The sequence below is a fragment of the Legionella septentrionalis genome (assembly GCF_003989745.1).
Classification (GTDB): domain Bacteria; phylum Pseudomonadota; class Gammaproteobacteria; order Legionellales; family Legionellaceae; genus Legionella_A; species Legionella_A septentrionalis.
This window is the reverse complement of the sequence record NZ_RZGS01000014.1, coordinates 1-56840: the sequence shown is the minus strand read 5'-3', so window position 1 is coordinate 56840 and position 56840 is coordinate 1. Positions and strand designations below refer to the sequence as shown.

Genomic DNA, 56840 nt, shown 5'->3' with positions numbered 1-56840 from the left:
TTCTAATTTGTTCCACATTTTGTCATCAATAACAAATCTTGACATCCATTTGCTCCATTTTCACTATGGAGGCTTTTTATCAGATTTTTAATAGTTTGAAAAACTTTAAAAACACGCCCTAGATTTCTTAGAACGAGCCTAATACAAAAAATTTCCGATGTGGGTACTGTATTTGCTGGAGACACACGAAAAAATACGAGACATGTAGGATTAATCGATTGGTGCACGCTTTTTATCACCCCAATCATGATTAAGATGACGGATATTCTTAGCGAAATCGATTCTATTCCGACGAATCTCGCTTTTTTCCCTTTAGCATTGCTCACAATAGGATTAATATCGGTTATAAATCTCGTCTCCCTAGTTCTTACGTTATTGCTAATTCCTATCATCGTCGCAGCGCATCTTATTTCAAGTGTGATTTCAAGGTTGGATCATCAACAGGTTCTTGCCCTAGACGGTATAGAGACTTTAACAAACAAATTATTAACTCTGGAAGGGTACTTAGAACAAACAAATTGTACCATTGAAGATTTATATGCCACTTATAGCCCTGAGAACCATGAAATAACAATCGAAAGCTTATCAAGTGAGTCAAAATTTAAATTTCAAGTATTCAGTAATAAATCTGCGAGCGCTAAAAGCATACACTCATTCTTTAAATTAAATATAGGGCAAATAAGTAACGAATGTGAGATCGAGGAAAGTAAACTTTTGGCAGTATGAGTAATCGAGGTGAAAACGCGTTAGTTGTTAAACAGCTCGCAGCTTGCTTATATTGATTTTACGAAAGGTTAGCGGGTTATATCAATTGCGGTTGTTAATATGCTAAAGCACAAGCGGGCGGAACTTTATGCATTAAATATAGTTGCTTCTACCTCGCACCTATCATCTATTCACCTAAACGCCTCTATTCGATCGCAGCACACCTTAACATGGACTCTGTAATTGGTGTAGAGTCTAAATTATACAATTTGAGAGTTTATTCTCGAAAGGAAATGTTTAATAGCTTGGAAGATTTTTTATAGTTAAAATTTCAGAGAAGATAGTTGCTCGCCCTGCTCATATATAGATTCTTCTGCTTTCATTTTTTTCATATGAATTTGTTATGCATATAAACACCAAAAGCCGCTTGCCCTAGAGCATAAGGAACTTCATAGCATAACGGGTTTTGCTAATGATCCACAACCACTGCAAGTAATTTTCCATATTCTGTTAGTTTTGAGATGCTTTCCAATACTGGCTTAAAATCTCTAATCTCTGCATAACTCCTAGTAGCTAAATACGGCTCTAAACCAAGCTTGACTGACCAGAAAGTTGCTTCTGAAATAAGTTTTATAGAGCGTTCAATGGTATAATTTGCCATGAATTCTGGGCTGTCGACATAGAGTTGTAACCATTTAGCCAAATTTTCATTTAATAACTGTTCCAGTTTAACAATTTCCTCATGAATCATTTTGTTTATAGTTGCACACGGCCTCTTTAGTCACAGGGAATGCTGCATCATTGTTCCAGGCACTTAGCTAAAGTAGGCCTTTAGGCTTGAAAGCGGGTTTACCCTTTTCATCTTTGTAATAACCATATCTGGAGCAGAGGGAGGTTGAAAATAAGGATAGTTTTCAGCTCTTTTCTGTGGTTTGGATGTTGTAATATGGTTTGAATCTGCTCGACTTATGTGAGTCATCGTGGAGTTGCCCCTTTAAAACCGAACCATCCAGGTACCAACGACGGCTCTGCGATATTCTCTTGGAGCCATCATTGTAATTTGGCTTAATAATATAAGGATTACTCTTTGCCCCCCCTACGAAAACACCCTAACCATATTGAGATAAGACAAGAATCACGTATGATATAAATCCACACATTTGGAAGTGCCATGAGTATTATTGTTACCTTAATTTTAAGTTTTATTGGCCTTATCTGGGCTGCCAACCATCTGGTAATTGGTGCGGCGGGTATTGCCAATTATTACCGTGTTTCACCCTTAATCGTGGGGCTTACTTTGGTCGCCCTGGGAACCTCAGCGCCTGAAATCATGGTGGGGATTGCCGCTGCCCTGGAGGGTGAAAATGATTTGGCGCTGGGTAATGCCATAGGCTCTAATATTGCCAATATTGGCTTGGTTCTTGGGGCAACGATTTTAATTCGCCCCTTAAAACTGCGTTCTTCGGTATTGCGGCGCGAATATCCCTTATTATTTTTATCGATGTTGTTTATCTATTCGCTGATGATCGATGGCTACTTGGGCATTTTGGATGGATGTTTATTATTACTGGGCAGTGTGGCTCTGATAGGCTATTTGCTTATCCTGGCAAAACGTTCGGGAAACGATGCCTATGCCAGAGAATTTAAACAATTAATCAACCCAAAACGCTCAGTAAAAATACACATAATGAGTCTTATATTTGGTCTGATTTTTCTTCCTCTTAGCGCCAGTTATCTTGTGAAAAGTGCTGTTGAATTAGCTTCCTTGTTCGGGATTAGTGAACTCATCATTGGCTTAACTGTTGTAGCGTTTGCTACCAGTTTACCCCAAGCTGTAACTTCCATCGTGGCGGCAATTAGAGGACAGGATGACATTGCAGTAGGTAATATCCTGGGCTCAAACATGTTTATATTGTTAGTCGTTATGGCTTTCCCCAGTATTATTAACCCTTCTGCGATTAGCCATGCCATTTTATGGCGGGATATACCGGTATTGTTCGTAGTAACCGCCTTGCTTTTATGGCTTAATTACCGGGAAAAAAGCAAAATCACTCGCTGGCATGGCGGCTTGTTATTGCTGATTTATTTCTCTTATATCGTATCGCTTATCGTCCACGCTTTATAATTTTTAGTAGGTAACTTGGCATCGTGCAATGTGCATATGCATATTGCACGAAAAGATTGTCGTCAGGGGGCCAAGATTTTCATTGCAGAAATTGCATCGGGCTGCCCTGCCTTAGCTGCGCATTTAATCCAGTAAAACGCTCTTTTCCTATCCTCCACTACTCCTTGGCCATAATAATACATATACCCCACTGCATACTGTGCATCCGCATTTCCTTTTTCTGCCTCAGGCTTTAGCCTGATGAATGCTTGACGATAATCCTGGACCTGAAAACTGCGGATGCCTTCTCTTAAATTTATTTGCGTAATAGAACAACCGCTTAGACTCAATAAAAATAAGGTAAATATTGCAATAATCATGCTGCGACCGATAACAGCATTGGCTTTTTTGAAATTCATACGTCTATTCCTTAATTAAGGGCTCGGAAGGTGGCTCAAAGATTAATTCATTTTTGGGTAAACTTAAACTCTCCAAAGTGCCATCATGTCTTACAACAACTCCTTCCGAAGTAATACGCTTAATAATGACACCGCCTGGTATTGCATCCCCAATGCCATAAACTTGCTCTTGGCCACTTGCTGTGCGAATAATTACCTGGGAATGCCGTTCATCCTCGGCAAAAATGATTCCTACAATCGTCAAATTTAGCATGGATTGTTTTATATGAGCATCATCCAGATTTTCAGGAACATACTCGCCAAATAATGACGCGCGCACATCTTGTGCGGAAGCTTCTGTAATCGCGTTATTACGCATTGAGGCAACCTGAACAACTGGCACAGGCTTATAAATAGCCGAAAAAGTGCGTACCCCGGCGATGATTTGCCATACAATTAACATCCCTAAAATGGCACAAAGTATAATAGGAAAAGCCGGACGCGCTAGCCAGGATTTGATATCTGCAAACACCATATTATTATTTACTCCGGGAATAAACAGGAGCGAAAAATATGGTGAGGATCATATTTAGCCTTTGTATTTTGTCTTTCTTGCAGGTAGTCTTCATAATGCCTTGCCCAATATCCCCCATCTTTTGTTGCATTAAACCAGCCGGAAATGTAACGTTTACCTCCCAGTCTTAATAAAATTTCATCAACTTTCAAAATGCTCTTTATAGCTTTCTCTGCATTTTCTTTTTTTAAACCCGGCGTCAAAACATTAAACGTAACTATTTTTTCTTGATTGGGCAACATAAAGTAAGGCGGCTTAATCGGCGCTACTGGGAATATGTGATAAAGATCACCCAAGTCAGGACTCAATATCTCCAGAATCTTATTAAGATTTGCCATTAATAAATTGCTGTCAATGTAACACTCATACCAGGGGTGTAGCTCTTGCCAATTCCCTGTTTCTTTCATTAAATTCAAACGCCTATCGTGACGATGCATGTACTCTGAAAGAGTTTTGGTACTGCTTTCGGCGACTTGCCGATGCCGTAGCATATTAAGAAACGTGGCATCCACAGGCTCATTGTCGTGCTCAATTCCAATGATGGTATGGCATGTGAATTTCTTTTTCTCTTTATTTTGTACTGTAATGAATGCTTCCAGGTAATCGCAATAAGACTTCAGCTGAAATTGATCAGCTATCCAGGACGTGTAATCATCGTAAAGCAAGGTATAAGTAGTCACATGCGGCTTGCAAGTACGCAGTTTTATTTTGGCATTATAAATGATGCCAAATAACCCTGCCCCAGCAAGCGCAGCATCGAATAAATCTTTATGATTATGCGGGCTGCAAGCTAATAATTCGCCTGCCGCCGTTATTACATTTAATGCGTCAATGTGCGCGCTAACAACTCCTTTTTTAAAAGTCGATGAACCAATGCCACCTACAGATAAAACGCCCCCCGCGGTGAGGTTCATATTATACGGATACACCTGCGGCAACTTGTTACGCTCAAGGCTTTTTACTGCAATGTCGTTAAAAGAAGCGCTGCAGCCTGCTGTCAGCTCATCACCTTGCCATTGTACGACAGGATTTAATTGGCTGATGTCAACGCTTATTGCACCCTTGGGGGCGAGGGATTGTCCTGATTGGCTAAGGCCATTGGCACGGATGGTGAGCGGAAGTTTATGCCGATGCGAGAAATTTAAAAATCGTTGTAATGCAGTTAAATTGCGGGGTTTAAAAACAGCGGTTGCTTCTCCTGAAACCAAACCGCTGAAATCGTGATTAAAAACAGCAAGCGTTGACTTATCGCTAAGTAACGCTTGCCCGGTTTCTTCCTCACATTGCTTGATCTTCTGTATACTCCACTGCATTGGCTGCATGTTGTTGTTTCCTTTGTTGTGCAAGTGCCAGACGATTATTGCAGGCGATAATCAAACCATCGAACATACGGTTAAATGCTTCGTAACAACGGTCGATTAATTTTAATGCCTTGCGGCGCAGATTAATCGGCAAGCTCCGAGCGAATAATTTCTTCTCCATTTCATCTTCAAAGAGCGCATGTGCCATTTCTACCTCTAAGTGCGAGCTGGAGAAATATTTTAGATTTTTATCTTCACCCGTTTTTTGTACTTGCTTTGCTACTTTCTCGAAAAATACATGTCCTGAAGATTCCAGAGTAAGCAATAACACGATATTCAAAATTTCATCGTCAATTTTATAAAGCTCACCAAGAATAGCATAAGCTGCATCGCGAGTAATTTGTGACTCTTTGCTATACAACCAAGCCACATTATCCTTGTTGCATGATTTATCTTTGCTCATGCTTGCCATATATTTTTTATCCTGCAGAAACCATTTTTCATGGCCTGAATCTTCCAAACGGTGGTGACGAGCTACTTTTTTCAAATAGGGATCAGTAACCCGTTCTTCGTTTAAGCGCAATATATCCTGGAATGTCATAGCCCAAAAAGTAAGCTCAGGTACAAAATAACCGATTTCTTCCAAGCTGTTCAATTGACCTAATGTTTTAAAAAAAGGATGTTCCATAAATTCTTGTTGTTTGGATTCAAGATAAGATTGTATCGTTTTCATGATTGCCTCCAAGGCATAATTAACTAGACAATTTATTCCTTGCACAAATCATGCCAACTATTTAGGCCAATAAAACGTCTATTTAATTAAAATTTGGCCTTTTTGCAGTTTTTAAAAAGATTTGGTGATTGTTTTTCAAACTAAACGACAATTTTTTGGCTATGCAAATTGCCTGGATACCATATTTTTTCTATTTTAACTTTAAATCCGTCAATTTTTTGTCGTATTTAGCGATTTCTTTATCAACCATTTTCCAGTCGATTTCATCAATAGTATGAGCATCTTTACACAGGTCATTTAGAAAATCGGCTTGCACCTCGCCGTAAGCATAAGCCGTTTCATATGGGATATTCGAAAACATGACCATGACGTGTTTTGAAACATAGCGGTCAGGATAGCGGCGCATAAGCTCATGCTCCACTTGTTTTTTTAAGTTAAATTTTTCATCACGAATATTATGTTGAATTTCCTGATAATTATCCATGGACATGGCAGCTACGGCATCAGTACTCCGCTTGCGTGCAGCATAAAATTCCGGCAACACTTTTTCCCAATTATCTTCATATTTTTCTAAGAATTCATTAAAAATACGGCAATCTTCAAAAGCCGAATTCATCCCTTGGCCGAAAAATGGGACTATGCCATGAGCTGCGTCCCCGATTAACAAACAGTGATCACGATAATACCAAGGGGCACATTGCACTGTACTTAAATTACCTGTGGGATGAGTAAAAAATTCGCCTACCAAATTGGGCATTGCATCCACCACATCGGGAAAGATCCTTTTGAAAAAATCAAGTAACGATTTTTCATCTTTTAGTGTTGCAAAACTATACTCCCCTTCTTGCGGTAAAAATAAAGAGCCCGTAATTGAATCATCACAGTTGGGGTTACCAAGCAGCATGAAGGAATCCCGAGGCCATAAATGCAAATGTTCACGAGCCATATGCACGCCATGCGTGCGGCTTATCGACAATTCTTTGTATCCATGTTTTAAAAATTCTCGTCGAGAATCAATAACTCCGGCTTTTTTTAATGCCTCACGCACGATGGATGCCGCACCATCCGCTCCAATTAAATGCTGATAGGCAACCTTGTGTGCATTACCGGAAGCATCTTGAAAAAACAATGTCTTCTCATGCAAGAAAAGATCACTTAATTTCATATTGAAATGAAGCTTGATGTTGGGATAAGTGTCAGTTTTATCCAGCAGCAAGCTATTCAATTCGCTGCGTAAAATAGCATTGATGTATTCATCATCACTGCGGCCAAATGGCTGGTATATAATTTTATTATTCAATTCGTGAATAGCCCGAGCACGCATGGGAACCATAATCTTCTTGACTTCATCCATAAGTTCCATGACTGCCAAACTGGTAATTCCTCGGCAGGATAAAGCAAGATTGATAGAACGGCCGCCATCATCAGGCATGGTGCGGATATCATTTCTGGCTTCATATACTTCTACCTCATATCCACGTTTGGCCATGTAAAGCGCCAATAAAGTACCGGCCAAGCCAGCACCTACAATGGTTAGACTTTTCATAATTCCCCCTAATCCCCCGGAGTCCTTTAAAAATAAAGGTGGTCTTATCTATACTTGGAAAATTATACTAAGTAACAATATATCTTAGTCCTTGGCAGCCAATTAATTATTTACACTTAGAATAATTTTTTAGAAACTCTATAATTAACTCTGCTTTATTCGGTGGTTTAAAGTAATAGCCTTGCGCAAAATCGCAGCCATGGTTCAGAATAAAATTTTTCTGATATTCATTCTCTACCCCTTCCGCCAATACTTGCAAATTGAGGCTATGAGCAAGATTGATGATGGCTTTAACGATCGCGGCATCATTGGCATCGCTCACCATTTCCTTTATAAAGGATTGATCAATTTTTAATTTATCAACTGGAAATTGTTTTAAATAAGATAAGCTTGAATAACCTGTACCAAAATCATCGATGGCGAGTTTCACCCCCATATCTTTAAACTTGTACATAATTTCCACTGCATGATCGATGTTTTCAACAAGCAGACTCTCAGTCAACTCAAGTTCCAAAAATTTTGCAGGCAAGCTCGTTTTATGCAAGATTTTAGTTAATTGTTCAGGAAGATCCGCCTGGTGCAGCTGACGTCCCGAAATATTCACCGCTACAGTCAAATCCCACAAACCTTGATTGTGCCAGCGCATCAGTTGTGTACAAGCTTCCTCGATTACCCAAGGGCCAATCTCAAGAATCATCCCGTTTTCTTCGGCAATCGGTATAAAATCGAGCGGAGATACATGGCCAAGCACTTTGCTGTTCCACCTTAATAAAGCTTCCACCCCCACAACGCATTCACGCTTTAAATCCATCAAAGGCTGATAAACGAGATAAAATTCTTTATTCTGCAATGCATAGCGCAAAGCATTATCGATTTGCACATGGTTGACAACACGCCTGTTCATTTCAGGCTCAAAAATGCGATACGTGTTCCTGCCGCTATCTTTGGCATGATACATGGATAAATCGGCATTTTTCATCAACGACTCATAATCCATTCCATCACGTGGAAAAAAACTAAGACCAATGCTTGCTGTAATTTTCAAACTGTGCTGCCCGACTTTGAAAGGCTTTTCCAGCAAATTAAGAATTTCCTGCGCTAGCTTTTCACCTTCTTCTATACTGCGAAGCTCGGGGATAAGGATGACAAATTCATCGCCTCCAAAACGGGCTACTGTATCCAAATCACTGGTGGCAATTAACAAGCGGTTTGCCACTGCTTGTAATAACTTATCTCCTACCCCATGGCCTAAGGTATCATTGGTCATTTTAAAACGGTCCAAATCCAAAAAGAGAAAAGCCAATATGGATTTGTTCTTTTTTGCCTGCAAAATAGCTTGTTCGACCCTGTCTAATAAAAGCACTCTGTTCGGGAGTTCAGTCAATGCGTCGTGCGTGGCTTGCCGGAGCAATTGCTCTTCCATCTCACGGCGCAAGGTAACATCATTCAAAATCCCTACATAATGCTTGACTTGATTAAAAGAATCTTTTACCGGAGCAAGACTCAGTTCGCACCAAAACAATTCCCCGTTACGACGCATCAGCTCAAGCTCAACCGTTTCTTCCCGTTCTTCCCGAATGGCTAAATCGATGCGTTTTTGATTTGTCTGATCCGTATTTTTACTATGTAAAGCAGTTAAATCCTTTCCAAGAATATGCCTTTCACTATAACCAGTAATCCGTTCAAAGGCATTGTTAATGTATATGATGGGTTGATTCGGTTTTACGATGTCTATGATTGCTATGCCATGGGTGCTGGCTTCAATAGCACGCTCACGGATCCTTAATTCATCGTCTGCAATGCGCTTTTGGGTAACATCGCGGAAACTGTACACGCGCCCTACAATTTCTGCACCAATACGCTGTGGTTGGGTATAACGTTCAAAGATGCGTCCATCTTTAAAATGCAGTTCCGGTAATTCTCCTTCCCACTCGGGGTTTTGATAGAGAAATTGCACATCCGCAATGATTTTTTCAGGTTCAATTAATTGCTCTAAAATGTAATCAAAACTCAATTTTTCAGGTCCCGCTTCCATTAAATGGCTGGGGATACGCCACATATCGACAAATTTCTGGTTCCAATCCACCACCTGCCCTTGTCCGTTTACCATCATGATGCCATCAGCCGTGGATTCCAACGTGGCCCGCAACAAAGATAACGATTTTTCAAGCTCGATTTCTTTGATGGGTTTGTTTAATTTGATGTTTTCGGTTAGGGGTGTCTGTTTTTTCCGTTTAAACTCGGGTTGGTTGTGATACCATTGTTCCAGAAAAGTTATCAGCTCAGGTGTTACGCTTAACAAGCCCAATTCGTCACAAATATCCGTAACGGAAGGCTCCTTACCTTTTTGTTTAATGCGCGCAGCTGCAGATGCAACTCTCTTATAGTCAATTTCTTGCTTGCGCATGTAACCCCTCGCCTAAAACCCTGTCCGTTATAAATAACGGCAATTTCCCTATATTCTTTAATTATAATCGACCGGCATAAAAACGTTTTTATATAAAAAGCTTTTTTAATAAGCGCTTAAGTATAAAATGGTTGCAGGTAAAAATTTATCAATTTTGGTTAACAGGATGATCGTTATGGATAAACATTTTGATACACGTTCCATTCATGCTGGGCAAACTGCAGATGCAAGCACCGGGGCTGTCATGACGCCTATTTATGCCACATCGACCTATAAACAAACAGCACCTGGTGTACATCAAGGATATGAGTATTCACGCACGCAAAACCCCACCCGCAATGCTTATGAAGCTTGTATTGCAAGTCTGGAATCAGGCACTCGGGGTTTTGCTTTTGCATCCGGGATGGCAGCCATTAATACCGTAATCGATGTGCTGAATGCCGGCGATCACGTCGTGGTTATGGACGATCTTTACGGTGGCAGCTATCGGATTTTTGACAAAGTAAAAACACGCACTTCCAATTTATCCTTTTCCTTCGTCGACATGTGTCAACCGGAATTAATTGAAAAAGAAATAAGGCCGAATACCCGCATGATTTGGCTGGAAACCCCTTCCAACCCCATGCTCAAACTTGTTGACCTTTGCAAAATAGCAGAATTGGCTAAACGTCATCGTCTTATCGGGGTTGTCGACAATACTTTTGCAACCCCATGGATCCAACGGCCGCTGGAACTCGGCTTTGACGTGGTGGTGCATTCAGCCACTAAATATTTGAATGGCCATTCGGATGTAGTTAGCGGCGTGGTCGTGGTGGGTGATAACCAAGAATTGGCAGAAAAACTCGCTTTTTTACAAAATTCATGCGGTGCGATTGCTGGTCCATTCGACAGCTTTTTAGTCCTCAGAAGTTTAAAAACTCTCTCTTTGCGCATGCAACGGCATTGTGAGAATGCAAATAGCCTGGCCCATTGGCTGGAGCAACATCCGGGCGTCCGTAAGGTAATCTATCCTGGCTTGACAAGTCACCCGCAACATGTTTTGGCCAAAGAACAAATGCGCGGATTTGGAGGCATGATTTCCATGGTCATTGATGGCGACCTTGAGCGTGCAAAACGATTCTTAACACGCTGTGATTTATTTACTCTGGCTGAAAGCTTAGGTGGGGTAGAAAGTCTAATTGAACATCCTGCCATTATGACGCATGCCTCCATTCCAGCAGAAACAAGAAAAAAACTGGGGATAGAAGATGGTTTCATTCGTCTTTCGGTAGGAATCGAATACATTGAAGATTTAAAAGCCGACCTTAAATACGCGTTAAGTTAATATCTCGACAAGCGATAGCCAGATTTTCTGGTTTTCGCTTGCTGCCCTAACAATCGGGTTTCATCGATAAAAATCCAGATACCAGGCGACAAAGCGCTCTATGCCTTCTTGAATGGAAACTTGGGGCGCGTAACCTAAGTCATCTTGCAGGCGGGATGTATCAGCATGCGTGGATAAAACATCGCCTTCCTGCATGGGCATGAATTGTTTGATTGCATGTTTGCCTGTAGCTTGCTCAAGAGCTGAAATATAATCCATTAAATTCACCGGGCACCCGCGGCCTATATTATAGATGCGATAAGGTGCAAAACTAGTGGCTGCATCAGGATCTTGCCCGCTCCAACAAGGATTTGCTTCTGCAGGTTTATCGACCGCCAGTGAAATGCCCATGATGATATCGTCAATGTAGGTAAAATCGCGCTGCATTTGTCCATGGTTATAAACTTTGATCGGTGTGCCATTTAAAATATCGCGCGTAAATGAGAAGAATGCCATGTCCGGCCTTCCCCAAGGACCATATACCGTAAAGAAGCGCAAACCGGTGGTGGGTAATTTATATAAATTCGAATAGGAATGGGCAATTAATTCATTGGCTTTTTTCGTTGCCGCATAAATAGTCAAAGGATGCGTCACAGCATCGCTTTCGTTGTAAGGTTGCGCACTGTTAGCCCCATACACGGAACTCGTTGAAGCATAAACCAAATGCTCGATTTGGTAAGTTTTACAAGCGTCAATCACATGGGTAAAACCAACTACATTCGATTGCACATAAAGATGGGGATTTTTCAACGAATAGCGCACCCCAGCTTGCGCTGCAAGATGCACAACCCTCTCCGGCTTGTGTTTTTTAAATATTTTATCGATGTGTTCGCGATCGCAAATATCAAATGGGTAAAAAACAAAATTGGGGTAAGATTTAAGTTGCTCTAATCTTGACTGTTTTAATCGCACATCGTAATAATCGTTTAAATTGTCAATTCCAATCACTTGATCGCCGCGTTCCAGTCGCATTTTAGCAAAATGATACCCAATAAAACCCGCGCTTCCGGTTACTAACAAGTGCATTATAAAAGCTCAATATTCACAATAAAATGCAGTATACTCCCTATCCTAAAACCTGCAAACTGTATCAGCAAGTCCAGGCTGCTGCGGTTTAACTAAACTCACTTAAAAGGGATTCTATGACCACTTTGCAACAAATTATTGAAAACTCGTTCGAGCAACGCTTGTCGCTTTCACCGGAGAATGCCTCGCCGCAAATTAAACAAGCGGTCGAAGAAGTGATGCTGGGGCTTGATCAAGGTTCCTTGCGTGTGGCGGAAAAACTAAACGGCGATTGGGTCACGCATCAGTGGATAAAAAAAGCAGTTTTATTGTCTTTTAGACTTTACCCCAATCGCGTGATTGATGCTGGCTTTTGCCAATTCTACGATAAGGTTTCCCTTAAATTTGACGGTTTTACCAATGAGCATTTTCAGGAAGTCGGTGCACGCGTCGTTCCGCACGCGATGATCCGGCGCGGTGCTTTCATAGGTAAAAACACCGTATTGATGCCGTCTTATGTAAATGTAGGTGCTTATATCGATGAAAATGTATTGATAGATACTTGGGCTACCGTAGGTTCGTGCGCGCAAATTGGCAAAAACGTTCATTTATCAGGTGGTGCTGGCATAGGCGGGGTTTTAGAACCATTGCAAGCGAATCCTACCATTATTGAAGACGATTGTTTCATTGGAGCTCGCTCTGAAGTTGTGGAAGGAGTGATCGTCGAGCGTGGCTCTGTGATTTCCATGGGCGTATTCTTAGGACAAAGCACCAAAATTTATAATCGCATGACCGGTGAAATCACCTATGGGCGCATACCAGCAGGATCCGTAGTCGTCGCTGGCAATTTACCAAGCGATGATCGCACGCACAGCCTTTATTGTGCTGTGATTGTCAAACAAGTCGATGAAAAAACACGCGCCAAAGTCAGCATTAATGAATTGCTGCGGGATGCTAATCGATGACTGAAATTCGCGAGTTACTCGCCGCGCTGATAAGCTTCCCCTCCATCACCCCCAGGGATGAGGGTTGCCAGGAATATATGATTGCCTATTTGGAAAAAGCAGGGTTTCAATGCCAACGCTTTAATTGCGATCCGGTTGCCAATTTTTTTGCTTGTTATGGTACTCATGGCCCCTTATTGTTATTTGCTGGCCATAGCGATGTAGTCCCTGCCGGCGATCGGGCAAAATGGGCAAGAGATCCATTTGCCTTAACCGAAGAAAATGGAGTTTTGTTTGGGCGAGGTACTGCTGATATGAAAGGCAGCCTTGCTTGCATGATGACTGCTGCTTCGCATTTCATCAAAAAATATCCCGATTTCCCCGGCAGACTTGGCTTTCTCATCACCAGTGGTGAAGAAGGCGATCAGTTTGATCTCGGCACACCTTATGTTATGGCGCACTTAAAGGAACAAGGCATTCATCCTGATTACTGCATTGTTGGCGAGCCTTCCAGCTCCAAAATGGTGGGCGATGTCATTAAAATTGGCCGACGCGGTTCGCTCACCGCAAAAATAGTTGTCCATGGGAAACAAGGCCATGTTGCCTATCCGCATTTAGCTGAAAACCCCATCCATAAAGTCATTCCTGCATTGCAGGAGTTAACGGCTCATGCATGGGATGCAGGAAATCGTTACTTCCCTCCTACTTCATTGCAAATTACTCATATTGAAGCTGGCGGGCAAGCCGGCAACATCATTCCAGGAACATTGACCCTGCAATTTAATCTTCGTTACTCGACGGAGCAAACCGCCAAACTTATTGAACAACAAGTACAAGCATGTTTCTCCCGTTACGACTTGAATGCAGAAATCACATGGCGTTTAAATGGAGAACCTTTTTTGACCGATCATGGGCGTTTACTGGATTGCACGCTTAAAAGCATCAAATTCCATATGGACTTCGCACCCGAATTATCCACCAGTGGAGGCACATCGGATGGACGCTTTATCGCGCCTTATGGGGTCGAAGTGATAGAACTTGGTCCAGTCAATGAAACAATCCATCAAATCAATGAATGCGTTTCTTTAAATGAATTGCTGAAACTGGGTGACATTTATTACACAATCTGCGAGGAACTTTTTGCGGTATAAGAGAAAAGCAGATTATTTCACATGTGCTAATATTCCCTGGTTAGCAAGGCAGCAAGCCAGGGCATTCTAATTAATTCTAGTTTTGAGTAGCGGCATCCGACAGAATGGCAACCTCTTCACTGGCTTTTTCATCAACTACTTTTGCCACGCAAGCATCGGACCAAACGTTAAGAGACGTTTCCAGCATATCAATTAAACTGTAAAACGGCAGAATGATGCCCAGTAAGGTAATCGGCACATTCATACTGGCCAGCAAGCTCGCGCTTAAGAAAAAACATCCCATAGGCACACCTGCATTTCCGATGGCAGCGACTGTAGCCACTACCACCCACAACCCCATGGACGCGAAGGAAACCTCGATGCCATGATTTTGCATCAAATAAATTACTGTCGCAAAAATAAAAGCAGCGCAGCCATTCATATTCAAACTGGTGCATAATGGCAATACAAACCGGCTGATTTCAGGCTTCACCTGCAGATTTTTCTCGATTGTATCCATAGTCACCGGCAATGTACCTACAGAAGACTTGGAGAAAAAAGCAAGCGATAACGCAGGAAACATACCCTGCATGGCAGCAAAAGGTTTAATTCCTTGCGATTTCAGCCATAACGGTAGAATGATGAAACCTTGCACCAAATTTGCGAGCACGATCACTAATAAATACTCGCCAATGCCGCGGATAGCTATACCGGTTTTTAGCTGCACCATAGTGGAGGTAATAAATCCAAATAAACCAAACGGGATGATGGCAATCACCCAACGGATGATAACCGTGAATAAACCATGAGCTCCTTTGAAAAATTGCGTAATGGTTTGCCTTGCTGCAGCATCCGGGATAAAACGAACCGCAATGCCAATGACCAGGCTTAAAAATAAAACACTTAGCACTTGATGCTCCAAAAAAGGAGCCAGCAGTGAAGATGGAATTAAGCTTAAGATATGATCAAGATAACTGCTGTGTTGCACTGCAATATCAGGAACTTGCGGTATTTCGCCAACCATTGCAGGATGAATAAGGCTATACAACAGACAACTGATTGCAGCCGCAATCAGTGTAGTGGCCAGGGTATAAGTCATGGTTCTGCGCCAAACGCCGCGCATAATCCCATCGGAACGATAGCCAGACATGGTTACGATAATCGAGAGCGAAATAATTGGCAGGCTGATGCATTTAAACAATTTAATGAATACATCAGCAATAAATAAACCTAGTGTTTGCAACCAAAAAATATTTGACAGTCCGCTCACAATACCGAGCATAATCATGATTGCATAAATTAAAGGGGTGCTGAATCTAATTTTTTTAGTTGGAACAGAATGTTGTGCACACATGACAGAAACCTTATGTTGTCAGTTAAAACCGAGGTTAGAAATGTTTTAACAGCAACAACAGCCCCATGAAGAAATTGAAGAGAAAAATATTTTTGGGGCGCCTACATTAAGAAGTAAATAAGTCATGCTTCAGTCTGCTACAAAATTATACAGAAAGATGCATTTTAACACATATGATTACGAATTTAAAGACATTATTTGAATTTGTCATTTAGCAATGCCGCTGGCGTTATGCAAATCTCTAGTCTGGCCTATAAAAAAATTCTTGGGTTTCTTCTTCTCGAGGTGATTGTGAGAAAAAATTATACGGCGTTGAGCTAAAAGAACTAATAGCCTGCGGCTGGGATGCCGTGCTGCTCGACGCACTGGCTGAATGGCTTGCCAAACTGTTGCTGCCAGCCTCTTTACTTTGGATTTCAACCATTGCTTGTTCCGCTTCTTCTGCAGTCATAAAGGTAGCAAAAAAATCATCATCCACAACGTTCGATGCCGTGATGATCATACCTTGCGATTGCATTAATGTTTCCCAGTATTTTTTATGAACTGCAGGCAACTGCGGCAAGCTCTCTCTAGGACGTAAACCCGAATCTAGCAACACATCATAATTATCAATGACCACGAAGGGACCGTTTACATGCACCTCAAGCTTATCATCCTCTTCTTCTATCCAATCCGCATTATAAGCTTTTATAAGTTGCTTACATAAAAAAGCCGCGCGCTTGCTACCTCTAATCTCTGCTAAGGATTTAACTCGATGATCACCATGTTCCATTTCTGGGGTATAAAACGAAGCCAGTACTTGTTCACCTACAAGGTAATAAGTCATGGTTTTGCAATTTATATCCCCATATAAAGCCTTAGCTTGCTTAAACGCTTTAAGAAAAGCATTTTGATAAATTAAATCGCGTTGCTGCCGTTTGAATTCTTCTGGTGAAGGAGCTTGACCACCTCTTAACCCGGCCATCGTTCCATTATTCCGCCCCTGTCGTTTGGAGATGTCTTCGGGCTTTAACTGGGATGCCGCTTCTAAAAAAGACTTTCGATATTGTGCAATATAAGTTTTATCCCAGCCCTTCTCTTCCATTTCTTGCTGCGAGAGAAGAGTCCCGCCGTTTAAAGCAGTTCGACACCCATTCGTTGCTGCTTGAGTCAATAAGCGTTGCTCTGGAGGTAATTTTGCGAATTGTTCGTCAAAAGCTTTTTCATAAGCATCTGCATAGCCTTTGCCTCTTCGCATGAGTTTCTCTCGTGCAGGTTTGATGCAATTTTTTTTGGCAGCCTCTTTTCCTGAGTTTTCTCCCTGCTTGGCGCAACAATTGTCATGAGCTTTTTCATAGGCATCTGCATACACAATACCTTCTACTAACAATTTTTCTCGGGAAGGCATCGGAATTTTATTTTTTACATCGTGCTCAGCTGCAGCAGACCCCCTTTTAATTTCCGCAGCATTTTCCTTATCCGCACAGCGAGCGTAAATGGATTTAAAAATTTTAATATAGTTGGGGCTTTCATTCTTCCATGCTTCACAATTGTCCTGGGGACATGGATGTTTAGCGGCGAAACATTTTCTTGCAGCATAATAAGCTCTCTGATAAGTTTGTTTATCTTTGCTATTTTGTTGGTCATCCCCAGGAACATCTTGCTGTATGGATTTCTGTTTACGTTTTTTCGAAGAATGCTGCGGTAGAGATGATAAAGGCAATGCCTCAGGATTTTCTATCGGCCTGCTGGCATGCTGCTGTTCTTTTTCAGGATAAGCGGTTTGCACAGGCGGCAAGTAACTCAATTGATGCTGATTATCTACATCAGACTGGATAACGGGTTGGTTGGATAAACGCAGGTGCAATGGTGGCCAGTACAATGGACCAAATATTTCTTGAGGATTTAAAGGGGGAGTAGGCGTCTGCCAAGAAGACGCCAAAGTAGAAAGAAAACCTTCCGTAAAGTATGAACTTAGCGGCTTTTGCTCTGGTGCGGGTAAAAATTGGGCTTGATGCGTGTTGTTCGTTCTTTGCTTTTTACGGGAAGGTTCGTACATTATATCTTTCCTGGAATAATTTTGGCTTATTATATATCATGTTGGATAAAATATCATCAAAATTATCTTTCTGATAAAGATTACTCCACGCTGATGGCAAATTTGCTAGTGTTCAGAATTATACAATTACTGCCGTGGCTTATTGGTAAGCTCGATTTACTATGAGTAAAAGACAGCTTGGGAGAAAATTAAAAACTTCCTCCCGGCAAAATGGGATTAAGGCGTCAATACTGCGCCTGTGTGGTGAGCTTGCTTCAAACGCGAAATGCGCCCGTATGCCTCTTCAATGCGCGCAACAGGAATATCCCCTGCGCGGACTAACTGTTCAATTTTATCGATTACATGAGTGGCGCTTATTTGTCCTAACTGGTTACCAAAAATCAACATGTCAGTACCTGCATTGATGGTCATTCGCAGTGCATCATCCAATGCATAATACTCACTGATTGCCTTCATCTGTAGATCGTCACTGATCACCACGCCAGTGAAACCCAATTTATGGCGCAAAAGATCAGTTAATATAGAATATGATAATGTGGCAGGTATTCCACTAGCATCCAATTGCCGGTTTACTACATGTGCGGTCATCACCATAGCTGGCGTATTATTGGTAAACAACCTGGCATAAGGATAAAGCTCATTATCATGATAATGCTCAGTCACATCCACAAAGCCAAGATGGGTGTCGCCTACTGCACTGCCATGCCCGGGAAAATGTTTGTAGGTACAGATGATTCCTTCTTCATTGAAAGCATGTACGAATTGTCTTGCAGCACGTACAACTTCTTCGGGTTCGGAGGAAAAACTGCGGCCTAATTTACCAATGATGCCTTCATTTTCGTTTAAATTCAGATCGACAACCGGCGCAAAATTAAGATTAAATCCTAATTTTTTCAGTGTTAAAGCCATTTTTTTAGCCTCCTGATACAAATCTTCGTCAGAAAGCAAAGCTTGATCACAAGGACGCACGGTAGACATACACCCGGGTACGGCAGCAAGACGGTCAACTACCCCACCCTCATAATCTAATGCAATATATAGTGGCAAGTTATACTCACTGGGATTAGCATTTGCATAAGAAACCAGCTGACGGTTCAAGGTAATAATTTGCTCTTGATCCCTTAAGTTTTTCCCAAATTGATTGGCCGCAACGTCGAAATCAAATAACAGCACGCCACCCAAACCATCTGTTTTTAACCATTCAGCGACAGGGCTATCCTCATTGATTTCATAGCCAGCAAATCCCATGATGAGCATTTGTCCGATTTTATTACGTAAATGGGGCATGCTTTCGTCTCCATTGCAGATTGAACTGTAAAATAAAGACGAATCATATCAAGGCATAGGCTTAAAGGTAAACTGCAGAGGGATGTCCTAGCACACAGGTTGTCCGGCTACTTTGCAAAAGGTGCAAATGATGAAATTAACTATTGTGGTGGTATAAGCGGCACTTCTTTCATGTTGCATGTGCAATTGCCCCCTGCTTCCGGTGGCAATGGAACTTCAGCAAATTGCTGGGGGTAACAAAGAGAAATATTCCAAGCCAGTTCCTTTTTTTTAACTTCTTTTGGGAGCTCCCAATATTTTTTTCCCATATAGACTTTCCCTTCATCCCCTTCCCAAAAAACAGGATTAAACTTGGCTTTAAATTTTAATTTTTGCCCGGGCTGGCACTCAAATTTTTCCCTGGCCCACATACGGTTTGCTGGAATGAGGACACTTGTTACTTCTTTATCCTTATTCGTAGGATCTTGAAGAATGACGGTTACATTATAGTTTTTCCAGCAACTACTTTTAACAACCGTCAGATAACATGAAAATGCATAAGTAGGTGTGCTTAAGCCCAGGGCACACATCATCACGAACCATTTGTTCATTTTATACTCCGCAGCATATAATTTTATTATAGAGCAGTTTGTTAAAACGGCCTTCGTGACACACCACCACGATAAATACATCTCCATTTGCCCAATTGCTTTAGCTGTATTTGCCATGCCTGCGATCTGGTCTATGCGAGAGCTAATAAATCGCATTCAGTTGTTTGCTCCTGCTCAAGTCCTGGGAAGTCAATTTCCTCAATTGTTTTGCAAGTTTTGTTAAGAATCTTCTGCGAAGCAGTTGCCGGATGGAAAAAGAAACGACCGGTTATTGCGTAGTTAACCAAAAATGCCACGCCTAAAGTCACCAAAGCAATGGCCAAATTGGTTAAAATTTCCTTTAACCCTCTATGCTTCTCAAGTTCTGGCGTTGCTTTGTCAATGGCATCCTGGCAAGTTTGCCTGAATGCTTTCGCTCGTTCAGATAACTCGCTTTTTTTCTTTAACTTGGCAGTGCCTTCCCCTAATTTATTAGATTCTTCTAATAGCTTACGGGAATCTTTCATGTAGTTAATATAGGCAAGCTGCAAGGTATTTAACAACTCACGCGTTTCACGGCTAGCTGCTTTTTTATCACGCGTTACAAAATCAGAATGTTTTTTCGACAATTCAGCACAGCATCGATGAAATCTGTTAAATGCATCGAGATGGTTCCCTAGCTCTTCTTCGCTTAATAATGGATATTTTCTTTCTTGGAATTTTTTAACCGCAGCAGGAGAAAGATTTTTAGTCTGCTCAGGATAACGCCTGAGGGATTGTTGGTAACGATGCTCAACTTGCTTCCTTGCATCCTCTTCTGCCTCATTCAAGTATTGTTCGACAATATCGTCTATTTTTTCTTGATAAGCCTGCATCTGCCCATCGTTCTTGGGAATGGGAAGGGCTTCCATCGCCTGCTTTGCAGATTGATAGTATTGGCTGCTCTCTCTTTCAAAGCCGCCAATGACAGTAAGAACGTCCGGGAATAAAGAAAGGCTCTCATTCACCATAAAAGGATACAGCGGATTGAGCTCAGGTCGTTCAAGCCTTGCCAGTGCTGATTCGATTTTCTGTGAAGCCTTATCATAATCCGCCTTGCTGACTACTTTCTGGCGTAGATGCTTGAGAAGTAACGACTTGATACGGGCGATTTCTTCCTCATCGTCACTATTGATAATGATATGAGTTAAGCTGATGCACATATAAAATGCATCATAGCCAATCCAGGTAATGTCTTTTGGCAAGTGGATTTTCCTTAAGCTGCTGCAACCATAAAACGTATAATGCTCAATATGAGTAATACCTTTTGGCAAATGGATCTCGTTTAGGCTGCTGCAGTTACGAAATGCCCCCATATTGATTTGAGCAACGCCTTCTGGCAAGTGGATTTCCCTTAAGCTACTGCAGCCATCAAATGCACCAGCACCAATCTGAGTAATGCCTTGCGGCAAGTGGATTTGCCTTAAGTTACTGCAGTCATCAAATGCACCAGCGCCAATCTGAATAATGCCTTTCGGCACGTGGAATCCGGTTAAGCCCCTGCAGTCCTGAAATGCCCCAGCAGCAGGCTGAAGGATGGACCGGCGAATTAGCATGGTGCCATTTTCTATATCTAAATAGGAAACCCACCTTAAAGCAGTGTCCTCCTCAGAAATGATCATCTTGGTTTGCTCATCAGTTATAATTAATTAAAATTATTATACATTGTGTAAAATAATAGCCAAAACATATCCGGCACGGTAAACGCATCTAATCTGACCCAATCTCTCTAGCTAAGTAATCGAGATTGCTGCAAGCCTTATACTACACTTACAGCAAATGCTTGTTTGCATGATGAGCCAAATACTGGGTGGGTTGGCAAATCAATTTCGCTTACTAAAGGTCACGAAACCTTCATGAAGTAGCTCGGCTTTGCCCACCTGCTTCTTTGAAATTCGCTAAAACACTCAATAAAAGCGCCTATTCAGTCAATTCTCCATGAAAATTGCCTATCTTTTCTTATTTGCAGTACCTATTTAAAGTAGTTGGGCAAATGATGCTTCGTCATAAATACATGGTTATAGAGATTGATTTTTATGTCATTCAAGTATACTCTTGCGCACTTGGGAGAGATGGCCGAGCGGTCGAAGGCGCACGCCTGGAAAGTGTGTATACGGAAACGTATCGAGGGTTCGAATCCCTCTCTCTCCGCCAACTATGCCTTCGTTAAATCCATACTTAACAATAATTCATCATAAAATGTATTCTCAATACAAACTGCCTTTTTAATTTTTCCCTCTATTTCGAAACCTAGAGATAAATAAAGCAGGATAGCTGCAACATTATTTATATTTACAGATAAATTTATTTTTACGATTCCTTTTTCTAAAGCAAACTTTAAGCCTTCATGAACTAATAACTTCCCTATTCCTAAGCGCCAATATTTTTTTAATACAGTAACGCCTAACTCCCCAATTCTTTGTAGCCTGGGCTTACTGCCACGAATGATGGTGAGCACCCCCACAATTTCCCCAGCGATCACACCTAAGAGGAACACATTTCCCTCTTCACCAAAGGATTGCCTGATAAATTCAATTTCCTCGTCGATTGTCAAATTTAAATCGGCACCGCTGAATGTTAAGAAATTGGTTTCATCCCCTACTCTTTTTAAATAGGAAATTAACGACTCGGCATCCGCTTCTTTAGCTGTGCGCATGCTAAGTACCATCTTATTAGGTAAAAGGATTTCTTTTTTCATGGCACGAAGTTGCAATATGAGCGGGCTATTATTTAAACATATTAAACAGTGCCCATTGGATAAAAATAATGTAAACTTCCTGAAATTTGGAAACAACAAATCCTGCTGCAATTGGCTGAACAATCTCCCCTTTATTTCCTTAAATATGTCGTGAGTTTTACTAAAAAAGACATCAACACATCAAACGATGACTCTTATGCTGATGCATTGTCTTCTCATGATTTTTTTATTAGATCTTGCCTGTAAATAACTCATTATGGATATTAACAGAGCATAAGCGTCGTTGATTTGAGCAGGTAAGCCTGATATTTTAAAACCTTCTTTGCCTAGACTGTTTCCCAAAGAATTTTTAAAAAAACCCTGTTTAAAAATATCGACAAAAGATAAAAATATTATACAATTCGCTACTTTCATTTAAGGAACTAAACAGCTAGTGGCTAATAGCAAAGTAATGACTCCCCGTCCCATTGATGACGGTGAATTTAGGCGCGCCTTAAAAACCCGACACGTGCAATTGATTGCTTTGGGAGGAATTATTGGCTCTGGTTATTTTTTAGGTACAGGAGCCGTAGTCAATCAGGTTGGCCCTGCTGTGTTTTTAGCTTATATTTTAGGCGGATTGATTATTTATTTAACCATGCTGTGCATGGGCGAACTGGCTGTAGCCATCCCTATTTCTGGTTCTTTCATCACTTACACAGCTGATTTCATTTCTCCTTCTTTGGCTTGCGGTGTGGGATGGTCCTACTGGATAAGCTGGGTGGCTTATATTCCCGCGGAATGCGTTGCCGGCGGCATTATCATGGAGCATTTCACCGGCGTCAATGGGTATGTGTGGGCTGTCTGCTTCGGTTTATTGATTACCTATATCAACATTGCCAAAGTTGGTACTTTCGGCGAAATTGAGTTCTGGCTGGCTATTATTAAAATTTTGGCGCTTTTCGGTTTTGTAGCGCTTTCCATCTTGATTTTCTTCGGGTTAATCCATGGCCCGCAACCTCCAGGGATTATTGGCAGCAAATACCTCTTGGGGCAAGGAGGGCTTTTCCCTAATGGAGGCATGGCTTTGCTAACAGCCATGGTACTATTGCTGGTGAATTACCAGGGCTCAGAAATCATCGGGCTGGCAGCAGGTGAATCAATCGATCCGGCACGCATGATTCCAAGTGCCATTCGCAATGTTACCTTTCGCATCTTATTTATCTACATCATCCCCGTATTTTGTCTGGTCTTGATTTTCCCCTGGCAAAAAGCCAATATCAATAATTCGGTTTTTGCTGAAGCCTTGAACTTTTACGGCTTAAAATGGGCTGGAGCCGTAACCAGCTTTGTTACATTAACCGCCACTTTATCTTGTTCCAATTCGGGTGTGTACGGGATCGTGCGTTCATTACATGCTTTGGCACGCAATGGCATGGCCCCGCGTCCTCTTGCCAAATTAAACCGTAATGCGGTCCCACAAAATGCCGGCATTGTAACACTTTTTGCCATCTGGGTACTTCTTCTGACTGGCTATTTTTTTGGTCAATCCATGTTATACATTGCTTTATTACTGGTATCTGGCTTTACAGGCGCAATCGCCTGGATTTCTTTATGCTGGGCACAAATCAATTTTCGTCGTCGCCTGTACAAAGCAGGTTATACTGCAGATGACTTACGTTATAAAACCCCTGGCTCTCCTTATACCGGCATTCTGGCCATTATCTTAATGGTGGCTTGCTTAATTTTCCTGGTAATGAATGAAGATCCAAGCTACAAAATCGCATTTGTCATCGGATTTATCAGTTTGATTGCCCCCATTATTATTTATAAAATGTTCGGCTTACATAAACATTGGGAAGCAGGTTATTTAGGCCAGGATAAAGTGCAGTTTAAGGATATTTTTCCTCCACGCACTCATGCTTCTGAAAACTCCTAGGAATAATCTTGGATAACGGGTTTATACAAAACGCATTTGTCTAAACCCGAAGTCAAAACCCAGCATCCTATTCGCTAATAGCAACGTGAGAGCAGCTTAAACTTCTATACTCAACGCATAAGAATTGCTTTCATAAGAGAATTCAGGCACCAGACTTTTTAGCAGGATTAACAATTCTTCATCTTGATACTTAGCACACGCCTGACTCAACAGCCGCATGCTTTTTGTTAATTCATCCCAATTGATAGGACGGAATTGAGCTTTAAAAAGTTTTTCATGCTCCGTCTTGTCCAATTGTTCGGATTCATGAAATAATTCCTCGAATAGTTTTTCACCCGGGCGCAACCCTGTGTAGCGAATTTGAATGTCTTTACCTGGCTCTTTACCTGCGAGGCGAATCATTTGTTCCGCCAAGTAGCTGATTTTAATAGGCTCCCCCATATCCAGCACAAAAATTTCACCACCATGCCCGTTCACCATGGCTTGTAAAATCAATTGGCAGGCTTCAGAAATCGTCATAAAGTAACGCTGAATGTCGGGGTGAGTAACAGTAAGAGGGCCGCCATTTTGCAATTGTTTTTGGAACAATGGGACAACACTGCCTACCGAACCTAACACATTCCCGAAACGCACCGTAATAAATTGAGTTTTTGCCCGAGCATTCAAATTCTGGCAATAAATCTCAGCGACCCGTTTGGTAGTCCCCATCACATTGGTTGGATTTACTGCTTTATCGGTAGAAATAAGAACGAATTTTTCAACATTATGAATTACGCTGGCTTCGGCAATAATTTGTGTACCCAGTACATTATTGCGTACCGCCACTCGAATTTGATCTTCCAGCATGGGCACGTGTTTATAAGAAGCGGCATGAAAAACGAGCTCGGGTTGAAATTGCTTGAAAACATGCTCAACACCGATTTTATCGGTAACACTTACCAAAGCCAGTGATAAAGGAATATGTGGGTAGCGCTCCTTTAATTCCAATTCAATTTTATACAGATTAAATTCACTGTTATCGACTATCAGCAATTGTTTTGGCGCTAACGACATGATTTGCCGCGACAATTCCGAGCCGATTGAGCCACCACCCCCAGTGACTAAAACCCGCTTACCTTGGATGCTAAGAGCAATTTTTTCCCAGTCCAGCTCCACCTGATCACGGCCTAATAAATCGTCAATATTCACTTCCCGCAACGCATTGACTTCAACGCGCCCGGAAGCTAAGGCATGCAAGCTTGGCAATGTGCGAAAAGGAATGCCGCACCCCTCGCAATGGCTGACTATTCTACGCATAGCTGCTGAACGGGCCGAAGGTATGGCAATAAAAATTAAATTAACCCGATGCTCTATAACCAAATCTCTTAATTCGCGTAAAGGCCCTAAAACTCGCACCCCGTGTACCTCAAGACCACGTTTACTCAAATTATCGTCTATCAATCCAATGGGCAAATAAGAGCGCGTGCGCTTCAAATCCCTAATTAAACCCTCCCCTGCCTGTCCTGCCCCGATGATTAATACCCGCTTACAGTCGTAAGCTTCCTCTTGCTGACTGTGTTGGTCTGAATAGTGCCTCAACAGCAAACGTGCCCCGCACAGCAAGGTCACCAAGATGATACTGTATAAAGGCAAAACAGAGCGAGGAATGTGCTGTAAAATAGAAGTCAAATATAGCGCAGGGATGACTAAGACCGTTGCGGCAATTACAGCCTTAAGGATGCGCATCACATCGTTTAATGAAGAAAAACGCCATAAACCTCGATAAACTTTGAAATGGTAATAACAGCCAATTTGTATAGAGGCAAGAATGAGCAACGCCTCCAGGGAATAAGTGGTCGTTAAGCGGCTTGGAAAAGGTTGCATGTTGTAGCGTAACCAAAAAGCTACGTACCAAGCCACCGGGATAGAGATAATATCAAACGCTAATACTGGTAATTTAGCATAAATTTTTTGCCAATATGCGGCTATTTTTTTCATAAATCTGTCCTTGTGTGTACAAAGCGGCTTTCCTTTCGAATAGCAAAAAATACATTTAAGGGAGGGTGAGTATACGATAGTTTCACTTTTGTATCCATTCAGCGCAATCAGCTGAATGTTTATCACTCACTTAACAATCCTGCCACAGTTAACATGAAAAAGAATAATAAATTCAAACGGGACAGCGTATCGTGAAAAAAAATGAAAACCGGATCATCCACATTTTTTTCCACAGTTATCAGCATCAAAAAACGCCATAAACCAAAAGCTGCGAAAGGAATCGTCAGCAAGAAATAAAAAGAATGATGATGGGTATACAAGACATACGACAAGTACGCCAGGAACGTGCCCATAGCAGTTATGTTAATTAAAAAGTCCAGTAAAGGGGGATGATATCGGGCGAGTACGGCTCTGCTCACCTCAGCCAATCCCAGCTGCATTTCAAGACGTCTTTTACACAAGGCAATTAAAAAGCTTAAAAGCGTTGCTGTAATGGCCAGCCACCAGGTGATGGGCAAACCAATACCAACAGTTCCTGCCAAAATACGCAGAATAAAACCCAAAGTTATACAAATTACATCAATGATGGGAATATTGCGGAACCAATGGTTATAAAGCAAATTAATGAGCAGATAAATGCCCAGCAAAGCCGTCAACGTGGTTGAGACAGTAAATGCAAGAATCAAACCGGTCAGCAACAAGACAACAAGTACGGTAATGGCAAATCCAGCAGAAACTTCCATACTGGCCAGAGGACGGTTTTGCTTGTGCGGATGCAATCGATCTTCTTCAATATCTTGCAAGTCATTATAGATGTAGACTGCGCTGGCAATTAGACAAAAACAAAATGCTGCAAGCAATGCTTCTAGCCAATAGCCAGGCGTATCAGCATACAATACGCCAAGCAATACAAAAATTGACTTGCTCCAATGATTTACACGCAACAAAGAAAATAATTTTTTTAACCAAGCCATTGCCTGCATCCAGAGGCTATAACCCTAATTTTGCACATTAATCATGATGCGCATTTACCATTAGGATCAAACTAAATAGAGCCAATCATTGATAAATAAGAATAAATAATAGCATTTGTTTTGCATAAAACATACGCTAATCCATCTCACTGACGTTCTTATACCGGATTCTCGCTATCAATAAAAGAATGGCGCAAATCAAAATGAGCAGCAAGATGTTGTCCCAGCGCCTGTATGCCAAAACGCTCGCTTGCATGATGGCCACAGGCAAAATAATGAATCCCGAATTCCTGGGCTTGATAATAAGTCCTTTCTGCAATTTCCCCACTCAAATAAGCATCGACCTGCAAACGCTGGGCATCTTCGATAAAATCTTGCGCAGCACCCGTGCACCAGGCAATGCGTTGGATGGGCTTATCGTTTGGTGAAATCCGTTGAGGTTCTCGTTTTAATTTATCATGTAAAAAATCAGCTAGCGTTGCCGCAGGGGTTGGCTTGTTTAATGTACCGGACCATAACAAATTTGGAGTTTTTGCTACCGTGTGCATTTTAACATCCTTGATTTCCAAAAGCTCAGCTAAACAAGCGTTATTTCCCAAATCTGGGTGGCAATCTAGAGGTAAATGATAGGCAAACAAATTGATATTATGAGTGAGCAGCTGGCCTAAACGGCGGCGCTTTAGCCCGGTTATCACCGGTGCCTCGCCTTTCCAGAAAAAACCATGATGCACGAGCAAAGCATCGGCTTGCATCGCTACTGCTTTTTTTATACTGTCTTCTGAAGCCGAAACTGCCGTGCAAATTTGACTGATGGTGTCCTTGCCTTCTACTTGCATCCCATTGGGTGCATAATCATTAAAATTTTTGCACCCCAGGTATTCATCCAAGTAATTGAGCAATTCTTCTCGTGCAATCACTGCGAACACCGTTTGATGTCTGCGCCGAGCGCGGATAATTTTTCTTCAATACGCTCATAGCCCCTATCCACATGGTACACACGCTCCACTGTGGTTTCGCCTTCAGCCACAAGCCCCGCCAAAATGAGGCTCGCTGAAGCACGGAGATCGGTTGCCATCACCGGTGCGCCGGTTAATTTTTCACTCCCTGCAATCATGGCCGTATTCCCATGTAAGCGAATATGTGCCCCCATTCTTTGTAATTCTTGAACATGCATGAAGCGGTTTTCAAAAATATTTTCAACTACAGTAGATGAACCTTCTGCAATACAATTTAAAACCATAAACTGAGCTTGCATATCCGTTGGGAAAGCAGGATAAGGTGCCGTAGTGATATTTACAGCTTGTGGACGAGCACCATGCATATCCAGGTTTACCCAATCTTCACCTATTGTAATTGCTGCACCGGCTTCTTCAAATTTGCACAACAAGGATAACAGATTATCAGGCTTTACTTTTCTTATAGTGACTTGACCACGCGTGATCGCACCCGCTGCAAGATAAGTCCCTGCTTCGATGCGATCAGGCATTACCGAATAAATTCCACCACCCAATGAATCCACACCCTCAACTTCAATTGTTGAAGTGCCTGCACCGTGAATTTTTGCACCCAATTGCATAAGGAAATTGGCCAAATCAACTACTTCAGGTTCACGCGCAGCATTTTTAATAATCGTCGTACCTTCAGCAAGCACTGCGGCCATTAATAAATTTTCAGTGCCACCTACAGTTACTGTATCAAAGACCAGACTTCTGCCCTGCAAACGGCCGTGTTTACAACGTGCTTTAATAAACCCGTTTTTAACGGTAATTTCCGCCCCCATGGATTTCAATGCTTTTAGATGCAAATCCACAGGTCTGCTGCCGATAGCACAACCACCGGGCAAAGAAACATCAGCCTGACCAAAACGGGCAAGTAAAGGCCCAAGTACCAGAATAGAGGCACGCATGGTTTTTACTAATTCATAGGGGGCTACCAACTCGTTAATATGGCTGGCATCAATTTGTACATTCATTTTTTCATCAATGACAAGCTGTGCGCCCAGCTGGCCTAACAACTCCATCATTGTCGTTACATCTTTTAGGTGCGGAACATTGGCAATGGTTACATTATCGCTGGCCAAAATCGTGGCCGCCATAATTGGTAAGGCCGCATTTTTAGCCCCTGAAATAATGACATCACCGCGTAATGGTTTACTCCCATTGATGATTAACTTATCCATGCTGTTTCTCCCACTCTTCCTTAGTCCAGGTTTTCATACTGAGGGCATGTAAACGGCCGCTGGCAATATGTTCTTTAAGTTGTGTATACACCCATTGTTGTCTGGCCACCTTGGACTTATTCAGGAAGGCATCCGAAACAATGGTCAAGTGATAATGGTAGCCATCTCCGCTGACCTGGACATAATCCACGTCGGGAATACCTCTAAGCTGTTGTTCAAGTTGTTCATTACTTATCATGATTAAATCCACATATATCGGAGTATCACATCAATGCACCACAAGGTTTAAGCTAAAATAGCCTCCACCCCGCAAAATTCTGCCAGGGCATAAATTTCCTTTGGCACATGTTCTATCTTTAATTTTTTATTGCATTGCCTGGCCAAACGGGTGGCTTCGATTAATAAAGCCAATCCTGCGCTATCACAGTGGGTAACATGATGTAAATCCAGACATAAATCCATGGTTTTATCATCATGCAAGGCTTTAACAAGCCGTTTGTAATCCAGCGACACCGTATTAAATGTAAGCTCATTAGAGAGCTTCAATGACTTTTGTACCATTAAGCCGCCTTTTGCTGGCGCATTTGCGCGATTAAATCTTTCATATTCGAGTTTTGCAGTACTTGGCCGAACTGAGAACGGAAGCTTTGCAATAAACTCACTCCTTCAACACTTAAATCATAAATTTTCCATTGGCCATTTTTTGAAATCAAACTGTAGCTTAATGGAATATTTTGCCCGCTGGAACGAATGATAACGCTGTTCACACGCACGAATCGGCCATCCAAGCTACCCCGGATAGGCAGAAATTTGACATGTTCATCAGAATACTCAGCCAGAGGGCTTGCATAAGTACGAATAACCAATTGGGTAAATTCTTTGGCAAATTGTTTCTTTTCAGCGGGAGTTGCCTTATTCCATGCTTGGCGGCCCAGCACAGAACGTGCCATACCCCTCACATCCACAATAGGCAATAAATGCCGCTCTACCGCCTGATAAATTATCTGATGGTTATTTTTCAAGTTGGATTTGTTTTGCTGCAAAGTAGCGATAATTTGAGTTGCAGCATTCTCCAACATGGGAATAGGAGAAGACTGGGCTGCCCAGAGCATGGGAGCCAGCACCAAAGAAACCATAACTAAAAGAATTTTTGTTATTTTCATAGTTCACCTTGCTATCCATTAATCTTATGGAAAAAAATCAGCCTTTAAGCCGGCATCCTTTGAGCTTTATTTTTTAATATTAAACAAAAGTTGCCCAATCAAATTTTCAAGTATAATGGCCTCCTGTGTTTTTGCAATGACATCGCCATCACGCAAATAAGCATGATCGCGCGCATCATCGTCCTCAAACCCCGGCACAATACTGATATAATTTGAACCCAGCAAACCCTCCGTTAAAATACGGGCCGATGTGTCCTCATAAGGGATAGGCTTATCGCGGCGCAACATCATCGTTACCTTGGCATTAAGCTGTTCAGGTTGCAGCTCGATGCCAGTCACTTCCCCAATTTTAACGCCCGCCACCGTCACAGGTGCACGCACTTTCAAGCCCCCAATATCTGTAAATTCTGCAGTTACACGATATACCTTTGAAGATGAAAAATCGGAAATGCCGCTTACTTTCATTACCATAAGCAATAAGGCTGACAAGCCTAGCAGCATAAAAATTCCAACACTTATATCAACATAACGCTGCTTGTTCATTACCAATCTCCAATCATCATTGCAGTCAATAAAAAGTCAAAGCCCAATACGGCCAAAGAGGAAAAGACTACAGTACGGGTAGTTGCCTGGCTTATGCCTTCTGCTGTGGGTACACAGGTAAATCCCTGGAATACAGCTATCCAGATAACGACTACAGCAAAAACAATGCTTTTAATAATTCCACTCAACACATCGGCATGAAAATTTACAGAAGCCTGCATGTTAGACCAAAAACTGCCTGAATCTACTCCCAACCACTCTACGCCTATGAAATAACCGCCATAAATGGCAACCGCCGAAAAAATTAAAGTTAACAGAGGTAACGCAATAATCCCTGCCAAAAACCTGGGATAGACAATACGGCTTAAGGGGTCTATCCCCATCATATCCATGCTGGCCAGTTGCTCGGTTGCTTTCATTAATCCAATTTCCGCCGTCAATGCAGACCCCGCCCTTCCTGCAAAAAGCAAAGCACCAATCACAGGCCCCAATTCCCGAACCACGCTTAATGCCAACAGTTGTCCAAGCTGGGAACTTGCACCAAATTTTTCCAGCGTATTATAGCCCTGCAATCCAACCACCATGCCAATGAACAAAGCTGAAACTACAATGATCAAACAGGACAAAACCCCTACAAAATAAAGCTGGGTACGCAAGTCTGGCCAAAGGCGGGCAAAATCAGGCTTTCTATATAACACTCTTAACAAAAAAAGACCAGAATTACCCATTTTTTGCATGGTGTTTAAACCGCTTTGTCCAAAACGGGCAATGAAATCAAGCATCAAACAATTCCTCCGCGTAAGCTTTCGCAGGATAATGAAACGGTACGACACCGTCTGCTTCTCCATGCATGAATTGGCGTACCAGGGGATTTACAGACTCTTGCAATGCTTGCGGCGTGCCTTCGCCAATGACTCGTCCACCTGCGATTAAATAAACATAATCGGCAATCGAGCAGGTTTCTCCCACATCGTGCGAAACAATAACAGTAGTGGTATTAAGGAGTTGATTCAGGCGCTTAATCAAGCGCACCAAAACCCCCATGGAAATAGGATCCTGCCCTGTGAACGGCTCATCGTACATCATAAGTTCAGGATCAAGTGCAATGGTTCTTGCCAGAGCCACGCGGCGCGCCATACCGCCTGAAAGTTCGGCTGGCATTAACTGCGCTGCACCGCGCAAACCCACCGCCTCAAGCTTCATGAGCACAATATCACGCAGCATGCGCTCATTAAGATCAGTATGCTCGCGTAACGGAAAAGCAACGTTTTCAAAAACTGAAAGATGAGTAAACAAAGCGCTGCTTTGAAACAATAAACCCATTTTCCGACGTGCTACATACAATCCCTTGCGGGGCAAGCGATGGATATTTCTGCCATTTACGAGGATCTCTCCAGAAGCAGGCGTAAGCAGGGCACCAATTAAACGAAGCAATGTAGTTTTTCCACTACCGCTAGGCCCCATAATCGCGGTGATTTTACCGCGCTGCACGGCAATATCGATGCCATTGAAAATTATTTTCTTGTCGTGGGAAAACTTAACTTTTTGAATTTCTACCAAGTTCTCTTGCATTTATTCTTTGTTCCCATTTTTCTTAGCGCACATTATACCTAGTATGAGGGATATTGCGAGATTTCTTGCAGACAGTCTCCGAAATAATATGTTAAAATTTTCCCCTGTTTATACAGGCTAGATGGACAAATGAATTTTTGCAAACTGGGCCTTGCGGTCATTGAAGCAGAAGCACAAGCCGTATCTGAATTAACGCAGCGCATCGACGAACGTTTCGAACAGGCATGCCGGCTTTTACTGGCATGCAAAGGCCGGATCGTAGTAACCGGTATGGGGAAATCAGGGCATATAGGCAATAAAATTGCCGCCACTTTTGCAAGCACCGGCAGCCCTGCATTTTTTATGCATCCCGGCGAAGCAAGCCACGGTGATTTGGGCATGATCACTACCCAAGATACCGTCGTAGCCATTTCCAACTCAGGTTATACCAATGAACTTTTGGTATTGCTGCCCATATTGAAGCGCCTGGCAGTTCCATTGATTACATTAACCGGCAATCCGGATTCAGCCCTGGCTAGAGCGGCTGATGTTAATCTGGATCTGAGCATCAAGCAAGAAGCCTGTCCGCTTGGCCTTGCTCCCACCACAAGTACTACAGTCGCTTTGGTCATGGGGGATGCTTTAGCCATTGCCTTATTGCAAGCCCGCGGGTTTAGCGCTGAGGATTTTGCTTTATCCCACCCTGGCGGTATCTTGGGCAGGCGGCTATTATTACGCATTGATGATATATGTCACCAGGGCGCAGAACTTCCAATTGTTCCTGAACATGCCACCATCAGTGAAGCGTTAATTGAAGTCACTGAAAAAAAATTGGGTATGACTTGCGTAGTAGATAAGCATGGCCAATTAGTGGGTATTTATACCGATGGCGACATACGCCGCACATTAACCAGGCAGTGCGATATCAATCATACCCCACTTTCCGAGGTTATGACGCGCAATTGCCGGACTATTGGGCGGGGGGCATTGGCAGCCGAAGCATTAGCATTAATGCAGCAACACCGTATTACATCCTTAGTCATTGTAGATGCGACGAATAAGCCTTCTGCTGTTGTGCATCTACATGATTTATTACGTGCAGGCGTTTTTTAAGCTGCCGCAAAATTACATGGAAAGAACTTACTGAGACAAAATATGAAAGAATTATTAGAAAAAGCAAAAAAAATAAAATGCCTGATTTGCGACGTGGATGGCGTGTTAACCGATGGCTCGCTTTATCTTGACAATTTTGGCAATGAATTAAAGGCATTCAATGTACAAGACGGCATGGGATTAAAATTGTTAATGTCAGCCGGCATCGAGGTGGCGGTCATCACCACTTCGCAAAATGCAGTCATTGAGCATCGCATGCAGCAGCTTGGTATTCACTACTATTTTAAAGGCCAGGTGGAAAAACAAACGGCCTATGTTCAACTTAAGAATAAATTAGGCTTAGAAGATGAAAATTTTGCCTACGTTGGCGATGATTTGCCTGATCTGCCCATCATCCAACGAGTGGGTCTCGGCGTCGCTGTTGCCAATGCCGTCAGCCAAGTCAAGGAATTTGCGGTTTTCCACACCCAAGCCAGCGGTGGACGGGGTGCAGTGCGTGAAGTTTGTGATTTTATCTTAAACGCCCAAAAGAAATTTGAGGTGGCTTTAACTGGATATTTTGCCGTATGAATGCAGCGAAACAAGCAGCTTGGTTGTTTATGGTGCTAATAGCCCTGGCATGTTCCGGCTGGTATTTCGCAAGCTCCAAGCCTGCTTTGCGACTGGATGATAACACACTGTCCACCACTCCAGATGCCATCATCCAACGATTGACCGTGCGCCAATTTGATGCTCAGGGTAAGTTAATTAATTATCTAAAAACACCATTGGTGCACCATATACCCGCAGAAGATACCCACTGGTTTAAAAATCCATACATCATCATCACCCAGGAAGATCAATCCGCATGGGAAATTCATTCGCGACAAGCCACTTCAATCCATGGCGGAGAGGAAGTCACTTTCAAACAACAAGTGGTTATCCACCAAGGCCAAAGCGAGCGTCCGGAAAGTACGTTAAAAACCGAAGAAGTTACTTATTTCCCCAAACGAAAATACGCCACCACCCAACATGAAGTACTGTTCCAACAAGCAGGCAATGTGGTGCAATCAACGGGGATGAATGCTTATCTTGATGAGAAACGAGTGCAATTATTAAGCAAAGCACGAGGTACTTATGATCCGAAACAGGGTTAAAACACTTGCACTTTTGTTTACTTTCTTATTTCCAGCCTTATGTTTCAGCTTGCCTGAAGATCGGGAGCAAATAATTAAGCTGCACGCGGATACAGCCGATCTCAATCAAAGCACGCATCGCGGTGTATATAAAGGTAATGTATGCCTTGATCAAGGCACAACGCATGTACGCGCAGCCGAAGCGATTACAGAAGGCAATGCGGAAAACAAATTAGTTATGGCCCTTGCCAAGGGAGATAAAAAAAATCAAGCGCATTATTGGGCGACTCCTGAGAAAGATAAACCTGAGCTACATGCTTTTGCCGATGAAATTTATTATTATCCCGAACGCCATGTTATTGAGCTCGTGGGAAACGCTCGTATCCAGCAAGGAGAGAATTCATTCTCTGCTGCCAAAATTATTTATGATACAGAACGCCAACATGTTTTAACCGAGAATAATGGCAAAGGCAGAACGACCATCATCATTCACCCAGAGAAAAAATCATGAGTGAATTGACTGCCCTGCATTTAAAAAAATCATTCAAGGGACGGACCGTTGTCAATGATGTCAGCATGAACATCAGGCGTGGAGAGTGCGTTGGCTTGTTAGGCCCTAATGGTGCTGGAAAAACTACGTGTTTTTACATGATCGTTGGCTTACAAACCTGCGATGAAGGGCAAATTCTTTTAGATGGAAAAGATATTACCAAAACTGCCATGCATCAGCGTGCCCGCTTAGGCATTGGCTATCTACCACAAGAAGCATCCATTTTTCGTAAAATGACAGTAGCGGAAAACATTTACTCCATTTTACAGCTGCGTTCGGATCTGAATGAAGAACAGCGTCAGGCAAAACTTGCGCAATTGATGAGCGAATTTCACATTACCCATATAGAAAAAAGTTTAGGCATGAGTCTTTCCGGCGGCGAGCGCCGGCGTGTGGAAATCGCCAGAGCTCTAGCTATTGAGCCATCCTTTATTTTGCTCGATGAGCCTTTTGCCGGAGTGGATCCGATTTCAGTACTGGACATCAAAAAAATTATTTTACACCTTTGTGATAAAAACATTGGCGTATTAATCACTGATCATAATGTACGTGAAACCCTGGATATTTGCGGGCGAGCTTACATTGTTAACCAAGGCAATATCTTGTGTGAAGGTACCCCACAGGATATTCTTGCTAATCAACAGGTGCGCTCTGTTTATCTCGGAGAAGATTTTTCACTCTGATGGCAGTATTTTATGTTGCTGATTATTGATAACTACGATTCATTCACTTACAACCTGGTGCAATATTTTCAAACTTTAGGCCAGGAAGTTTTAGTGTATACAAATGATCAAATCACCATTCCTGCAATTGCAGCACTCACTCCACAATATTTGGTTATTTCCCCTGGACCCAATGCTCCCGAACAAGCTGGCATATCCTTGGCTGCAATTGAATATTTTTATCCACGCATTCCAATTTTAGGCGTTTGCCTGGGACATCAATGTTTGGCACATGCTTTTGGGGCGAAAATTACATCAGCTCCACAAATTTTCCATGGTAAAACATCGAGAATTACCCACAACAAACGTGGCCTTTTCAACAATATTCCCGGTAATTTTTCAGCAACCCGCTATCACTCTCTCACCATCGCACCTGAAACCTTACCTCCTTGTTTCGCTATCGATGCATGGGCTGAGGATACCATAATGGCAATTTCTCATCGTCAATATCCACTTTATGGGCTACAATTTCACCCGGAAGCCATTTTGACCGAGCATGGTCATCAACTTTTAGCCAATTTTTTGCAATATGATCAGTGAAATATTTGAACAACTCATTGCGCGTCAAGATTTATCCAGCGCACAAATCAAACGCATCATCGCTTGTTGCATGGATGGTAAGCTAAACGATACGCAAATTGGTACCTTTCTGGCCTTGATGCGTGCAAAAGGCGAAACAATCCACGAATTAACGGCAGCGGCAGAAGTCATGCAAGGATTTGCTCATTTCATAGACTTAGGAGCAGACTTGATAGACATTGTAGGAACCGGAGGGGATGGAAAAAACACGTTCAATGTCTCAACCGTTTGCAGTTTTGTCGTCGCTGCCGCCGGGGCGCAAGTGGCAAAGCATGGCAATCGCTCCGTTTCCGGCCGCAGCGGCAGCGCTGATTTGCTTATTGAAGCTGGATTTGAACTGAACTTGCCGGACATACAATTACAAAATTGCCTGCATGAATGTGGGATGGTATTTTTATTTGCACCTCACTTTCATCAAGCCATGCAATACGTACGCCAGGCGAGACAATATTTAGGGATCCGCACCCTGTTTAATTTGTTAGGGCCTTTACTGAATCCTGCCAAGGCAAAAAAGCAAGTAGTCGGCGTGTGCACTGCACAATTAGTTGAACCCATCGCTAACGTTCTGGTTAACTTAGGAGGCGAACGCATCCTTGTTTTGCATTCGCAAGATGGTTTGGATGAAATCAGCATTGCCGCCCCGACGCAAGTCATGGAATATAAACAGGGGAAATTTATATCTTGGTCTATTAACCCGAAAGATTACGATTGCTATCATGAAAACCTGAACGCGATTGTGGTTTCTGCTCCGCAACAAAGCCTGCAACTAGCACGCTCTGTGTTTTCGGGGATAAAAGGGCCAGCACGGGATATCGTACTGTTGAATAGCGCTGCTGCAATTTATTGTGCCGATCTCTGTCCTTCATTTGACGAAGCGCTAGCTAAAGCTTCAGCTGTAATCGATAGCGGGCAAGCTTTAGAAAAATTTATGAAATTAAAAGATTTAATGCAAGGCGATAGAAAATAATGAGTATTTTGAGCAAAATTTATGAATATAAAAAAGAAGAAGTAGCCCAGGCTAAAAAACTTCGCCCGTTAAATGCGCTTGCCACTGTTCCCCCATTCCCTATTCGTGATTTTGTAAAAGCAATTGCTGATAATCGACCTGCCATTATTGCAGAAATTAAAAAAGCTTCACCCAGCAAGGGAGTGATCTGCCCTGACTTTAATGTGGAAGCTATTGCAAAAACCTATACGCAACATGGTGCGGCTTGTCTCTCTGTGCTGACTGATGTTCATTTTTTTCAAGGCAATCCAAGTTTTTTACACGTTGCGAAAACGCATAGTTCATTGCCAATATTGCGCAAAGATTTCATCATTGATTCTTACCAAATACATGAAAGTCTGGCATTGGGGGCCGATTGCATTTTATTGATTGCAGCCATGCTTGATGATCAACAAATGCTAGATTATTGTCGGCTCGCACAGGAATTGGGCATGTCGGTCCTGGTAGAAAGCCATGATCGTACTGAGCTGGAACGGGCGTTGCAATTACCCACTCCCTTAATAGGCATTAACAATCGCAGCCTGCATACTTTCCAAACCACCTTGCAGCAAAGTATTGACTTAAAAAAACACATCCCCTCCAATAAACTTATCGTCAGTGAAAGTGGCATTCACTCTGCCGTAGATATAAAAAAATTAGAAGCAAGCGGCATTCATGCATTTTTAATTGGGGAAAGCCTTATGAAGGCTACAGATGCAGGGGCTTTATTACAATCTTTCCTTCACTAAACTACACTTTCATTATCTCCTCCTACAGGCACGTTTTTATTTGTTTTGCTATGATAAATTATGCATAATGTTTCTTTTTTTATCATCGAGAGCTTATGACCAACAAACTCACCATAAACTTGATTAAAAAAATTGTCAGCCATGCTGCAAAAAATCAAGAGGGAGACGTAGCTAACTATATTCCTGAATTGGCCAATGTAAATAAAGACATTGCCGCCATGGCCGTTACTCTTCTCAGTGGGGAAACTTTTTCTTACAGTAATGAACCCTTATCTGCGGTTACCCTGCAAAGTACTGCCAAACTTATTCCTTTAATTGGATTACTCGAAGAAGCTGGCTTGGAACAAGTATTCCAGTGGGTGAAGGTGGAACCTTCGGGAGATGATTTTGCCTCCATCACCCGTTTGGAACAATTTGGGCCTATGCCCTCTAATCCCATGCTGAATGCTGGCGCCATCACGTTATGTTCACATATCCCAGGAACGGGGGAGTTACAATTTGCCTGGATGGAGAATTGGGTAAAGAAATTGTTCAATACACCATTGCGCATTAATCCGTTGGTATTCGCATCAGAGAAGCGCACAGGCGATCGCAACCGCTCCCTGGCGTATCTATTGCATAGCCGAAATAACTTGGGGAGCAATGTCAGCGATACTCTGGATTTGTATTTTTCCTTATGTTCCTACGAAGCTACTATCGAGCAAATGCTTTATTTACCCGTTTTGCTTGCGAACTTGGGCAAAGATCCAACCACTGGCCAACAAATCCTTTCCGTTGACACTTGTAAAATCACACTTGCTATTATGGCTACTTGCGGTTTATACGATGAAACCGGAACCCATATGGTGCGTACAGGAATGCCTGCAAAAAGTGGTGTCTCCGGCTACACAGTCGCTGTGGTAGCTGGGAAAGCAGGGATCGTGGTACTTGGTCCACGCGTTAATAAAAAAGGAAACAGCATCCGCGGCGAAATTATGCTGGAAGAATTGTCAAAAACCATGAATTGGCATTTCGCAATACCCTAGCATTATTGCTTCCCATTGAGAAATGGCTGGCAGCAATAAAATATTATACCCTATTCTATCTCTTGGGAAGCAATGCCCATTATGAATTTATATCGTATTTGCGGGAGAGGGAGATAAATACTCCGTCTGTAGGGGTGCAAGCTCTATCATCTCGTCTCTCGCAGAGCTGGGTGATGGTTCCGGCGTATTTTGTTCACGTAAAGACGCTTCAAAATCCCAGAGCTCTTCCAGATTGTTAAAACGTTTTATGGCAATTCTGCTTTTATTTTTTTCAGCCATTATTTTATTGTCTATCTCTCGGATTAAGGTATCTAGATTATGGTTTTCTGCCTCATAATCTTTGTTAATTGCCTGGATAGCTTCTATCAATTCGTGCTTTTTCTCGTTAATTTCTTGCTTGAGCGCACTCTGAGCTTCTTGATTTAATTTTTTCTTTACTTCTATTTTTAATTCTTCAAATTGTTGCAAGCGATTCTTATTAAACCACTGTTCTAGCCGGTTCAGTCCATGTTCTTTCTCTTTTTTCTGCTCTTTTAAAGAAGTTAATGATTCACTGAAAGCCGATTGTAATTTTTCCCCTATCTGTGCAAAAGCCCCTTGCACTTTTTTGAACACGTTTGACGTTACCCGTGTAGCAGGAGTGTGGTTTACAGTTGCAATGGATTGGTTTTTTTTGCTTTCTTTTAGTTTAATTTTTTTCTGCAATACCTCTATTTCATCTTTTAGCTTTTCTTTGGTTTTAATAAGTTCTTCATAAGCATTGAACCGTTTATCAAACCCGCTTAACATACTGAGAGTATGTGTATTAATATCTGCAAAATCACACTGCAAAATATTATGTTGTTGCAACAAGGATCTCAAATATTCAGATAAGGAATCCATCTGTTTGCCAAGTGAGTCCAAAGTATTTTCATGCTCAGAATAATCGATCAAACTATTAATGCTGTTTACTGTGGATTGTAAATTTGCGGGCCATAAATATTCTAGTGAAAGCTTGTTGCCATCAGAGGTTTGCGTATGCTCAATAGATGTTTGCAGTCCCGTTTGTATATTTAAATTAATTAATTTCTTGGCGCGTAATCCGCTTTGTTTCTGTTCTAATTCTTCTGTTTGTTGCCCATACTGTTCAAAACCTTTTATCGGCTCCTGAGCTTGCTTTTTTATCGTTAAATCCAAATATTCACAAAACCCAGTATGACCTTTTCTTAAGGTTAATTCTTGTACATTGTTTCCTGCAATAACGGGAATTTTCTCAAGAAGCTGTTTTTCTTTAATTTCTAAATAAGAGCTGCTTGCAAATAAATCACTGTAATTGTTTTCAGCCTGGATAGCTTCTTTTCGAATGCCATTTAATATTTTTTGTATGGGTTCGCGCAGTTTTGAAGCCTGCAACTGTTCATTATTTTTTTCATTAAATCTGGTTATAAAATTTCTTATTTCCCTAAAAACGTAAATGCTGGGATTATTTTCTTTAACCAAACGAATTTCCCGAACAAGTTCATGCCACAAATCCAGAGATTCTGCATGCTTAGCGAAATTCTTTTCCACTTCTTGATTGCAATAACCCAATAATTTCTCAAAATTTTCCAGACCTAACGCGCGCATCGCATGTTCACGGTTATCTTTTTTAAAAGAAGCGTCTATGTCATCAGAAACTTTCGTTAAAATGTCTAAGGATTTTAAGGTCGTATTTATTAAATAGCGTGTACTTTTATGACCAAAGGAAAAAAGCCATAAATCTTTAAGCTTATGTTCATGAATATACAGTATTTTGTGCAATTCTTTAATTTGCAAAAGCCGCTTTTCCCTATCTTGGGAGTCGATTTGTTTGTATGCTGCAACGATGGCAAGTAGGTCTTGGGCCGCTTGTTTAACCGCACTTCTTTCCAACCGGTAACCAATACCCCGCTCCTCGGGCTTAGCCCAAGATAGTGTTTTATCCAAATCATCGATGATTTGATCAGCTACCGAATCGATAAATGATTCCTTCAACTCCTCCACTTCGGGAAGTTCTCGCACGCCTAACCAGTTTTTTGCCTGATTGAAGAGTTCTATAAAATCAAGCACTACAGGCTGCATCTGGAATTTTATCAGTAAGCTGCCTGCTCTTTTTTCGTAAGATTGAAACGCTGTTGCAAACCCTTTAAAAATTTCGTTAATGGATGCGACAGTACCATCTGTACTAAAAATACCCATAAAAGCTGGCAAGGTATCTTTTTCCTTATTGTAGGCATTGAATTTAAAAGCCAACTCCGGCAACTGCTTTAGTAAATCATGAATTTTTGGAGCTTTAAACGGTAATTTTTGCGCAACTCTTTCAAAATCCTGTTTTAGTAACTTAAATTGCGTATGGAGGGATTTTATCTGCCTGGCTTCTTTGTCCTCGATAGCTGGCTCAAATCGCAGCACGGCTGCATCTACATCCATTGCATAATGCGCTCGCCTTGCCGAATTTAATTGTTCTGATTTTGCTTCTTTTCTTTCTTTCCGAGCGGTATGCTTATTCAATTTATATTGTTCAGCTATATCTACCTGCGACATGTAGAGTGCACGTATTTCATCCACGGAATTTTCTTTAAGATTTTTCTGAGCCTTACCTTTTAATTCCAGAACTGTTTTTTTCCAAAATTCACTCGCCTTACCTAACAGTTGTTGCAACGCTTCTTCCAAAACATTCTTCTCAAGATTGCCAGCATCATTTCTACGGACAAAAGGATTAACGTATTTTTTTTCTTTGTCTGTTTCTTCAAGACAAGTTTCCCAGAAATCATCAATATTGGTAATAATTTCTTCTCTGTACGGCAAAAGATCCTTAGCCAAAGACTTAAATTCATTTTCAGGGGTTATTTTTTTAAAAAAGCCGACCCAATCGTCAAACTGCTCCAATAGGAGCTGTTGAATGGCATCTACTTCCTGTGTGTAATGCCGTTCAACGGCAATTTCCTCATTAATCTGCTTTTGGATAAAACGCAAAGCCTTTTTTCTTTCAGGCAAGGATAATTCTAACAATTTCTTGCTGTCATAGCGGTGTGCAATTCCCTCGACATTGATAATGGATAAAAATTTTCCTTTTTTACTGTTACGGGCTGAACGACCTTTTACCTGCCTGGTAGTTCTCTCTGTATCCAAATAACACTGTATGGTGTATAAGCCCTCTTCATGCTCAACTTCAATATCCGTACCGCGGCCTTTAGCTGAAGTTGCCACCGTGATGCGATTTGCTTGAGCCGCTTCCGCAATAAGGCTTTGGCCGTTGTCTAAGGTTTCCTTTCCTGTAATTAAATTAACAACAAAACCACGCCCGGTTAGCGAAGTAATTAATTTTAATTGGCGGGCAGCAGCATCTTTCGGATTATCCTGAAATTCTTCTTTTAATGCTGTAAATTCACGTTTTTTATCATCTGAAATATAGACATGTTCAATGCATTGGCTTTCATGATCAACAAAATACAATTCTTCGCCAAATAAAATCACTGCGGGTTTATTACCTAACCCCAAAAAATTTACCACGTCCTCAAATGAGTGGGTGAGAGGATTGCTTGACATTTTTGCCAGAACGCAAGACTCTAATGCAAAATATGAATGCAACTCTTTATGCAATAACTCCGCGTGATTCATGTCTTTGCAAACCAGTAAAATAGGCTGGGTATTCTTTTCCTTGCGGTTTGGAATCACCTGATTGATTGCTTCTTTAATTTGGGTAATCTGATCGGTAAAATCCTTTGCCAATTGCACATTTAGAGTTTCTCTTTTATTTGTTTGGTGCGGCGGTATGCTAAAAGCATCCATACCAAATTTGGATTTTTGAAAAAGCAATTCAGCTTCAGTGCCAAGAGTTGCCGATATTCCCAGAACCACCGAACCAGGCACTTTTTGGTGACGCTTTACAAAACCGCTGCTGGATTCCGAGGCGACAATACGCATTTCAGGATCAATCACCCATACTCTGTCCTCAGTATCATGCTGGCGCAGCCTGGCATGTAAAAACTGGTGTACACTGCCCTTAAACATGCCTTTTTGCGGTTCATTGTTAATAAGAGGCACGGCAGCAGCCAATTTTTTCTGGATATTTTCCGCTACAATTTGCTCATCTTTGATAAGAAATGGAACTTTAATTTCATCATTCTTTATCCCTGGTGTCGCTGTATGCTCTTGAGTTTTTTCCCACTTCATATAAATGGACTTGGCCTTGCAGGCAGCATTGATCCACCGGTTCAATTTTTTTTCTGATATATGTTCCAATTGTTCAGCTTGCGATCTCGTGAGATTTTTGGATAAAAGATGAATGTTTAATTTCACGAGGTCAAAATTGTTGTCCCAAACATCACCATTTGAGAAATCCACATTTAAAAATTCATCTGCATCGATAAAATCATTAATTAATGGATAAATCCACGCATAAGCATTGCCTAAGCCTTCATCCTGGCCTTCTGCATCAATGGCATAATTAAATAAAGTGCGATTATCCAAAATCAGATCCGATTCATCCAAATGTAAATGTGCAGGTACGCTCGTCCCATCCTCGAGCTCGAATAACTTTTCCCCTTCCTGATGTGCCCGGGCTTCGTATAATGAAGCATCGGCAATGGTGGTGTAATTGATACCGCCAACTATGAACGTATTTTTGGGCGAATCAGCATAAACAACTGTCGAAGGAATTCCCAAAGCCTGGTAGAAATTTTTGATGCCCTTTTCATAATAATCCTGTTGTATCAATCCATGGTTGGCCGTACATACTATAACGCTTCCACCGCGAACCCAACGCAAGACATTTAGCATGGCCATAATAAGTGCTTTTCCTTCTCCTGTTTCCAGCTGCATAAGCAAATGCCCGGGATTTTCAATGGATAAAAGTAAAGCCAATAATTGCGTATCCGTATAGGGAAATTTCCCGGTAGTTCGGAAAAAGGTTTCCCGCATGACGGCAATTAATTGCAGCATGGATTTCCTCATTTCCTGAGGGTTTAAATGCTGAGATTTGATATTACCAATCAAACGTTCTGATAATGTTTTTAATTCTGCGCGTGAAGCTTTTGTTAAGTTTTTGCAAGACAAACCGTCTATGGTTAAAGGAACGTCACAGCCAATCGCGTTAATATAATTAATCTGCTGCTCTAAATCGTACTGTTCATCGTTCGCAAGATTCGTACCATTTAACAAACGCTTGACTTCGCTTACGACCTGATGCACTCGCTGCGTTGAAAATTGTTCTTTTAATGCATTTTTAGTAACGCGGCCCTGCTTGGGATCCCAATCAAAAAGACGAATATTGTCTTTAAGTTGTTGAGCATCGAGTTCAAGTTGCCTTAAAAACCATGAGAGATTGGGATATGGAAGGGAGGCAAATAAAGTTTTTATTATATCCAAACTTTCTTCATGACGTCTTAAGCCATCCTGTACTGCAAGCAAATCTTGCAGGCGGATTGCGTGATGATTGGTTTCAATAATACCACGAAAAATTTGCAGCCAAATGTTAAATTGTTCGGCATTATTCCCAGGAAAATTATGCAATAACTTTAAGTAAATATTTAATTGCGAAAGCGTGCCGTCACATTGCTTTAGGAGTAATGCAATGACAGAAACCAGTTCTGGATTAGAAGCGTTGCATTCTTTGATTAAGGCAATGGTATTTTTAATGAAAGAAATAATAAGTTCTTCAGTACCCTCTTCGGTGCTTCCCAAAACTTCAACCAGACTTGCAAATACTAATTCCGCTTCAGTTTTTTCAATTTCTTTAGAAGAATGAAGCTCAAGTAATTCAGCTAGCGGAAAGAAATTTTCTTTTGTTAAGTTGTGCACAAAAGAAACCCCTAACAAGCGTAGATAAGTCTCACTGGATAAATTGGGATATTTGGCTAGAATACCAATCTGACTTATTGCCGACGTCCAATTTTTATTGCTGTAATTAGGGTGTTTTTTTAGCACATTTAAAATAATGGCCAATTGTACCGATACTGAAGTGTTGGTTTTAACTGACTGCTCCGTTAATTGCTCCAGCAACTGAGCCATATCATTTAAATCGAAATTTTCAAGATTAATTTCTGAAATTAGTTTTACTACAGCGGCATAATCCGGCCCGGAACATTGATTATTAATCCGTACCAAGGTATTTATGAACTTAACGATTACTTTGAAACGATCATCATAATTTTTTAAGGCGTCGACAAAACCCAAATTTAAGTCGATGTCCCCTAAAATTTTTACAAGAATATTTTGTAATTTATCATTTCCTGTTTGTAGCCTGGCGACGGAACTCGTTAATTCTGCAACAAAGGATTCCTTAATAGGGTATTTCAGGAACGTTAATAAAGACGGCCTTTCTTCAACAAACTCGTTAAACATACGATCCAGTTTTTGTTTAGAAGCTTGTTCATTAAAACCAATATCAGTTCGCTCACTCTCCAGTACAGATTCCTTTATTTTGGGGATGAAGCCTTTAAACACATCGATAGGTGTTGTAAAGGGTAGCTTAATACGCAGGATTTCGGCAAAACCTTCGTCAATAGCCTTAAATTTAGCGGCCATCCCCTCCATAGTCGGGGCTTCATCCCCATTATTATTCAAATACTCCTGTAACTCTTTGAGTGGTGTCAAAATCTTATTGATTTGTGGGTTAATTAACTTTAACAATAATTGGGGTGTTTTGTTTAAATATTTATCAATTTGATCAGTTAAATTTACTTTTTCAAAAAAATGTTTAATAACACCAACTAGATCAAGAGTAGATTCGAGCAACGGCCCCGCACCAAAACTTACATTGGGCAAGCTTTTAGTGATAAACTCAACCATCTCTTCCTTACAATTCATTTCACTTTTCTGCAAGAAAATGGCTTGCTGGGATTTAATTTGCACAAGGACGTTGTTCAATTCCCCGAATGTAGGCAAGGAAGTGGATTTCTTAACATTAATATCTTTCACAAAATCTAAAAAAATATTTTGTAAACTTTCCGGAAGAAGCAGCAGATTTTTTTTAAATTGTTGTATACTTTCAATATTTGATTCATTATCGACTGGATCAATATCTTTTATACAAGAAACCAGGATAACAAATGATGAAAAATCCTTAATTTCTTTGGCTATATCATTGAGGGAAAGAAACAAGCTGCCTAGTTTTTTATATGAAATGACCTGATTTTCTTCCTTAACCACTCGTTCTTTATAGTTATTAATTAAAATGTGATTAAATTCATTAAATTTTATAAAACATTGTTGAAAAACTTCAAAGCTTTCCAGCTTTTCTCCGGAATGAGCCGTAGAGTGGATAAATTCGAACACCTTGCCCCACTCATAGGGGGTAAGCATTTTTTCAGTGGGTAAAACCACAGAAAACTTCAATGCGGAATATAAAAGAGCATCCAATTCTTGCGCGTTAAACTGAAAAGAATTTACTAAATGAAGCAGCTCTTGCATCTCACGTATGGGATTATTAATTTCTCTATAAGCTCTCTCCCCGGTAGTTATTCTCGCTGCAAAAGCCTGGAGCTTAATTTTAGCTTGCGCTGGAAATTCCGTACTCTCAATTAATTTAAAAATGGACTCATAATTTACGAATGAAAAAGCATAATCTGCGGCGCCTACATAACGATAAAATATTTTTTTACGCTTGGCCGCATCACCACTTTGTGTACTTTGCAGTAAATCTTGAGACGTGGGTGCTGCATAATTTAAATTTTCTTCGGAAGAGAGGAACTGCATTTCCTCTGAAACACATTTATAATGCGCAAAACAACTTGCCAAATGTGCACCATTCACACTGAAATCCAGATTATTTAAAAGCCGCAATTGTTCACGTTTATCTTCAATACCATCCCCAGCATTGTGTATAATATCCAGGACACGGATTAGTGTGGTCTTTAAATGTTTTACCTTCTGCAAAGGACATACTATAGGTAAAGAAAGACCCATTAATTTCAATTGAGCACGGAAATAATCAAAAGCGGTGATTAATTCATTAAAATCAAGGCGCGCCCCAGATTTAGCATGCTGCGTGGTTAATGTTTCCCACCAAGATTGTGCAGCAGGATCAAAATTTATCAGTTTATCCAAATTGGAAAGACTTTCTTCCGATAGAAACGCCTCAAAATTGGCACCATTATCAAGGAATATTTCATGGAAGTGTTTGTACAAACCTTTTTTGTTTAAAAGAGTCAACTTTCCAAGAAAACAAAAAACACCATTCTCGCCATTATGAAGAAGCATTTTGGCAAGACCATGGTACTGCTCTGCCGTAAAATTAAATGCATCAAGTTTTTGGCTGATGTCTTTAAAACCGGCAGGCGTTGCTAACTCTTTTAAGAAAAAAAGAAAAGCGTTTTTGATGCCATCAATCTCATTACCATTTGTTAATTGCTCGAAATATTTTTGATATTCCTCGCTATGTGGAAATTCTTTTTTAAACGCTTCACCTTCTCCATTTAATGCTGCTTTGACAAAAGTCCCTTGCGCTTTTTCTTCAAAAGTGGACCGCGATAATAAGGTTAATATAAATTGCTTGGCCGTCCCATTTGCATAAGTCGGTTTATTACTGAGTGACAAGGACAAAGGATCAGTGTTTTCTAACTCAGAATTCTTATAGCAAAGGACATGCTCCCCGTCGGAAGTTTTTTGCATATAAAAACCCAATGGCGGCTTTTGCAGCACAATGCCATCCACAAATTCAGAATGATGGAGAATAATTTTCTCCATAGCGCCGCGTTGTACACTGGTGATTTTCTGCGAGAAATCGCCAATTTTATCGGCGCCCTCCCCGACCAAGTCTTTCCATATTTTTTTTAAATCAATATTGGGATATAAATTGTTTGCATATTCAGCAAGTTTTTCTGCAATATTGTTTAAATCAATGCATTCGCCTAATTCGGATGAATGAATTGAAATCTGCGGCGAACTTTGTATTTCCTCATTACGCTTTACCTGGCGCTTGGCCGCTTTTTTGTGTTGCTCGTTTTTTAAATGTTGCTGCTGTTGCTGTTGGATTTGCAGGGCAATTCCGTGCGCTTGTCGCGACAAATCCATTTTGGTTTTGCGAATTTTTTCTTCGGGTATGGTGTTACCTTCCGCAAGGATTATCATGGGGTGATTTGTGGCAAATTGCCGTCTTTTCGCCGCGAGATAAGCATCAAACAATAACTCATTATATTCGGCGTACTGTCCATCGAATGAAATAAGATAAGCTGTTTTAATTTCAGGTTGGTTTAAACATGCAAGTAAATTATAAAACTCTTCTGGATTAACATTTGCATCTTCAATTTTTAAACAAAGCTCGGCAGAAAAATCTTTTGTCTCATTTTCCTGTATAAAATTGATTAATTGGCTAATTGAATCCATCTCAAGTCTTTGTCGATCCAAAATTATTCTCATATACACAACCTGAACAAGATATGGTCGCTAAGGTTTTTTATTGGTACGGTACTATACCATGAAAACCTTAAAGGAAAATTAAAACAGTCCAAAAACTGTATAATTTTTTTTAAAAAACAATGGGGATATATTTAATCTATAACTTTTCTGGAGTCTGAACAGGCTCAGGTTCAGGTATATGAGTGGGGCCAGGTTCCGGAATATGGACAGGATCAGGTTCAGGAGAATCTGCTGGTTCTGGTTCAGGCGTATTGGGAGGCGCAATAGGCTCAGGTGTTTCAGGATAAGGGGGAGATTCCAAGGGAACATCAGGTAGCCCTTGTATTACAGAAATAGCTGCCATGCTTGCTTTCGTAAAAGGCATTTCCACTCCTTTGTCCGCCTGGTTGATCAAATTTTAGCACATTTTAAAATATAATTCTTATTGCAATGAAAAAGCCACATATTGTGGCTTTTTCATTGGTGTATTAGCTGACTACACGCCAGGCTCCATCAGCTTGACGGCAAGCTTTGCCATAAATTTGCTGTCTTTTTCCACCAATAATGGCATCGGTCACATACTCACGGCAAGGCTGTTGTCTGTTGTAATACGTGCGTGTTGTTTTAACCGTGTACTGATTGCCTGAATCAGGATTCTTCCATGTAACCGCACGACCTGTTGGCGCTGTTTCTAAAGCACGTTGCATTTCCATCCGATCCTGCCGATCCATGTATTGACCAATTTTACCGCCTAAAAATGCTCCGATTAATGCACCACCAGCTGCAGCAGCAACTTTTCCAGAACCGCCACCGAATTGGCTACCCAGCAACCCTCCAATTACACCACCGGATACAGTGCCTACACCTTCATTCGTTACTTGCGAACAACCAGCTAGAAAAACCGATAGAGACAATGAGGCTACCATGAGTTTTTTCATTTTTATTCACCTGTGTAATTGTTTACAAAATCGACGGACATTTTAGCATCAAGGAATAGAGATGATCCATCGCCAAAGACAAAAGATATTATAGCCTTTAACCTCGTACTCGTGGTGAAATTTGGCAAAGCAATTCATAAGCGAACGTGCCTGCTAAATTTGCAATGGCTTCAACCGGTATGTTTTTTCCCCACAATTCAACTAAATCTCCTTCTTTGACGCCTGGGCAAGCGGTTAAATCAATGGTCAACATATCCATGGAAATTCGGCCTACTACCGGCGCAATAAAACCATTTACCCAAGTTGGTGCTGAGACCATATGGCGAGGATAGCCATCACCATATCCTATAGGAACGATGCCAATGATACTCGGTTTATCGCTTTTCCACCTGCCGCCATAACCGATAGGCGAAGCGGATGGGTAATGGTGGATAACACTGATTCTTGAGACGAGGTTCATCACAGGAATTAGTCCCAGCTCAACACCCGTTTGCCCTAAAAAAGGAGAAACGCCATAAAGCATAATGCCTGGGCGCACGACATCAGCATGGGTTTCCGGCAAAGCTAATATGGCTGCCGAATTGGCAATGCTGCGCACTATTTTTCCTGGAGGTAACGCAAGCGCTTGAAAATGTGCTAATTGTTGCTGATTTCTTAAATTTTCAGGCTCATCGGCACAAGCCAAATGCGTCATTACACCTATTTCTTCATCTATCCAGGCAGAGTTTCTTAGTGCAGTGATTATTTCCCCTACCCGCTCAGGCGGGAAACCAAGGCGGTGCATGCCCGTATTCACTTTCACCCAAACCTTTATTTTTGCGGCTAATGGAGTATTAAGAATCCAGTTTAATTGCTGGCTGCTATGAATCACGCACTGAAAACCCTGTTCTACCACTACAGATAATTCATCTGGAGAAAAAATCCCTTGAAATAAAATGCACTCGCTGCGGCTGCCCAATGTACGCAAGGTCATCGCTTCTTCCAGCGACGCTACGCCAAATGCATGAACCTCCCCCTCCAAAACAGGTATTACGGAAGCCAAGCCACACCCATAAGCATTGGCTTTGACCATGGCAATAATTTTTTTGCCGGGAGCACATTGTCTGATGCGTTTTATGTTATGCAACAGTGCAGTTGCATCAATGTAAAGACGAGTAGGTCTGGTCATGATTATTCTACGCTCTGATAGCCTTGGAAAGCTAAATCCTCGAAACGGGTATATTGACCCAAAAATGCCACTCGCACTTTGCCAATCGGACCATTACGTTGTTTTGCAATGATGATTTCTGCTGTGCCCTTGTCAGGACTATCCTCGTTATACACTTCATCACGATAAATAAAACAAATTAAGTCTGCATCCTGCTCAATTGCTCCGGATTCGCGCAAGTCAGACATGATTGGACGCTTGTCATGACGCTGCTCAAGACTGCGGTTAAGCTGGGATAAGGCTATAACCGGCACATCCAATTCTTTTGCCAATGATTTTAAGCTGCGGGAAATTTCCGAAATTTCTGCCGTCCGGTTATCTGCTTTAAACCCCGGAACTTTCATAAGCTGCAAATAATCCACTACAATAAGACCTAATTGACCGTGCTCTTTAAATAATCGCCTTGCGCGCGCGCGCATCTCCGACGGGTTTAAAGCAGGCGTGTCATCAATATATAAAGGTGCCTCCGATAACATATGCACGGCAGAAGTAACGCGCGGCCAATCATCATCATGCAGTTTGCCCGTACGAATTCGGTGCTGATCAATACGGCCTAGCGAAGACATCATACGCATTGCCAAGGAATCAGCCGGCATTTCCATGGAGAAAACCAGTACGGGCTTGCCCGATTTAATGGCAACATGCTCAGCCATATTCATCACTAAAGTCGTTTTACCCATAGAAGGACGGCCTGCCACAATGATTAAATCAGACTGCTGCAATCCGGAAGTCATTTTATCCAAATCCGTCAAGCCAGTAGCCAGGCCTGTAATTGCATCGCCGCTATGATAAAGCTCGTCGATTTTCTCAACAGCCCGCACCAGAATGGATTTAATAGTTTCTGGGCCTCCATCACTTGCAGTTTGTTCTGCTATGGCAAAAACTTTGGTTTCTGCAAAATCCAGCAATTCAGCTACTTCTCTACCCAGCGGATTATAAGCCGAATCTGCAATTTCACCGGCAACCGAAATCAACTGCCGCTGCACCGATTTTTCCCGAACAATATCTGCATAGGCAGAAACATTGGCGACACTTGGGGTATTATTCGCTAATTCAAACAAGTACGCTTCACCGCCCGCGTCATCCAGACTATTTCTGGATTTCAATGCGTCTAAAAGCGTGACCACATCAAACGGCTGGCTTTTGTTGGAAAGTTCGAGGATCGCTCGAAATAAGACGCGATGTTCAGTACGGTAAAAATCCGTCTCACATAATTTCGTACTTACTTTATCCCAGGCTTGATTGTCCAACATGAGGCCGCCAAGGATGGATTGCTCAGCCTCCAATGAATGAGGAGGCCGCTTTAAAGGATCAGTTGCTTTTTTTCGTGATTGTACTTCTAACATAAAATTAATCAGTAATGGGCTTTAAGCCATTAGTCACTATGCGCGCACCCAAATTTGTGTTCTTCCCAACATGGAGAGCCCGACGTATCCACGTACGTACAATTTTTTACCCTTGACCGTTAATTTAGCTCGATAAATTTTTCCGGATTTCGGGTCAAGGATGTAACCGTCAGACCATACGCCTTTGCCTTGCTCTTTCAATCCCCATAAGAAACGCAAGCCTTCAATTGGCTTATCTTTAAATTTACCGGAACACTTGGAGCAAATTCCTGTATCGCCAGGCTGCGGGTAAACACGGACGATCGTACCGCTTAAACTACCTTGGTTTATTTCCAGATTGACAACGGCCCTTTTCTTACCGGTTTTATCATCGGTAGTCGTCCAAGTTCCCACCGGGGACTGAGATGCCATCACCATAGGCAGATATAATGAGGCAAACACTGAAAGAACAAATAATTTCCACCGTTTCATCATTAATCCTCCAAAGTTTAATGTTCCACAGGATAGGCGATGGCCTAAGGATTTGCAACTTGTTTAACAGAGCAAATATGGATTAAGCGCAAGAAAATCTTAATTTGGCAACGGCTTAAAAAATCGTTCCAGATCTGACTCTGTAAAAACAGTTTTTCCAGGTGAATGCGAGACTAAGACGTCTTCAATTAAAGCTCTTTTTTTCGCTTGCATTTGCTGGATCACCTCTTCAACAGTCCCGGCGGTCAATAACTTATAAACAAATACAGGGTTTTCCTGCCCGATGCGATGACTTCTGCCGGTCGCCTGATCTTCAATAGCAGGATTCCACCATGGATCATAATGAATCACGGTATCAGCCTGCGTTAAATTTAATCCTACTCCTCCTGCTTTTAGACTAATGAGAAAAATCGGCACGCTACCTTGTTGGAAATTATCTATCAAAGCCTGCCGATTTTGTGTTTTTCCAGTAAGCTTTAAATAAGGATAATTTCTGTTTATTAATTGCTCTTCAATTAATTGCAGCATGGAAGTAAATTGGGAAAATACCAAAACTTTACGCTTTTCCTCCATTAAGCTATCCAATAATTGCAGCAAGGAATCCAATTTGGCTGATTCCCCATGTGCCATTGCAGCTTCTGGCAAAGACACCAAGCGCGGATCGCAACATACTTGCCGTAATTTCAACAAGGCATCCAACAAAACAATATGACTTTTCCCTAATCCTTGCCTTGCTATTGCATCACGTACTTTTTTCTCCATGCTCAAACGGATCGCTTCATATAAATCACGTTGCTGGCCGCTCAACTCAATGAGCTGTATTGTTTCTGTTTTAGCGGGTAATTCTTTTAATACTTCATCCTTGGTCCTGCGCAATATAAAAGGCTGAACCCGTCGTGCCAATAATTCCTTTTTCTCACTGTCCGCATGCTTCTCGATTGGTATTTTAAAATATTTACGAAATTGTCTACCCTGGCCTAAAAATCCGGGCATTAAAAAATGAAATAGCGACCATAATTCACCCAAATGGTTTTCAAGTGGTGTGCCGGTTAAACAAAGACGATGCGCTGCTTGCAGCTGATACACAACCTGGGTGGTTTTGGTACGCACGTTCTTGATAAATTGCGCTTCATCAAGGATTAGATAATAAAACGAATAATCTAAAAAGCGTTTCTTATCGCGCTGAATTAAACCATACGTCGAAATGATTAAATCATATTCATCGAAATGATTGCGGTGGCGCTCCTGACCATGAAAAACCAATACGTTTAATTCGGGTGTAAATCGCTTCGCTTCTTCAAACCAATTCCATACCAAACTGGTGGGAGTCAGGATTAAGCTGGATTTTTTAAGCCGCCCCTGCTCTTTTTCATATTGCAAGTGAGCCAGCGTTTGCACTGTTTTACCCAAGCCCATGTCGTCTGCGAGTATGCCGCCAAATTGATTGGTGCGCATAAATTGCAGCCAATTCACCCCTACGTGCTGATAATCGCGTAACCGTGTTTTTAAACCTTGCGCCACAGGTATGTAAGGAAGAGCAGTAAAGCTCAATAACTGTTCTAATTTTTTCCTTATTTTTTCTGTCCCTTGCCAGCGGGCGGCAGCAGCCGACAATGCTTCTTCCGCTTCAACCATTAACAGCAATTGATAGCGCTTTACACGTAGACTTTGCTCTGCATGTTTTTGCTGAAAGCTATACTGCAACAGTAAACGCAGCAAAGGCTTAATGCGGCCTAATTCAATTTTTAAAACTTTGCCCTCTCCAATAGGCAATTTCAGGAGTAGATTATCGGGCAATGTCTCTAACGCACCTTCATCCCAGCGCTGAATCAATTCTGTAACTAACGGCACAATGCTGACAGGCTCGCCATGCACAAGAATACCTAATTGATAAGAAAAAAAATCATGTGCCGCACTTTCCTGGAATTCGGAATACCAATGCAGTTCATCTGCGCTTAATTCCTGCTGTGGTGAATAACTGGGGAAATTAGTACTCGGCGCTGGCAGCGGTTGGTTACCCTGGGCTTTAAAAGCATATAAGCAAGCTACGGCATGTTCGCAATTTTTACCCAAGGCGCAACTGCATTGTGCCGGGATAGAAGGCCAGTGCTTTAAGTCCAGATGAACGTTATAAATTCTGCCCGATTCATCTTTAACACGCGCTTTCACAAGTCCGTCGCTGAAACGTATCGTTAAAACATGGCCTGCTTCTTGGTATGCTTGGCCGCGTCTTAGCAAAGTCGGAGAAAATACTTCGCTCATGCGCGACAGCGCTGTTTGCCACATGGAAGCCTTAGATTTTTAGTGAAACCAATTATTTTAACAAAAATTTTGAACCCAGTATTTAAGTTAAGATAAAATAAACTATTCATATCTGGTTTTAATCAAACACCATGCCGCAAGCCTTAACTTTACTCATGGCGCAAATCAATCCCACCGTCGGGGCAATTGAAGCAAATGCCGACAAAATAATGAAAATCATCCAAATACATCAGGAGCAGCATGATGTCATTATCTTCCCGGAACTAGCCTTGACCGGTTATCCCCCTGAAGACCTTTTGTTCCGTACCGAGTTATTCACGCACGTTAATAAAGCCTTGCAGAAAATCCAGGCAATTACGGCTGATTGCCATGTCATCGTAGGCCATCCCAGTCTTGAAGAAGCAGGCTGTTACAATTCGGCAAGTGTATTCTACAAAGGTCGACGCCTTGAACTTTACCATAAACAGTTATTACCAAATTATGGCGTGTTTGATGAAAAACGGTATTTTACCCCCGGAAAACCTGCCACAACCTTATTCTCTATTAAAGGCACCGTGTTTGGTCTTTGTATCTGTGAAGATTTATGGGGCTTAGGGCCAGTGGATGATCTAATTGCCGCAGGCGTTGAAATTTTACTTTGTATCAATGCTTCTCCTTTTGATAAAAACAAATATGCTAAACGCGAGAAAATATTACGCCAGTATGCCCAGCGTGGTTTGGCCACCATTTATGTAAATCAAGTGGGGGCTCAGGATGAATTGGTCTTCGATGGGCAATCCATGGCGATGGATGCGCAAAGTGAAATATGTGCACGTGCCCCCGCTTTTCAAGAGCATTACCAAACCGTCACCATAAAAAATAAAAAACTTCAGAGCGTTGTTGCCCCTTTATTAGCAAAGGAAGCCTTGCTATATCAGGCATTGATGTGCGGCTTGCGCGATTATGTGGAAAAAAATCACTTTCCCGGCATCATTCTTGGATTATCCGGGGGCATCGATTCTGCATTGACATTGGCAATTGCCGTCGATGCTCTAGGGCCTCAAAGAGTAAAAGCCGTTATGATGCCCTCTCGTTACACGGCTGCCATGAGCAACGAAGATGCCTTGCAACAATTGCAAACCATGCAAGTGCTTCATCATTACACTTTGCCCATAGAACCTGCTTTCCATGCATTACTTAACACGCTGGAGCCAGCATTTACGGGTTATGCACCTGACATCACCGAAGAAAATCTCCAGGCACGCATACGCGGCTTATTATTAATGGCTCTTTCCAATAAGACAGGTTTTATGGTTCTCACGACCAGCAACAAAAGCGAAACTGCCGTTGGCTATGCCACATTATACGGCGACATGGCAGGCGGTTTCTCGGTATTAAAAGATGTGTTAAAAACCGAAGTATATGCTCTAGCCCGTTATCGAAATACGCTCTCCCGCGTAATTCCAGAGCGGGTAATTCAACGGGCGCCTTCCGCAGAATTAGCGTTGAATCAAACTGATCAAGATTCACTGCCTGACTATGCCATTCTGGATGCTATTATTGCTTTATATATGGAGCAAAACCTCGATGCCGAGCAAATCATACAACAGGGATACAGCAAAGATATCGTGCATAAAGTAATAAAACTTATTGTCCGTAACGAGTATAAACGCCGTCAAGCGCCACCTGGCATAAAAATTAGTGCTTGCGCATTTGGACCTGACTGGCGCTATCCAATCACATCCGGCTTTTTAACTAGGCAACGTCCCTAAAGTTTTTTAGCCAAGATTTCATCTTAAATTGAGCACAAATTTTTCTATTTCACTTCGATCTACCCCCTCTCCCACGATAGGAGTTTTGATAGTATGATGATGCCCTTCGCGGGAGAGGGTTGGGGAGAGGGAATGTCACGGATGGTCATTGATGACGAGATGTGGTCTCGTTTAGAAAAATTACTTCCAAA

General features: G+C 41.7%; 46 protein-coding genes, 1 tRNA gene and 1 pseudogene. 17 read left to right on the top strand and 31 right to left on the bottom strand.

The genetic code is table 11. The features are described from left to right. Positions 1-255 precede the first annotated feature (255 nt). Complete coding sequence (locus ELY11_RS06505; protein WP_126954399.1) at positions 256-726, top strand: hypothetical protein; 471 nt, start codon at positions 256-258, stop codon at positions 724-726. 448 nt (positions 727-1174) lie between these two features. Here the strand turns inward: ELY11_RS06505 and ELY11_RS06500 are convergent, their stop codons facing one another. Further along, positions 1175-1456 carry a hypothetical protein gene (locus tag ELY11_RS06500; protein ID WP_126954398.1) on the bottom strand — a complete coding sequence of 94 codons (282 nt, stop codon included), beginning with the start codon at positions 1454-1456 and terminating at the stop codon, positions 1175-1177. A gap of 420 nt (positions 1457-1876) precedes the next feature. On the opposite strand from ELY11_RS06500, the gene ELY11_RS06495 reads away from it, so the two are divergent. Further along, the gene (locus tag ELY11_RS06495; RefSeq protein WP_126954397.1) at positions 1877-2830 is read left to right on the top strand and encodes a calcium/sodium antiporter; all 954 of its coding nucleotides are present in this window, start codon (positions 1877-1879) and stop codon (positions 2828-2830) included. 62 nt (positions 2831-2892) lie between these two features. Here ELY11_RS06495 and ELY11_RS06490 read toward each other — a convergent pair whose 3' ends face one another. From ELY11_RS06490 to ELY11_RS06465, 6 genes are all read right to left on the bottom strand, one after another. After that, complete coding sequence (locus ELY11_RS06490; RefSeq protein WP_126954402.1) at positions 2893-3189, bottom strand: tetratricopeptide repeat protein; 297 nt, start codon at positions 3187-3189, stop codon at positions 2893-2895. A gap of 43 nt (positions 3190-3232) precedes the next feature. Further along, on the bottom strand, positions 3233-3742 hold the full coding sequence (locus tag ELY11_RS06485) for a type II secretion system protein N (RefSeq protein WP_126954396.1): 510 nt from the start codon (positions 3740-3742) through the stop codon (positions 3233-3235). Positions 3743-3750: 8 nt separating this feature from the next. After that, the gene (locus tag ELY11_RS06480; protein ID WP_126954395.1) at positions 3751-5103 is read right to left on the bottom strand and encodes an FAD-binding protein; all 1353 of its coding nucleotides are present in this window, start codon (positions 5101-5103) and stop codon (positions 3751-3753) included. Then, the gene (locus tag ELY11_RS06475) at positions 5060-5815 is read right to left on the bottom strand and encodes a hypothetical protein (RefSeq protein ID WP_126954394.1); all 756 of its coding nucleotides are present in this window, start codon (positions 5813-5815) and stop codon (positions 5060-5062) included. Before ELY11_RS06475 ends, ELY11_RS06480 begins: the two co-directional genes overlap by 44 nt. Before the next feature lie 190 nt (positions 5816-6005). Then, a complete protein-coding gene (locus tag ELY11_RS06470) occupies positions 6006-7361 on the bottom strand; it encodes an FAD-dependent oxidoreductase (RefSeq protein WP_127032727.1) in 1356 nt (451 codons plus the stop codon). A 106-nt stretch (positions 7362-7467) separates the two neighbouring features. Further along, positions 7468-9768 (bottom strand): EAL domain-containing protein, encoded by a 2301-nt coding sequence (locus tag ELY11_RS06465; RefSeq protein WP_126954392.1) that lies wholly within the window; start codon positions 9766-9768, stop codon positions 7468-7470. Between the two features lie 175 nt (positions 9769-9943). Between ELY11_RS06465 and ELY11_RS06460 the strand changes: the two genes are divergently transcribed. Beyond that, positions 9944-11092, top strand: coding sequence for a trans-sulfuration enzyme family protein (locus ELY11_RS06460; protein ID WP_126954391.1), 1149 nt, complete (start codon positions 9944-9946; stop codon positions 11090-11092). 60 nt (positions 11093-11152) lie between these two features. Here ELY11_RS06460 and ELY11_RS06455 read toward each other — a convergent pair whose 3' ends face one another. Continuing rightward, entirely contained in the window at positions 11153-12157 is a 1005-nt protein-coding gene (locus ELY11_RS06455; protein WP_126954390.1) for an NAD-dependent epimerase, read from the bottom strand. Between the two features lie 116 nt (positions 12158-12273). Between ELY11_RS06455 and dapD the strand changes: the two genes are divergently transcribed. Both dapD and dapE read left to right on the top strand, forming a co-directional pair. Beyond that, positions 12274-13101, top strand: coding sequence for a 2,3,4,5-tetrahydropyridine-2,6-dicarboxylate N-succinyltransferase (gene dapD, locus ELY11_RS06450; protein ID WP_127032726.1), 828 nt, complete (start codon positions 12274-12276; stop codon positions 13099-13101). Beyond that, on the top strand, positions 13098-14231 hold the full coding sequence (gene dapE, locus ELY11_RS06445; protein WP_126954388.1) for a succinyl-diaminopimelate desuccinylase: 1134 nt from the start codon (positions 13098-13100) through the stop codon (positions 14229-14231). Before dapD ends, dapE begins: the two co-directional genes overlap by 4 nt. A 76-nt stretch (positions 14232-14307) precedes the next feature. Here the strand turns inward: dapE and ELY11_RS06440 are convergent, their stop codons facing one another. The 5 genes from ELY11_RS06440 to ELY11_RS06420 form a co-directional block, all read right to left on the bottom strand. Continuing rightward, positions 14308-15564: a dicarboxylate/amino acid:cation symporter gene (locus ELY11_RS06440; RefSeq protein ID WP_126954387.1), complete on the bottom strand. Its 1257-nt coding sequence runs from the start codon at positions 15562-15564 to the stop codon at positions 14308-14310. A 241-nt stretch (positions 15565-15805) separates the two neighbouring features. Further along, positions 15806-17602 carry a hypothetical protein gene (locus ELY11_RS06435; protein ID WP_126954386.1) on the bottom strand — a complete coding sequence of 599 codons (1797 nt, stop codon included), beginning with the start codon at positions 17600-17602 and terminating at the stop codon, positions 15806-15808. A 216-nt stretch (positions 17603-17818) separates the two neighbouring features. After that, positions 17819-18889 (bottom strand): glycoside hydrolase family 3 N-terminal domain-containing protein, encoded by a 1071-nt coding sequence (locus ELY11_RS06430; protein WP_126954385.1) that lies wholly within the window; start codon positions 18887-18889, stop codon positions 17819-17821. A 140-nt stretch (positions 18890-19029) separates the two neighbouring features. Beyond that, positions 19030-19479, bottom strand: coding sequence for a hypothetical protein (locus ELY11_RS06425; protein ID WP_126954384.1), 450 nt, complete (start codon positions 19477-19479; stop codon positions 19030-19032). 131 nt (positions 19480-19610) lie between these two features. Beyond that, positions 19611-21119 (bottom strand): leucine-rich repeat domain-containing protein, encoded by a 1509-nt coding sequence (locus ELY11_RS06420; protein WP_126954383.1) that lies wholly within the window; start codon positions 21117-21119, stop codon positions 19611-19613. A 444-nt stretch (positions 21120-21563) separates the two neighbouring features. Between ELY11_RS06420 and ELY11_RS06415 the strand changes: the two genes are divergently transcribed. Continuing rightward, a tRNA-Ser gene (locus ELY11_RS06415) sits at positions 21564-21651 on the top strand. A gap of 1 nt (position 21652) precedes the next feature. On the opposite strand, the gene ELY11_RS06410 is transcribed toward ELY11_RS06415, so the two are convergent. Beyond that, positions 21653-22195 carry a GNAT family N-acetyltransferase gene (locus tag ELY11_RS06410; RefSeq protein WP_126954382.1) on the bottom strand — a complete coding sequence of 181 codons (543 nt, stop codon included), beginning with the start codon at positions 22193-22195 and terminating at the stop codon, positions 21653-21655. Positions 22196-22646: 451 nt separating this feature from the next. Here ELY11_RS06410 and ELY11_RS06405 point away from each other — a divergent pair, with 451 nt between their 5' ends. Then, the gene (locus ELY11_RS06405) at positions 22647-24113 is read left to right on the top strand and encodes an amino acid permease (protein ID WP_126954401.1); all 1467 of its coding nucleotides are present in this window, start codon (positions 22647-22649) and stop codon (positions 24111-24113) included. A 96-nt stretch (positions 24114-24209) separates the two neighbouring features. Here the strand turns inward: ELY11_RS06405 and ELY11_RS06400 are convergent, their stop codons facing one another. The 10 genes from ELY11_RS06400 to ELY11_RS06355 form a co-directional block, all read right to left on the bottom strand. Continuing rightward, the gene (locus ELY11_RS06400; RefSeq protein ID WP_126954381.1) at positions 24210-26090 is read right to left on the bottom strand and encodes a polysaccharide biosynthesis protein; all 1881 of its coding nucleotides are present in this window, start codon (positions 26088-26090) and stop codon (positions 24210-24212) included. Positions 26091-26212: 122 nt separating this feature from the next. Beyond that, positions 26213-27064: a decaprenyl-phosphate phosphoribosyltransferase gene (locus ELY11_RS06395; protein WP_126954380.1), complete on the bottom strand. Its 852-nt coding sequence runs from the start codon at positions 27062-27064 to the stop codon at positions 26213-26215. 158 nt (positions 27065-27222) lie between these two features. Then, a complete protein-coding gene (locus ELY11_RS06390) occupies positions 27223-27981 on the bottom strand; it encodes a Nif3-like dinuclear metal center hexameric protein (protein WP_126954379.1) in 759 nt (252 codons plus the stop codon). Next, positions 27978-29243 carry a UDP-N-acetylglucosamine 1-carboxyvinyltransferase gene (gene murA, locus ELY11_RS06385; RefSeq protein ID WP_126954378.1) on the bottom strand — a complete coding sequence of 422 codons (1266 nt, stop codon included), beginning with the start codon at positions 29241-29243 and terminating at the stop codon, positions 27978-27980. The genes ELY11_RS06390 and murA overlap by 4 nt, the downstream gene beginning before the upstream one ends. Next, entirely contained in the window at positions 29236-29481 is a 246-nt protein-coding gene (locus ELY11_RS06380) for a BolA family protein (protein ID WP_127032725.1), read from the bottom strand. Before ELY11_RS06380 ends, murA begins: the two co-directional genes overlap by 8 nt. A 47-nt stretch (positions 29482-29528) precedes the next feature. After that, positions 29529-29804, bottom strand: coding sequence for an STAS domain-containing protein (locus ELY11_RS06375; RefSeq protein ID WP_126954376.1), 276 nt, complete (start codon positions 29802-29804; stop codon positions 29529-29531). Further along, positions 29804-30379 (bottom strand): MlaC/ttg2D family ABC transporter substrate-binding protein, encoded by a 576-nt coding sequence (locus tag ELY11_RS06370; protein ID WP_371923171.1) that lies wholly within the window; start codon positions 30377-30379, stop codon positions 29804-29806. The genes ELY11_RS06375 and ELY11_RS06370 overlap by 1 nt, the downstream gene beginning before the upstream one ends. A gap of 93 nt (positions 30380-30472) precedes the next feature. After that, positions 30473-30949: an outer membrane lipid asymmetry maintenance protein MlaD gene (gene mlaD, locus ELY11_RS06365; RefSeq protein ID WP_126954374.1), complete on the bottom strand. Its 477-nt coding sequence runs from the start codon at positions 30947-30949 to the stop codon at positions 30473-30475. Further along, positions 30949-31731 (bottom strand): lipid asymmetry maintenance ABC transporter permease subunit MlaE, encoded by a 783-nt coding sequence (mlaE, locus tag ELY11_RS06360; RefSeq protein WP_126954373.1) that lies wholly within the window; start codon positions 31729-31731, stop codon positions 30949-30951. The genes mlaD and mlaE overlap by 1 nt, the downstream gene beginning before the upstream one ends. After that, complete coding sequence (locus ELY11_RS06355) at positions 31724-32521, bottom strand: ABC transporter ATP-binding protein (RefSeq protein ID WP_126954372.1); 798 nt, start codon at positions 32519-32521, stop codon at positions 31724-31726. Before ELY11_RS06355 ends, mlaE begins: the two co-directional genes overlap by 8 nt. Positions 32522-32650: 129 nt before the next feature. Between ELY11_RS06355 and ELY11_RS06350 the strand changes: the two genes are divergently transcribed. From ELY11_RS06350 to glsA, 9 genes are all read left to right on the top strand, one after another. Beyond that, positions 32651-33613 (top strand): KpsF/GutQ family sugar-phosphate isomerase, encoded by a 963-nt coding sequence (locus ELY11_RS06350; RefSeq protein WP_126954371.1) that lies wholly within the window; start codon positions 32651-32653, stop codon positions 33611-33613. A 42-nt stretch (positions 33614-33655) separates the two neighbouring features. Then, on the top strand, positions 33656-34183 hold the full coding sequence (locus ELY11_RS06345) for a KdsC family phosphatase (RefSeq protein WP_126954370.1): 528 nt from the start codon (positions 33656-33658) through the stop codon (positions 34181-34183). Next, entirely contained in the window at positions 34180-34749 is a 570-nt protein-coding gene (lptC, locus tag ELY11_RS06340) for an LPS export ABC transporter periplasmic protein LptC (protein WP_127032724.1), read from the top strand. Before ELY11_RS06345 ends, lptC begins: the two co-directional genes overlap by 4 nt. Further along, the gene (gene lptA, locus ELY11_RS06335) at positions 34730-35239 is read left to right on the top strand and encodes a lipopolysaccharide transport periplasmic protein LptA (protein WP_126954368.1); all 510 of its coding nucleotides are present in this window, start codon (positions 34730-34732) and stop codon (positions 35237-35239) included. The genes lptC and lptA overlap by 20 nt, the downstream gene beginning before the upstream one ends. Further along, entirely contained in the window at positions 35236-35961 is a 726-nt protein-coding gene (lptB, locus tag ELY11_RS06330; protein ID WP_127032723.1) for an LPS export ABC transporter ATP-binding protein, read from the top strand. The genes lptA and lptB overlap by 4 nt, the downstream gene beginning before the upstream one ends. 12 nt (positions 35962-35973) lie before the next feature. Continuing rightward, complete coding sequence (locus ELY11_RS06325) at positions 35974-36540, top strand: anthranilate synthase component II (RefSeq protein ID WP_127032722.1); 567 nt, start codon at positions 35974-35976, stop codon at positions 36538-36540. Beyond that, positions 36530-37546 (top strand): anthranilate phosphoribosyltransferase, encoded by a 1017-nt coding sequence (trpD, locus tag ELY11_RS06320; RefSeq protein WP_126954365.1) that lies wholly within the window; start codon positions 36530-36532, stop codon positions 37544-37546. Before ELY11_RS06325 ends, trpD begins: the two co-directional genes overlap by 11 nt. Continuing rightward, entirely contained in the window at positions 37543-38313 is a 771-nt protein-coding gene (trpC, locus tag ELY11_RS06315) for an indole-3-glycerol phosphate synthase TrpC (protein ID WP_127032721.1), read from the top strand. Before trpD ends, trpC begins: the two co-directional genes overlap by 4 nt. Before the next feature lie 95 nt (positions 38314-38408). Then, a complete protein-coding gene (gene glsA / locus ELY11_RS06310; RefSeq protein WP_126954363.1) occupies positions 38409-39338 on the top strand; it encodes a glutaminase A in 930 nt (309 codons plus the stop codon). Between the two features lie 87 nt (positions 39339-39425). On the opposite strand, the gene ELY11_RS06305 is transcribed toward glsA, so the two are convergent. From ELY11_RS06305 to ELY11_RS06275, 7 genes and pseudogenes are all read right to left on the bottom strand, one after another. Beyond that, entirely contained in the window at positions 39426-48695 is a 9270-nt protein-coding gene (locus tag ELY11_RS06305) for a hypothetical protein (protein ID WP_127032720.1), read from the bottom strand. Between the two features lie 136 nt (positions 48696-48831). Beyond that, entirely contained in the window at positions 48832-49059 is a 228-nt protein-coding gene (locus tag ELY11_RS06300; protein ID WP_127032719.1) for a hypothetical protein, read from the bottom strand. 103 nt (positions 49060-49162) lie between these two features. Further along, positions 49163-49612: an RT0821/Lpp0805 family surface protein gene (locus tag ELY11_RS06295; protein ID WP_127032718.1), complete on the bottom strand. Its 450-nt coding sequence runs from the start codon at positions 49610-49612 to the stop codon at positions 49163-49165. A gap of 97 nt (positions 49613-49709) precedes the next feature. Next, positions 49710-50780, bottom strand: coding sequence for an alanine racemase (gene alr / locus ELY11_RS06290; protein WP_126954359.1), 1071 nt, complete (start codon positions 50778-50780; stop codon positions 49710-49712). 2 nt (positions 50781-50782) lie between these two features. Beyond that, complete coding sequence (gene dnaB / locus ELY11_RS06285) at positions 50783-52165, bottom strand: replicative DNA helicase (RefSeq protein ID WP_126954358.1); 1383 nt, start codon at positions 52163-52165, stop codon at positions 50783-50785. A 36-nt stretch (positions 52166-52201) separates the two neighbouring features. Then, positions 52202-52636: a DUF2147 domain-containing protein gene (locus ELY11_RS06280; RefSeq protein ID WP_126954400.1), complete on the bottom strand. Its 435-nt coding sequence runs from the start codon at positions 52634-52636 to the stop codon at positions 52202-52204. A gap of 99 nt (positions 52637-52735) precedes the next feature. Further along, positions 52736-54622, bottom strand: a pseudogene (locus ELY11_RS06275) (DEAD/DEAH box helicase); the annotation flags it as partial. Between the two features lie 407 nt (positions 54623-55029). On the opposite strand from ELY11_RS06275, the gene ELY11_RS06270 reads away from it, so the two are divergent. Continuing rightward, positions 55030-56649 carry an NAD+ synthase gene (locus ELY11_RS06270; protein ID WP_127032716.1) on the top strand — a complete coding sequence of 540 codons (1620 nt, stop codon included), beginning with the start codon at positions 55030-55032 and terminating at the stop codon, positions 56647-56649. Positions 56650-56840 lie beyond the last annotated feature (191 nt).

Coding starts and splice junctions, on each gene's coding strand:
- ELY11_RS06505 (WP_126954399.1), top strand. CDS start 256: ATGACGGATATTCTTAGCGAAATCGATTCTATTCCGACGAATCTCGCT.
- ELY11_RS06500 (WP_126954398.1), bottom strand. CDS start 1,456: ATGATTCATGAGGAAATTGTTAAACTGGAACAGTTATTAAATGAAAAT.
- ELY11_RS06495 (WP_126954397.1), top strand. CDS start 1,877: ATGAGTATTATTGTTACCTTAATTTTAAGTTTTATTGGCCTTATCTGG.
- ELY11_RS06490 (WP_126954402.1), bottom strand. CDS start 3,189: ATGATTATTGCAATATTTACCTTATTTTTATTGAGTCTAAGCGGTTGT.
- ELY11_RS06485 (WP_126954396.1), bottom strand. CDS start 3,742: ATGGTGTTTGCAGATATCAAATCCTGGCTAGCGCGTCCGGCTTTTCCT.
- ELY11_RS06480 (WP_126954395.1), bottom strand. CDS start 5,103: ATGCAGCCAATGCAGTGGAGTATACAGAAGATCAAGCAATGTGAGGAA.
- ELY11_RS06475 (WP_126954394.1), bottom strand. CDS start 5,815: ATGAAAACGATACAATCTTATCTTGAATCCAAACAACAAGAATTTATG.
- ELY11_RS06470 (WP_127032727.1), bottom strand. CDS start 7,361: ATGAAAAGTCTAACCATTGTAGGTGCTGGCTTGGCCGGTACTTTATTG.
- ELY11_RS06465 (WP_126954392.1), bottom strand. CDS start 9,768: ATGCGCAAGCAAGAAATTGACTATAAGAGAGTTGCATCTGCAGCTGCG.
- ELY11_RS06460 (WP_126954391.1), top strand. CDS start 9,944: ATGGATAAACATTTTGATACACGTTCCATTCATGCTGGGCAAACTGCA.
- ELY11_RS06455 (WP_126954390.1), bottom strand. CDS start 12,157: ATGCACTTGTTAGTAACCGGAAGCGCGGGTTTTATTGGGTATCATTTT.
- dapD (WP_127032726.1), top strand. CDS start 12,274: ATGACCACTTTGCAACAAATTATTGAAAACTCGTTCGAGCAACGCTTG.
- dapE (WP_126954388.1), top strand. CDS start 13,098: ATGACTGAAATTCGCGAGTTACTCGCCGCGCTGATAAGCTTCCCCTCC.
- ELY11_RS06440 (WP_126954387.1), bottom strand. CDS start 15,564: ATGTGTGCACAACATTCTGTTCCAACTAAAAAAATTAGATTCAGCACC.
- ELY11_RS06435 (WP_126954386.1), bottom strand. CDS start 17,602: ATGTACGAACCTTCCCGTAAAAAGCAAAGAACGAACAACACGCATCAA.
- ELY11_RS06430 (WP_126954385.1), bottom strand. CDS start 18,889: ATGCCCCATTTACGTAATAAAATCGGACAAATGCTCATCATGGGATTT.
- ELY11_RS06425 (WP_126954384.1), bottom strand. CDS start 19,479: ATGAACAAATGGTTCGTGATGATGTGTGCCCTGGGCTTAAGCACACCT.
- ELY11_RS06420 (WP_126954383.1), bottom strand. CDS start 21,119: ATGATCATTTCTGAGGAGGACACTGCTTTAAGGTGGGTTTCCTATTTA.
- ELY11_RS06410 (WP_126954382.1), bottom strand. CDS start 22,195: ATGAAAAAAGAAATCCTTTTACCTAATAAGATGGTACTTAGCATGCGC.
- ELY11_RS06405 (WP_126954401.1), top strand. CDS start 22,647: ATGACTCCCCGTCCCATTGATGACGGTGAATTTAGGCGCGCCTTAAAA.
- ELY11_RS06400 (WP_126954381.1), bottom strand. CDS start 26,090: ATGAAAAAAATAGCCGCATATTGGCAAAAAATTTATGCTAAATTACCA.
- ELY11_RS06395 (WP_126954380.1), bottom strand. CDS start 27,064: ATGGCTTGGTTAAAAAAATTATTTTCTTTGTTGCGTGTAAATCATTGG.
- murA (WP_126954378.1), bottom strand. CDS start 29,243: ATGGATAAGTTAATCATCAATGGGAGTAAACCATTACGCGGTGATGTC.
- ELY11_RS06380 (WP_127032725.1), bottom strand. CDS start 29,481: ATGATAAGTAATGAACAACTTGAACAACAGCTTAGAGGTATTCCCGAC.
- ELY11_RS06375 (WP_126954376.1), bottom strand. CDS start 29,804: ATGGTACAAAAGTCATTGAAGCTCTCTAATGAGCTTACATTTAATACG.
- ELY11_RS06370 (WP_371923171.1), bottom strand. CDS start 30,379: ATGGTTTCTTTGGTGCTGGCTCCCATGCTCTGGGCAGCCCAGTCTTCT.
- mlaD (WP_126954374.1), bottom strand. CDS start 30,949: ATGAACAAGCAGCGTTATGTTGATATAAGTGTTGGAATTTTTATGCTG.
- mlaE (WP_126954373.1), bottom strand. CDS start 31,731: ATGCTTGATTTCATTGCCCGTTTTGGACAAAGCGGTTTAAACACCATG.
- ELY11_RS06355 (WP_126954372.1), bottom strand. CDS start 32,521: ATGCAAGAGAACTTGGTAGAAATTCAAAAAGTTAAGTTTTCCCACGAC.
- ELY11_RS06350 (WP_126954371.1), top strand. CDS start 32,651: ATGAATTTTTGCAAACTGGGCCTTGCGGTCATTGAAGCAGAAGCACAA.
- ELY11_RS06345 (WP_126954370.1), top strand. CDS start 33,656: ATGAAAGAATTATTAGAAAAAGCAAAAAAAATAAAATGCCTGATTTGC.
- lptC (WP_127032724.1), top strand. CDS start 34,180: ATGAATGCAGCGAAACAAGCAGCTTGGTTGTTTATGGTGCTAATAGCC.
- lptA (WP_126954368.1), top strand. CDS start 34,730: ATGATCCGAAACAGGGTTAAAACACTTGCACTTTTGTTTACTTTCTTA.
- lptB (WP_127032723.1), top strand. CDS start 35,236: ATGAGTGAATTGACTGCCCTGCATTTAAAAAAATCATTCAAGGGACGG.
- ELY11_RS06325 (WP_127032722.1), top strand. CDS start 35,974: ATGTTGCTGATTATTGATAACTACGATTCATTCACTTACAACCTGGTG.
- trpD (WP_126954365.1), top strand. CDS start 36,530: ATGATCAGTGAAATATTTGAACAACTCATTGCGCGTCAAGATTTATCC.
- glsA (WP_126954363.1), top strand. CDS start 38,409: ATGACCAACAAACTCACCATAAACTTGATTAAAAAAATTGTCAGCCAT.
- ELY11_RS06305 (WP_127032720.1), bottom strand. CDS start 48,695: ATGAGAATAATTTTGGATCGACAAAGACTTGAGATGGATTCAATTAGC.
- ELY11_RS06300 (WP_127032719.1), bottom strand. CDS start 49,059: ATGCCTTTTACGAAAGCAAGCATGGCAGCTATTTCTGTAATACAAGGG.
- ELY11_RS06295 (WP_127032718.1), bottom strand. CDS start 49,612: ATGAAAAAACTCATGGTAGCCTCATTGTCTCTATCGGTTTTTCTAGCT.
- alr (WP_126954359.1), bottom strand. CDS start 50,780: ATGACCAGACCTACTCGTCTTTACATTGATGCAACTGCACTGTTGCAT.
- dnaB (WP_126954358.1), bottom strand. CDS start 52,165: ATGTTAGAAGTACAATCACGAAAAAAAGCAACTGATCCTTTAAAGCGG.
- ELY11_RS06280 (WP_126954400.1), bottom strand. CDS start 52,636: ATGAAACGGTGGAAATTATTTGTTCTTTCAGTGTTTGCCTCATTATAT.
- ELY11_RS06270 (WP_127032716.1), top strand. CDS start 55,030: ATGCCGCAAGCCTTAACTTTACTCATGGCGCAAATCAATCCCACCGTC.